At 69.5% G+C, this 54,631-nt stretch carries 62 protein-coding genes and 1 tRNA gene (2 of these 63 running past the window's edge); 31 read left to right on the top strand and 32 right to left on the bottom strand.

The genetic code is table 11. The features are described from left to right. Positions 1–40, bottom strand: partial view of a MarR family transcriptional regulator gene (locus tag E7742_RS21205; protein ID WP_137800743.1) — the 5' end (the start) only. The gene continues 401 nt to the left of window position 1, outside the view; the window shows 40 of its 441 coding nt (coding positions 1–40); it begins with the start codon at positions 38–40; the stop codon falls past the left edge of the window. Between the two features lie 158 nt (positions 41–198). Here E7742_RS21205 and E7742_RS21200 point away from each other — a divergent pair, with 158 nt between their 5' ends. From E7742_RS21200 to E7742_RS21175, 6 genes are all read left to right on the top strand, one after another. Then, complete coding sequence (locus E7742_RS21200; protein WP_175420649.1) at positions 199–1,224, top strand: substrate-binding domain-containing protein; 1,026 nt, start codon at positions 199–201, stop codon at positions 1,222–1,224. An 80-nt stretch (positions 1,225–1,304) separates the two neighbouring features. Beyond that, positions 1,305–1,940 (top strand): AmiS/UreI family transporter, encoded by a 636-nt coding sequence (locus E7742_RS21195; protein ID WP_137800741.1) that lies wholly within the window; start codon positions 1,305–1,307, stop codon positions 1,938–1,940. 40 nt (positions 1,941–1,980) lie between these two features. Then, the gene (locus E7742_RS21190; protein ID WP_137800740.1) at positions 1,981–3,018 is read left to right on the top strand and encodes an aliphatic amidase; all 1,038 of its coding nucleotides are present in this window, start codon (positions 1,981–1,983) and stop codon (positions 3,016–3,018) included. 13 nt (positions 3,019–3,031) lie between these two features. Next, positions 3,032–4,081 carry an AAA family ATPase gene (locus E7742_RS21185; RefSeq protein ID WP_137800739.1) on the top strand — a complete coding sequence of 350 codons (1,050 nt, stop codon included), beginning with the start codon at positions 3,032–3,034 and terminating at the stop codon, positions 4,079–4,081. Between the two features lie 93 nt (positions 4,082–4,174). Further along, positions 4,175–6,502, top strand: a complete 2,328-nt coding sequence (locus E7742_RS21180) for an ATP-binding protein (RefSeq protein WP_137800738.1) — start codon at positions 4,175–4,177, stop codon at positions 6,500–6,502. A 142-nt stretch (positions 6,503–6,644) separates the two neighbouring features. Then, a complete protein-coding gene (locus E7742_RS21175; RefSeq protein WP_137800737.1) occupies positions 6,645–7,031 on the top strand; it encodes a Zn-ribbon domain-containing OB-fold protein in 387 nt (128 codons plus the stop codon). Positions 7,032–7,050: 19 nt separating this feature from the next. Here E7742_RS21175 and E7742_RS21170 read toward each other — a convergent pair whose 3' ends face one another. Beyond that, the gene (locus E7742_RS21170; protein WP_254699100.1) at positions 7,051–7,833 is read right to left on the bottom strand and encodes a DUF11 domain-containing protein; all 783 of its coding nucleotides are present in this window, start codon (positions 7,831–7,833) and stop codon (positions 7,051–7,053) included. Between the two features lie 149 nt (positions 7,834–7,982). Next, positions 7,983–9,383: an MFS transporter gene (locus E7742_RS21165; protein WP_441346869.1), complete on the bottom strand. Its 1,401-nt coding sequence runs from the start codon at positions 9,381–9,383 to the stop codon at positions 7,983–7,985. Between the two features lie 229 nt (positions 9,384–9,612). Between E7742_RS21165 and nhaA the strand changes: the two genes are divergently transcribed. Genes nhaA through E7742_RS21150 form a run of 3 tightly spaced genes read left to right on the top strand, consistent with a single transcriptional unit; the run spans position 9,613 to position 12,357 of the window. Beyond that, entirely contained in the window at positions 9,613–10,821 is a 1,209-nt protein-coding gene (gene nhaA, locus E7742_RS21160) for a Na+/H+ antiporter NhaA (protein ID WP_137800736.1), read from the top strand. A 56-nt stretch (positions 10,822–10,877) separates the two neighbouring features. Further along, on the top strand, positions 10,878–11,402 hold the full coding sequence (locus E7742_RS21155) for a phage holin family protein (RefSeq protein WP_137800735.1): 525 nt from the start codon (positions 10,878–10,880) through the stop codon (positions 11,400–11,402). A 19-nt stretch (positions 11,403–11,421) separates the two neighbouring features. After that, on the top strand, positions 11,422–12,357 hold the full coding sequence (locus tag E7742_RS21150; RefSeq protein ID WP_137800734.1) for an alpha/beta fold hydrolase: 936 nt from the start codon (positions 11,422–11,424) through the stop codon (positions 12,355–12,357). Positions 12,358–12,365: 8 nt separating this feature from the next. Here the strand turns inward: E7742_RS21150 and marP are convergent, their stop codons facing one another. Genes marP through nth form a run of 4 tightly spaced genes read right to left on the bottom strand, consistent with a single transcriptional unit; the run spans position 12,366 to position 15,692 of the window. After that, the gene (gene marP, locus E7742_RS21145; protein WP_137800733.1) at positions 12,366–13,556 is read right to left on the bottom strand and encodes an acid resistance serine protease MarP; all 1,191 of its coding nucleotides are present in this window, start codon (positions 13,554–13,556) and stop codon (positions 12,366–12,368) included. Beyond that, a complete protein-coding gene (locus E7742_RS21140; protein ID WP_137800732.1) occupies positions 13,553–14,338 on the bottom strand; it encodes an NUDIX hydrolase in 786 nt (261 codons plus the stop codon). The genes marP and E7742_RS21140 overlap by 4 nt, the downstream gene beginning before the upstream one ends. Next, positions 14,335–15,006 carry a TlpA family protein disulfide reductase gene (locus E7742_RS21135; protein WP_137800731.1) on the bottom strand — a complete coding sequence of 224 codons (672 nt, stop codon included), beginning with the start codon at positions 15,004–15,006 and terminating at the stop codon, positions 14,335–14,337. The genes E7742_RS21140 and E7742_RS21135 overlap by 4 nt, the downstream gene beginning before the upstream one ends. Positions 15,007–15,011: 5 nt before the next feature. Continuing rightward, on the bottom strand, positions 15,012–15,692 hold the full coding sequence (gene nth, locus E7742_RS21130) for an endonuclease III (protein WP_137801338.1): 681 nt from the start codon (positions 15,690–15,692) through the stop codon (positions 15,012–15,014). 175 nt (positions 15,693–15,867) lie between these two features. Here nth and E7742_RS21125 point away from each other — a divergent pair, with 175 nt between their 5' ends. The 5 genes from E7742_RS21125 to E7742_RS21105 all read left to right on the top strand — a co-directional run bounded on the left by E7742_RS21125 (position 15,868) and on the right by E7742_RS21105 (position 20,242). Continuing rightward, positions 15,868–16,140, top strand: coding sequence for a hypothetical protein (locus tag E7742_RS21125; RefSeq protein WP_137800730.1), 273 nt, complete (start codon positions 15,868–15,870; stop codon positions 16,138–16,140). 45 nt (positions 16,141–16,185) lie between these two features. Beyond that, the gene (locus E7742_RS21120) at positions 16,186–17,262 is read left to right on the top strand and encodes a hypothetical protein (protein WP_137800729.1); all 1,077 of its coding nucleotides are present in this window, start codon (positions 16,186–16,188) and stop codon (positions 17,260–17,262) included. A gap of 209 nt (positions 17,263–17,471) precedes the next feature. Then, positions 17,472–18,146, top strand: coding sequence for a Crp/Fnr family transcriptional regulator (locus E7742_RS21115; RefSeq protein ID WP_005515884.1), 675 nt, complete (start codon positions 17,472–17,474; stop codon positions 18,144–18,146). 184 nt (positions 18,147–18,330) lie between these two features. Continuing rightward, positions 18,331–19,179 (top strand): alpha/beta hydrolase, encoded by an 849-nt coding sequence (locus E7742_RS21110; RefSeq protein WP_137800728.1) that lies wholly within the window; start codon positions 18,331–18,333, stop codon positions 19,177–19,179. A gap of 130 nt (positions 19,180–19,309) precedes the next feature. Further along, positions 19,310–20,242: a LysR substrate-binding domain-containing protein gene (locus E7742_RS21105; RefSeq protein WP_137800727.1), complete on the top strand. Its 933-nt coding sequence runs from the start codon at positions 19,310–19,312 to the stop codon at positions 20,240–20,242. A 77-nt stretch (positions 20,243–20,319) separates the two neighbouring features. On the opposite strand, the gene E7742_RS21100 is transcribed toward E7742_RS21105, so the two are convergent. From E7742_RS21100 to E7742_RS21075, 6 genes are all read right to left on the bottom strand, one after another. Further along, entirely contained in the window at positions 20,320–21,657 is a 1,338-nt protein-coding gene (locus E7742_RS21100) for an MFS transporter (protein ID WP_137800726.1), read from the bottom strand. Positions 21,658–21,825: 168 nt separating this feature from the next. Then, positions 21,826–22,824 carry an amidohydrolase family protein gene (locus E7742_RS21095; RefSeq protein ID WP_217497514.1) on the bottom strand — a complete coding sequence of 333 codons (999 nt, stop codon included), beginning with the start codon at positions 22,822–22,824 and terminating at the stop codon, positions 21,826–21,828. A 1-nt stretch (position 22,825) separates the two neighbouring features. After that, on the bottom strand, positions 22,826–23,347 hold the full coding sequence (locus E7742_RS21090) for a 3-hydroxyanthranilate 3,4-dioxygenase (RefSeq protein ID WP_137800725.1): 522 nt from the start codon (positions 23,345–23,347) through the stop codon (positions 22,826–22,828). Continuing rightward, positions 23,344–23,802, bottom strand: a complete 459-nt coding sequence (locus E7742_RS21085; RefSeq protein WP_137800724.1) for a RidA family protein — start codon at positions 23,800–23,802, stop codon at positions 23,344–23,346. Before E7742_RS21085 ends, E7742_RS21090 begins: the two co-directional genes overlap by 4 nt. Then, entirely contained in the window at positions 23,799–24,569 is a 771-nt protein-coding gene (locus E7742_RS21080) for a 2-keto-4-pentenoate hydratase (RefSeq protein WP_137800723.1), read from the bottom strand. The genes E7742_RS21085 and E7742_RS21080 overlap by 4 nt, the downstream gene beginning before the upstream one ends. 37 nt (positions 24,570–24,606) lie before the next feature. Then, entirely contained in the window at positions 24,607–26,082 is a 1,476-nt protein-coding gene (locus E7742_RS21075; protein WP_137800722.1) for a 2-hydroxymuconic semialdehyde dehydrogenase, read from the bottom strand. Positions 26,083–26,263: 181 nt separating this feature from the next. On the opposite strand from E7742_RS21075, the gene E7742_RS21070 reads away from it, so the two are divergent. Continuing rightward, complete coding sequence (locus E7742_RS21070) at positions 26,264–27,064, top strand: SDR family NAD(P)-dependent oxidoreductase (protein ID WP_175420546.1); 801 nt, start codon at positions 26,264–26,266, stop codon at positions 27,062–27,064. 7 nt (positions 27,065–27,071) lie between these two features. Here E7742_RS21070 and E7742_RS21065 read toward each other — a convergent pair whose 3' ends face one another. Together E7742_RS21065 and E7742_RS21060 are read right to left on the bottom strand one after the other, a co-directional pair. Beyond that, complete coding sequence (locus E7742_RS21065) at positions 27,072–27,857, bottom strand: MBL fold metallo-hydrolase (protein ID WP_137800720.1); 786 nt, start codon at positions 27,855–27,857, stop codon at positions 27,072–27,074. A gap of 126 nt (positions 27,858–27,983) precedes the next feature. Then, entirely contained in the window at positions 27,984–28,748 is a 765-nt protein-coding gene (locus E7742_RS21060; RefSeq protein ID WP_137800719.1) for an SDR family NAD(P)-dependent oxidoreductase, read from the bottom strand. Positions 28,749–28,882: 134 nt separating this feature from the next. Between E7742_RS21060 and E7742_RS21055 the strand changes: the two genes are divergently transcribed. Next, entirely contained in the window at positions 28,883–29,530 is a 648-nt protein-coding gene (locus tag E7742_RS21055) for a TetR family transcriptional regulator (RefSeq protein ID WP_137800718.1), read from the top strand. 59 nt (positions 29,531–29,589) lie between these two features. On the opposite strand, the gene E7742_RS21050 is transcribed toward E7742_RS21055, so the two are convergent. Next, positions 29,590–30,060: a RidA family protein gene (locus E7742_RS21050; RefSeq protein ID WP_137800717.1), complete on the bottom strand. Its 471-nt coding sequence runs from the start codon at positions 30,058–30,060 to the stop codon at positions 29,590–29,592. A gap of 4 nt (positions 30,061–30,064) precedes the next feature. Then, on the bottom strand, positions 30,065–30,229 hold the full coding sequence (locus E7742_RS21045; protein WP_127948305.1) for a DUF4177 domain-containing protein: 165 nt from the start codon (positions 30,227–30,229) through the stop codon (positions 30,065–30,067). A 55-nt stretch (positions 30,230–30,284) separates the two neighbouring features. Between E7742_RS21045 and E7742_RS21040 the strand changes: the two genes are divergently transcribed. Both E7742_RS21040 and E7742_RS21035 read left to right on the top strand, forming a co-directional pair. Further along, entirely contained in the window at positions 30,285–31,313 is a 1,029-nt protein-coding gene (locus E7742_RS21040; RefSeq protein WP_254699099.1) for an ArsA-related P-loop ATPase, read from the top strand. Next, positions 31,310–32,467, top strand: coding sequence for an ArsA family ATPase (locus tag E7742_RS21035; protein WP_137800716.1), 1,158 nt, complete (start codon positions 31,310–31,312; stop codon positions 32,465–32,467). Before E7742_RS21040 ends, E7742_RS21035 begins: the two co-directional genes overlap by 4 nt. 100 nt (positions 32,468–32,567) lie before the next feature. Here E7742_RS21035 and E7742_RS21030 read toward each other — a convergent pair whose 3' ends face one another. Continuing rightward, entirely contained in the window at positions 32,568–32,891 is a 324-nt protein-coding gene (locus E7742_RS21030; protein WP_137801335.1) for a WhiB family transcriptional regulator, read from the bottom strand. 313 nt (positions 32,892–33,204) lie between these two features. Here E7742_RS21030 and E7742_RS21025 point away from each other — a divergent pair, with 313 nt between their 5' ends. The 3 genes from E7742_RS21025 (at position 33,205) to E7742_RS21015 (ending at position 36,821) form a co-directional block, all read left to right on the top strand. Continuing rightward, a complete protein-coding gene (locus tag E7742_RS21025; protein ID WP_137801334.1) occupies positions 33,205–35,511 on the top strand; it encodes a penicillin-binding protein in 2,307 nt (768 codons plus the stop codon). A 126-nt stretch (positions 35,512–35,637) separates the two neighbouring features. After that, positions 35,638–36,267 carry a DUF2231 domain-containing protein gene (locus E7742_RS21020; protein ID WP_137800715.1) on the top strand — a complete coding sequence of 210 codons (630 nt, stop codon included), beginning with the start codon at positions 35,638–35,640 and terminating at the stop codon, positions 36,265–36,267. Continuing rightward, the gene (locus tag E7742_RS21015; RefSeq protein ID WP_137800714.1) at positions 36,264–36,821 is read left to right on the top strand and encodes a type 1 glutamine amidotransferase domain-containing protein; all 558 of its coding nucleotides are present in this window, start codon (positions 36,264–36,266) and stop codon (positions 36,819–36,821) included. Before E7742_RS21020 ends, E7742_RS21015 begins: the two co-directional genes overlap by 4 nt. A gap of 3 nt (positions 36,822–36,824) precedes the next feature. Here E7742_RS21015 and E7742_RS21010 read toward each other — a convergent pair whose 3' ends face one another. Next, positions 36,825–37,589 (bottom strand): hypothetical protein, encoded by a 765-nt coding sequence (locus E7742_RS21010; RefSeq protein WP_254699097.1) that lies wholly within the window; start codon positions 37,587–37,589, stop codon positions 36,825–36,827. A gap of 164 nt (positions 37,590–37,753) precedes the next feature. Continuing rightward, entirely contained in the window at positions 37,754–38,230 is a 477-nt protein-coding gene (locus E7742_RS21005; RefSeq protein WP_137800712.1) for a GatB/YqeY domain-containing protein, read from the bottom strand. A gap of 64 nt (positions 38,231–38,294) precedes the next feature. On the opposite strand from E7742_RS21005, the gene E7742_RS21000 reads away from it, so the two are divergent. The 4 genes from E7742_RS21000 to E7742_RS20985 all read left to right on the top strand — a co-directional run bounded on the left by E7742_RS21000 (position 38,295) and on the right by E7742_RS20985 (position 40,786). After that, entirely contained in the window at positions 38,295–39,275 is a 981-nt protein-coding gene (locus E7742_RS21000) for a metallophosphoesterase (RefSeq protein WP_137800711.1), read from the top strand. Between the two features lie 55 nt (positions 39,276–39,330). Continuing rightward, a tRNA-Pro gene (locus E7742_RS20995) sits at positions 39,331–39,407 on the top strand. Positions 39,408–39,566: 159 nt separating this feature from the next. Further along, complete coding sequence (locus tag E7742_RS20990) at positions 39,567–40,190, top strand: ClpP family protease (protein ID WP_137800710.1); 624 nt, start codon at positions 39,567–39,569, stop codon at positions 40,188–40,190. Next, positions 40,187–40,786, top strand: a complete 600-nt coding sequence (locus tag E7742_RS20985) for a ClpP family protease (RefSeq protein ID WP_137800709.1) — start codon at positions 40,187–40,189, stop codon at positions 40,784–40,786. Before E7742_RS20990 ends, E7742_RS20985 begins: the two co-directional genes overlap by 4 nt. Positions 40,787–40,811: 25 nt before the next feature. Here E7742_RS20985 and E7742_RS20980 read toward each other — a convergent pair whose 3' ends face one another. Beyond that, on the bottom strand, positions 40,812–41,123 hold the full coding sequence (locus tag E7742_RS20980; protein ID WP_137800708.1) for a helix-turn-helix domain-containing protein: 312 nt from the start codon (positions 41,121–41,123) through the stop codon (positions 40,812–40,814). A gap of 125 nt (positions 41,124–41,248) precedes the next feature. On the opposite strand from E7742_RS20980, the gene E7742_RS20975 reads away from it, so the two are divergent. Beyond that, on the top strand, positions 41,249–42,289 hold the full coding sequence (locus tag E7742_RS20975) for an ABC transporter substrate-binding protein (protein ID WP_137800707.1): 1,041 nt from the start codon (positions 41,249–41,251) through the stop codon (positions 42,287–42,289). A gap of 101 nt (positions 42,290–42,390) precedes the next feature. Here the strand turns inward: E7742_RS20975 and E7742_RS20970 are convergent, their stop codons facing one another. Genes E7742_RS20970 through E7742_RS20955 form a run of 4 tightly spaced genes read right to left on the bottom strand, consistent with a single transcriptional unit; the run spans position 42,391 to position 45,508 of the window. Continuing rightward, positions 42,391–42,675, bottom strand: coding sequence for a hypothetical protein (locus E7742_RS20970; protein WP_254699096.1), 285 nt, complete (start codon positions 42,673–42,675; stop codon positions 42,391–42,393). 39 nt (positions 42,676–42,714) lie between these two features. Beyond that, positions 42,715–43,548, bottom strand: coding sequence for an alpha/beta fold hydrolase (locus E7742_RS20965; RefSeq protein WP_137800706.1), 834 nt, complete (start codon positions 43,546–43,548; stop codon positions 42,715–42,717). Beyond that, positions 43,545–43,766, bottom strand: coding sequence for a hypothetical protein (locus E7742_RS20960; RefSeq protein ID WP_137800705.1), 222 nt, complete (start codon positions 43,764–43,766; stop codon positions 43,545–43,547). Before E7742_RS20960 ends, E7742_RS20965 begins: the two co-directional genes overlap by 4 nt. After that, on the bottom strand, positions 43,754–45,508 hold the full coding sequence (locus E7742_RS20955) for a cholesterol oxidase substrate-binding domain-containing protein (RefSeq protein ID WP_137801333.1): 1,755 nt from the start codon (positions 45,506–45,508) through the stop codon (positions 43,754–43,756). The genes E7742_RS20960 and E7742_RS20955 overlap by 13 nt, the downstream gene beginning before the upstream one ends. Before the next feature lie 241 nt (positions 45,509–45,749). Between E7742_RS20955 and E7742_RS20950 the strand changes: the two genes are divergently transcribed. The 3 genes from E7742_RS20950 to E7742_RS20940 all read left to right on the top strand — a co-directional run bounded on the left by E7742_RS20950 (position 45,750) and on the right by E7742_RS20940 (position 46,872). Further along, positions 45,750–45,947 carry a hypothetical protein gene (locus tag E7742_RS20950; RefSeq protein ID WP_137800704.1) on the top strand — a complete coding sequence of 66 codons (198 nt, stop codon included), beginning with the start codon at positions 45,750–45,752 and terminating at the stop codon, positions 45,945–45,947. Between the two features lie 85 nt (positions 45,948–46,032). Beyond that, complete coding sequence (locus E7742_RS20945; protein ID WP_137800703.1) at positions 46,033–46,365, top strand: MerR family transcriptional regulator; 333 nt, start codon at positions 46,033–46,035, stop codon at positions 46,363–46,365. 132 nt (positions 46,366–46,497) lie between these two features. Next, on the top strand, positions 46,498–46,872 hold the full coding sequence (locus E7742_RS20940) for a hypothetical protein (protein ID WP_137800702.1): 375 nt from the start codon (positions 46,498–46,500) through the stop codon (positions 46,870–46,872). Positions 46,873–47,053: 181 nt separating this feature from the next. On the opposite strand, the gene E7742_RS20935 is transcribed toward E7742_RS20940, so the two are convergent. After that, a complete protein-coding gene (locus E7742_RS20935) occupies positions 47,054–47,869 on the bottom strand; it encodes a metal-dependent hydrolase (RefSeq protein WP_137800701.1) in 816 nt (271 codons plus the stop codon). 246 nt (positions 47,870–48,115) lie between these two features. On the opposite strand from E7742_RS20935, the gene E7742_RS20930 reads away from it, so the two are divergent. Then, positions 48,116–48,760, top strand: coding sequence for a dihydrofolate reductase family protein (locus E7742_RS20930; protein ID WP_137800700.1), 645 nt, complete (start codon positions 48,116–48,118; stop codon positions 48,758–48,760). A 205-nt stretch (positions 48,761–48,965) separates the two neighbouring features. Here E7742_RS20930 and E7742_RS20925 read toward each other — a convergent pair whose 3' ends face one another. From E7742_RS20925 to E7742_RS20910, 4 genes are all read right to left on the bottom strand, one after another. Beyond that, positions 48,966–50,432: a catalase gene (locus E7742_RS20925; RefSeq protein ID WP_137800699.1), complete on the bottom strand. Its 1,467-nt coding sequence runs from the start codon at positions 50,430–50,432 to the stop codon at positions 48,966–48,968. Next, a complete protein-coding gene (locus tag E7742_RS20920) occupies positions 50,429–50,983 on the bottom strand; it encodes a Fur family transcriptional regulator (protein ID WP_137800698.1) in 555 nt (184 codons plus the stop codon). Before E7742_RS20920 ends, E7742_RS20925 begins: the two co-directional genes overlap by 4 nt. Positions 50,984–51,129: 146 nt before the next feature. Continuing rightward, entirely contained in the window at positions 51,130–51,561 is a 432-nt protein-coding gene (locus tag E7742_RS20915; protein ID WP_137800697.1) for an SRPBCC family protein, read from the bottom strand. 45 nt (positions 51,562–51,606) lie between these two features. Then, on the bottom strand, positions 51,607–52,263 hold the full coding sequence (locus E7742_RS20910; protein ID WP_137800696.1) for a TetR/AcrR family transcriptional regulator: 657 nt from the start codon (positions 52,261–52,263) through the stop codon (positions 51,607–51,609). Positions 52,264–52,355: 92 nt separating this feature from the next. Here E7742_RS20910 and E7742_RS20905 point away from each other — a divergent pair, with 92 nt between their 5' ends. Beyond that, positions 52,356–53,132 (top strand): SDR family oxidoreductase, encoded by a 777-nt coding sequence (locus E7742_RS20905; protein ID WP_137800695.1) that lies wholly within the window; start codon positions 52,356–52,358, stop codon positions 53,130–53,132. 9 nt (positions 53,133–53,141) lie between these two features. Here E7742_RS20905 and E7742_RS20900 read toward each other — a convergent pair whose 3' ends face one another. Both E7742_RS20900 and E7742_RS20895 read right to left on the bottom strand, forming a co-directional pair. Continuing rightward, the gene (locus E7742_RS20900) at positions 53,142–53,765 is read right to left on the bottom strand and encodes a class I SAM-dependent methyltransferase (protein ID WP_137800694.1); all 624 of its coding nucleotides are present in this window, start codon (positions 53,763–53,765) and stop codon (positions 53,142–53,144) included. A gap of 46 nt (positions 53,766–53,811) precedes the next feature. After that, positions 53,812–54,631, bottom strand: partial view of a M20 family metallopeptidase gene (locus E7742_RS20895; protein WP_137800693.1) — the 3' portion only. The gene runs 308 nt beyond the window's last position; only the last 820 of its 1,128 coding nucleotides appear in the window; the start codon falls outside the window, past its right edge — the gene reads right to left on this strand; it ends in the stop codon at positions 53,812–53,814.

Here is a 54,631-nt window from a genome sequence, read left to right as displayed (position 1 = left end):
CGGACACCTCGTCCGCCACGATGACACCCTTGTCCGACACGACCCACTCCCGAGCTGTTGCACGCTTCACACTCCACGGGCAATACTTTCAGATGAAATGATAGCCCACGCGCAGCCCACCACCTGCGACGCCGCCGCGGAGACGTCGACGTGAGCGTCGCACTGGGCCGCGCCCGCGCCGAGCAGTGGCGGGTTGCGATGGTGGTACCCCTCCAGGGTCCGGCGGGGCTCTTCGGACCGTCGTGCGAGGCGATCGGCGAGCTCGCCGCGCGCGACATCAACAGCGCGGGCGGAGTGCTCGGACGCGAGGCGTCCATTCACGTCGTGGACGGCGGCACCCGTCCCGAGGTGATCGCTGCCGAGGTGGACAGCCTGGTGTCGGCGGGGGCGATCGATGCGGTCAGCGGGTGGCACATCTCGTCGGTGCGCCACGCTCTCGCGCCCGTCGTGGCCGGCCGCGTCCCGTATTCCTACACCTCCCTCTACGAGGGCGGTGAGACGCGCGGCGGCATCTTCTGTTGCGGGGAGACACCGCGCCAACAGATTGCTCCCGCCCTGAAGTGGTTGCGGGACAATGTCGGTGCACGCCACTGGTTCGTCGTCGGCGACGACTACGTGTGGCCACACGGATCACTGGGCGCGGTGCGCGCCTACGCGCACGAACTCGACCTGCAGATCGTGGGCGAATCGTTCGTCGACCTCGGGCGCGGCAACATGAGCCGGGTGGTCGAATCGGTCGCGGCATCGCAGTGCGACGGAGTCCTGATGCTGTTGGTGGGGCAGGACGCCGTCGACTTCAACCGCGCCTTCGCGCGACGCGGGCTCGACGAGCACATCGTGCGCTTCAGTCCACTCATGGAGGAGAACATGCTCCTCGCGAGTGGGCCGCGGGCCACGCGGGACCTGTTCGTGGCGGCCGCCTACTTCCGCTCGCTCGTCGACGCCGACTCCATGGACCTCGTGGGACGGTACGTGGCGCTGCACGGTGCGGCCGCACCACCGCTCAACAACGCTGCAGAGTCGTGCTACGAGGGCATCCAGACCCTCGCCAGCCTCATCCACCGTGCGGGCGGACTGTCACCGGACGCACTCGACGTCGTGGTGGACGGGGCCGCCTACGACGGACCTCGGGGAACCGTGGAGTTCCGAAACCGGGTGGCGCGGCAGCGAATTCATCTTGCCGTGGCGAACGGGTTCGACTTCGACGTCGTCACCACTTTCTGACCGCCCCCTCTTGACACTGTGGCGTCCGCCACTTACTTTCATTTGAAATCATTCCATATGAAAGCGATTTGAGGTGTCCGATGGGCAGTGTCGGTCTGCTCTACGTGGGTGCGGTCCTGTTCCTGAACGGGCTGATGTTGCTCGGGGCGGTACCGCCCAGGTCGGCGGCGATCCTGAACCTCTTCGTCGGCGCGCTCCAGTGCGTGATCCCCACCGCGATGCTTCTCCAGGCCGGGACGGACACCGGCGTCGTCCTCGCGGCGTCCGGCCTGTACCTCTTCGGCTTCACGTACCTCTACGTCGGGATCGGGAACCTCGCGGACCTCGACCCGCGCGGCGTCGGCTGGTTCTCGGCGTTCGTCGCCGCCGCCGCGGTCGTCTACAGCCTCGTGTCGTTCACCGTGGTCCACGATCCCGTATTCGGCGTCATCTGGCTCGCCTGGGCGGGCCTGTGGACCCTGTTCTTCCTGGTCCTCGGCACCGGCCGTGACGACCTCGCCCGTTTCACCGGCTGGACGGCACTGCTGCTCAGCCAGCCCACCTGCACACTGCCGGCCTTCCTGGCCCTCACCGGCCATGCCCCGACCTCACCCGGGCTCGCCGCACTCTGGGCCGTAGGGCTGGCGCTACTGGTCGCGATCGCCGCCGTCCTGGGCCTGCCGGCAGCCGGACGTCGGTCGCCGTTCCATCGCGGACTCACCGCCACTACCCGTTGATTCCAGTCCCCCAACCGTATTCACGAGAGGAACGAACGACATGCGACACGGAGACATCTCCTCGAGCAAGGACACCGTCGGAGTCGCGGTGGTCAACTACAAGATGCCCCGACTGCACGACCGGGCCGGCGTCCTCGAGAACGCTCGCCGGATCGCCGACATGATGATCGGCATGAAGTCGGGTCTGCCCGGACTCGATCTGGTGGTGTTCCCCGAGTACTCCACGCAGGGAATCATGTACGACGAGCAGGAGATGTACGACACGGCCGCCACGATCCCCGGCGACGAGACCGCGATATTTTCGGCCGCGTGCCGCGAGGCCGACACGTGGGGCGTCTTCTCGATCACCGGTGAACAACACGAGGATCACCCGAACAAGCCGCCGTACAACACGTTGATCCTCGTCAACAACCGCGGTGAGATCGTCCAGAAGTACCGCAAGATCCTGCCGTGGTGCCCGATCGAGGGCTGGTACCCGGGCGACACGACGTACGTCACGGAGGGACCGAAGGGGCTGAAGATCTCGCTCATCGTGTGCGACGACGGCAACTACCCCGAGATCTGGCGGGACTGCGCAATGAAGGGCGCCGAACTGATCGTGCGCTGCCAGGGCTACATGTACCCGTCGAAGGACCAGCAGGTCCTCATGTCCAAGGCAATGGCATGGGCGAACAACTGCTACGTCGCCGTGGCGAACGCCGCCGGATTCGACGGCGTCTACTCGTATTTCGGCCACTCGGCGATCATCGGCTTCGACGGACGGACCCTGGGCGAGACCGGCGAGGAAGAGTACGGAATCCAGTACGCCCAGTTGTCGGTCTCCGCGATCCGTGACGCCCGCGAGAACGACCAGTCGCAGAACCACCTGTTCAAGCTCCTCCACCGCGGCTACTCGGGAGTCCACGCCGCCGGCGACGGCGACAAGGGCGTCGCCGACTGCCCGTTCGAGTTCTACAAGCTGTGGGTCACCGACGCCGAGAAGGCCCGGGAACGCGTCGAATCGATCACGAGAGACACTGTGGGCGTTGCCGATTGTCGGGTAGGGTCCCTGCCCGTCGAGCGGACCTCCGAGGCCTGACGGGAGGCCCACCGTGCCCTATCTCACGGACATGTTCCACGACCAGAACCGGGCGCAGCCGGTGCCGACTGCCGCGCCGGCCCCGCGGCCGGCGGGCGCGTTCGACCCGGACGTCCTCGCCGACCGGCTGAACACCCGGATCGTGGGGCAACGCAACGCCATCGACGCGGTCGTGCGCGCGGTGTCGTTGGCCTCGGTCGGCGCGAACGATCCGTCCCGTCCGCTTGCCAACGTCCTGCTGGCCGGGCCGACCGGAGTCGGCAAGACCGAGTTGGTGCGGCAGGTCGCCGCCGAACTGCGATCCGGCCCGGACGACATGTGCCGCATCGACATGAACGCGCTGGCGCAGGAGCACTACGCGGCGTCCTTCTCCGGCGCTCCCCCGGGCTACGCCGGCAGCAAGGAATCGTTCACCCTCTTCGACCGCGGTGCCGTCGAGGGTGATCCGTACACACCGGGCGTCGTCCTGTTCGACGAGGTGGAGAAGGCCGACACGACGGTCCTGCGGGCGCTGCTGCAGATCCTCGACCACGGGGAACTGCGACTGGCCAACGGTCAGCAGTCCATCTCGTTCCGCAATTGCTACGTGTTCATGACCTCGAACCTCGGATCGGCCGAACTGGCGGCGCGGCGCCGAACGCCGCGGGCGTGGGTGGCCCGCCGGCGCAACCGGACGGGCCCTCGGGCGGACGACGCGGTCGTGCGGCGCGCGATCGAACGATTCTTCGATCCCGAGTTCTTCAACCGGCTGGACGAAACGGTGGTGATGAACGGTTTCGACGACCGGACCGCCCACGAGGTGACGGGTCTCGAGATCGATGTCGTCACCCGCCGCCTGGCCCGCCGGTCGGTCACCGTCCACGTCGGCCCGGACGTCGTCGAGTTCCTCCGAAGGCGGGGCTTCGACCCCGTGTACGGAGCCCGCGGCCTGCGGCGCACAGTCCGTACGGCACTGGCCGATCCGCTCGCGGCGGCGGTGCTGCAGCACCGGCCCGTGGGAACCGAACCGCTCGCCCTGGCCGCGCGAGTGGTCGACGGGCGGATCCGAGTCAGCCGCGTCTGACCGCTCGCACGCCTGTGCGCGACGGCCCGAGTCCGGGACGCGCCGTCGCACACAGGCGTACCGTGACCGCAGGAGTCCGAAAGAAGGTCACGGATGGCACCCGGCGCGCGCGGCAGGGTCGGGAACCTGCCCCTCGACTTGACCAGTTTCGTCGGCCGGCGCCGCGAGGTGACCGAGACGAGGCGACTGCTCGGTACGTCGCGGCTGGTGACCCTGACGGGAATGGGCGGTGTCGGCAAGACCCGCCTCGCGCTCCGCGTCGCGGCGGACTCCCAACGTTCCTTCGACGACGGCGTCTGGCTGGTCGAGTTCGGGGAGCGTCGTGACCCGCAACTGGCGGCCGAGACGGTGGCCGCGACGCTGGGACTCCGGGAACAGGCCGCGGTGCCGACCACCCAGGTGCTCACCGACTTTCTCGCGTCCCGGAAGCTGCTGCTCGTTCTCGACAACTGCGAGCACCTGATCGACACCGTCGCCAAGCTCGCCGAGACCCTGCTGCGCGCCGCCCCGGAACTACGCATCCTGGCAACGAGCCGCGAACCCCTCGCGATCGGTGGCGAAACCGTGGTTCGGGTACCGCCGCTGACATTGCCCGCCCCCGACGAGTCCACGCCGCTGCGCGCGCTGGCGCAGTACGAGGCCGTGAACCTGTTCGTCGACCGGGCGGCCACCGCCGACCCCGGATTCGAACTGACCGAGGACAACAAGGAGGCGATCGTCGCGATCTGCGCCGCCCTCGACGGACTTCCGCTGCCCATCGAGTTGGCCGCGGCCCGTCTGCGCGCGATGTCGGTCGACCAGGTGCTGGCACGGCTGACCGACCGGTTCCGGCTCCTGACGGGCGGCAGCCGGTCGGCGCCCGATCGACAGCAGACCCTCCGCATGAGCATCGACTGGAGCCACGAGCTGTGCACGCCCACCGAGCAGCAGCTGTGGCGCCGGCTGTCGATCTTTCCCGGGGGATTCGAACTGGACGCCGCCGAGGCCATCGCCGCCGGTGACCTGTCCACCTACGAACTGCTCGACGTGGTGGCCGCTCTCGTCGACAAGTCGATTCTCGTCCGCGAGGAGCACGCCGGCGTCGGACGGTACCGGCTGCTCGAGACCCTGCGCGACTACGGACTCGAACGCCTCCAGGAGGCCGGCGAGTATTCGACACTGCGGCGGCAGCACCGCGACTGGTACCAGGCCCTGACGCGCCGGGCCGAGGAGGAGTGGATCAGTCCGAACCAGCCGGCGTGGATCGCGCGGCTCGAGCGCGAACGGGCGAACCTGCGTGACGCGCTCGAGTACTGCATGAGCGAGCCGGGCGAGGCCGAGAACGGGCTGCGGATCGCGAACGTCCTGTACATCTTCTGGGTGTCCCGGGGCCTGCTGACCGAGGGCCGTCTGTGGCTCGGGCGAGTCCTGGCCGCGCACGGCGGCGAACCGACCCGGCCGCGGGCGATGTCGCTCGCGTCGTCGGCGATCCTCGCCGCCAACCAGGGCGACATCCGGACCGGTGCCCGGCTGGTCGCCGCGGCGGGGGCGGTCGCCGCGGCGAACGACGACCCGGAGACCGACGTCGTGGTCACGCATGCGGCGGGCCACCTCGAGATCTACGCCGGCAACATGCCGCGAGCGAAGGAACTCCTCGGCGAGATCCTTCCCACCGTCCGCGGCGGGAACAACCGCCTCCGACAGATCTCGACGCTCCTCGGCCTCGCCATGGCCTCCGCGGTGCTGGGCGAACGCCGCGAGGCGACCGAGTACACCGACGAGGTCCTCACCATCACGGCGGCCCGCGGCGAGTCGATCTACCGCTCCTACGCGCTGTGCTCGCGCGGACTCTCCGAATGGCGGGACGATCCGGACACCGCGCAGCGCTTGTTCCGCGAAGCCCTGCAGCTCAGCGCCGGCGTCGACGACAACCTGGGTGCGGCGATCTGCGTCGAGGCACTCGCGTGGACGGCCGCGACCACCGGCCAGGCGTACCGATCCGCAGTGCTGCTGGGCGCCGTCGACTCCCTGTGGATGTCGGTCGGAAACCGGGGTGTGGTCATCCCCGCGCTGCGGCGGAACCACGAGCAGGCCCGGGAACGCGTCCGCACCGCGCTGGGAGACCGCGCGTTCGACGCCGCGGTCCGGCAGGGAGCCGGGCTGGCACTCGACGAGATCGCGATCTTCGCGGTCGAGGACCGACTCCCGCAGACGGCCCCACCCGAGCGCAGTGCCACCGACCTGACTCCGCGCGAGCAGCAAGTGGCACAACTGGTGGCCCAGGGGCTGACGAACAAGGCGATCGCCGACAAACTCGTGATTTCGCAACGCACCGCCCAGGGGCACGTCGAACACGTCCTCGCCAAGCTCGGGTTCAACTCGCGGACCCAGATCGCGGCGTGGATCGTCGAGCAGGGACGAGGCGACGACAACGACGGCTGACCTGGCACTTCACCGCCGCGGGTAGGTACCCGGTTCGGGAAACAGGTAGGTGCACCGGTAGTTCTACCGTCGTGGGGTGGCGTTCCGATTGGAACTGTGAGAGCAGGACACACCCACGCTCCACGAAGTCGAGGTCTCCCCGATGCACGACCAACTCCAGCGCATCACCACATCCACGGCCACGGCCACGGAACGCTTCACCATCGGCCGCTGCGACGTCTGCGGCACCCTGCTCGCCCCCGAGGCGTCGGCCTGTTCGGCGTGCCGCGGTACGGACATCACCCGGACACCGTCCCCCGGGACCGGATCGATCGTCTCGTGGACCGTCGTCGAAGTCTCGCCCAGCCGGACGTGCACCGACTTCACGCCGTACACGATCGCGATCGTCGCACTCGACGAAGGACCGTGGACCTACGCGTGGATCGAGGGCGCGCCCAGTGAGCGGGCGAGCGATTCGACGGGGCGCATCCAAGTCCGGTACGACCGGATGATCCCCGGCGAGCCGTATCCGCTGTTCGTACTGCAGTAGCACGACCGCGTCGTCCCGATCACGCCGGCGGCGGAGCCACCGATCCGGGTGGCAGCGGCAGGGGCGGCGGCGGAGGGGGTGCGCCCGGACCCGGCTGGTACGGGGTCCCGAGCGCCCAGGCGTAGAGCGCGCCCAGCGCGGCCAGCGTTCCGGCCCCCAGCGAGCCCGTGCCGAGGGCGCCGAGCACCAGTGAACCCAGGGCCGGCGAGCCCAGGGCCGAACCGTCCAGCGCCGCCGATCCCAACAACGGTGCCAGATCGGCCGATCCGAACTCCCCCGGTTCCCCCGGTTCCCCGGGCTCTCCCGGTTCCAGAGATCCCATTCCCGGCAGCTCCGCCGATCCCCCGCCGGCGCCGCAGTCGGTGACGACGCGAGCGGCCGCCGGAGGCGACGTCACGGACATGCTCTGCGGGTCCGTGCCCGTCGCGACGGCGGTGTTGTCGACGAGACACGCCTCCTGGTCCGCGTCGGTGATCTCGTACGTGGCACTGCAGGTCATCGACCCCCCGGGCTGGAGCGACTTCGACGGGCACGTGATCCCGGGTGCCCCGCCCGAACCCGAGAAAGCGGTCTCCGCCACCTCGATGTCGGAGACCGGCGTGGTACCGAGATTGGTCACCACGAACGTGTAGGAGACGGTGTCTCCCGACTGCAGGTCCACCAACGGCGAGGCCGACTTCGTGAGCCCCAGCGCGCCTCCCGCCGGCTGGGCGAAGGCAGCGGGGCCGACGGTCGTCAGGGCTACCAGACTCACCGGCACCGCGACGGCCAGCCTTCGAAAAGCTGTATCGAATCTTCGCACGCTGGAAACTCCTTTTCGTCACACACAGGACAAAACGGGTTCTAACTCAGGTGCCGCGCTTTACAACCGTTTCGGAAGATACTGGATATTTGCCGTCGAGAACGTGCGAATCGAACCGACAGGTGCGTTTGCGGATTTCGCCCGATACGTCACACGCCGTCGAGCGACTCGTCCTTGGTCTCGCGCATCGCCAGCAAGGCGACGAACGTCAACGCGGACGCGATCAGCAGGTAGATGCCGACCCAGCCCACTCCGTAGGTCTCGGCCAGCCACGTCGCGATGAACGGCGCGACCGCTGCCCCGAGGATGCTCGCGGTGTTGTAGGCGATTCCCGACCCGGTGTAGCGGACGTTGGTGGGGAACAGTTCCGGCAACACCGCACTCATCGGGCCGAAGGTGAGGCCCATCAGCACCATGCCGATGACCAGGAAGATCAGCATCCGGGCGTCGGTCATGCCCTCGGCCGCGAGCAGCAGCCCGAACGTCAGACCGAAGACCATCATCGTCGCGGTGATGACGAGCAGCGTGATGCGGCGGCCGAAGCGGTCCGCGAGCCAGCCGGCGACCGGAATGGTCGCGGCGAAGAACAGCACGGCGACCAACTGCAGTACCAGGAAGTCCCGGTACTGGAAGCCCGCACCGTAACCACCGTCGGCGGCGGTCTTCCCGGTGCCGTAGCTGAGCACCCAGGTCGTCATGATGTAGAAGAGCGTGTACGTCGCCAGCATGACGAACGTGCCGATGATCAACTGGCGCCAGCTGGTCTTGAACACCTGCTTGAGCGGGGTCTTGACCTTCTCACCGTTCGCGACGGCGCGCGCGAACACCGGGGTCTCCTCGAGCTTGAGGCGCACGTACAGGCCGATCATCACCATGAGGGCACTGAGCAGGAACGGGATCCGCCAGCCCCACGTGAGGAACGCGCTGTCGAGATCGGGGGACGAGCTGCTGGTGTAACCGAGTGCCAGCGTGATCAGCAGGAACAGGCCGTTCGCGAAGAAGAAGCCGATCGGGGCACCGAGCTGCGGCCACATCGCCGCCCAGGCCCGTTTGCCGCTCTTGGCGGTCTCGGTCGCGAGCAGCGCCGCACCCGACCATTCACCACCGAGACCCAAGCCCTGGCAGAAGCGCATCAGCGCCAGCAGCGCCGGCGCCCACAGCCCCACCGCGTGGTACGTGGGCAGCAGGCCGATGAGGAACGTCGCGATGCCCATCGTGAGCAGCGAGCCCACGAGCGTGGCCTTGCGGCCGATGCGGTCACCGAAGTGGCCGAAGAGGATCGAGCCCAGCGGGCGGGCGACGAAGGCCAGGCCGAACGTCGCGAACGACGCGAGCAGCGCCGTCGTGTCGTTGCCCTTGGGGAAGAACAGGTGCGGGAAGACCGAGACCGCGGCCGTCGCATAGATGTAGAAGTCGTAGAACTCGATCGACGTGCCGACCATGCTCGCGACGACGATCCGGCTGCGGGGCACCCCGGCCACGGTCCCGTCGTCGTTCGGCGCCGACGTCTCGTCGTGTCCGCGCTCAGCGGACTGCACACCCTTTGTCACGTGGCCATCTCCTGCACTGTCGTCGTCCGACATCCCGACGAGGCGATTCCACTAGGTGGAACTGCGTCCCGAACCGTAGGAATTGAACACTTCGCGCGTACGCGCCGCAAGCAGCCGGTACCCGACCGATTGGTCGCAAAGAACACGTTAAGATCGAGGCAGGTGTGCCGGGAAGTCTGGTCGGCGATGTTCTGCCGTACCCGAAGAAGATCCTGGTGAGAGGCTGTCCTTGATTTCCGCCGCACGCTCCGAGCTGGCCCGTTACCTGCGCATCGAGACGGTGGGCGGATCCATTCTGTTGATTGCCGCCGCACTGGCCGTTCTGTGGGCAAACTCTCCCCTGTCCGGCGCGTACGAATCGCTGCGCGACCGGCAGATCGGACCGAGCGCGATCCACCTGGATCTCACGCTCGGCACGTGGGCCCAGGACGGGCTGCTCGCGATCTTCTTCTTCGTCGCCGGCCTCGAACTCAAACGCGAACTCGTGGTCGGCGAACTGGCCGATCGGAAGAAGGCGCTGCTCCCGATCATCGCTGCGTGTGGCGGCGTGATCGTGCCCGCCGTCATCGCCTCCGTCGTGGGCGCCGGCGCCGCCGGCATGGACCGCGGCTGGGCCATCCCGGTCGCCACCGACATCGCGTTCGCGCTCGGCGTGCTCGCCCTCACCGGCTCCCGCATCCCGGCGAGCGCGCGCGTGTTCCTGCTGAGCCTCGCCGTCGTCGACGACCTGCTCGCGATCATTCTCATCGCGGTGTTGTTCACCGGGTCGATCGCGATGCTGTGGGTGTCGACCGCGGTCGCCTGCCTGGCCGGCTACTGGTACGCGCAGCGCCGACGGATCACCACACCGTTCCTGTACGTGCCGTTGGTGCTGCTCACCTGGTACAGCGTCCACGAGGCCGGGATCCACGCGACACTCGCGGGTGTCGCGCTGGGCCTGCTCACCCGGGTCCGCACCGATCCGGACGAGGAATACGCCCCCGCCGCCCGGCTCGAGCATCGCCTGCAACCGTGGTCGGCGGGCGTGTGTGTGCCGTTGTTCGCGCTGTTCGCGTCGGGCGTGCCCATCAACGGGGACGTCCTGGGATCGCTGCTGACCGACCGCATCGCCCTCGCCGTCATCCTCGGTCTGCTCATCGGCAAGACGGTGGGGATCTTCGGTGTCTCGTGGCTCGCGATCCGGTTCGGTATCGCCACCAAACCGCGGCTGCTCGGCTTCCGCGACATGTTCGCCCTGTCGGTTCTCGGCGCGATCGGGTTCACCGTTAGCCTTCTGGTGGCCGATCTTGCTCTCGCGGGTATCGGCGACGGCAGCGAAGCGGACATTGCGAAGGCCGCGGTGCTCGTAACGTCGTTGACTGCGTCACTGATCGGATCCGCGTTACTGTTGCGTCGCGGACGGGTTCATCAGGCCCGCGCCGCTGCCACCGATACGTGAGGACCCTCGCGCGTCGGATCTACCAGCGCGTGAGAAGAACCTGGAGGGGTCGAGAAGTGAGCTTCACCAACGGCAACGGAGTCAAGGCAGACGGCAGCCGGGTCACCGGTGACGGGGTTCCGACGACGGTTTCCTCGATTCCCCTCACGGACCTCCACGATCCGCAGACGGCATCGATCGGCACCCTGGTCCGCGATGCGACCGCACAGGTTTCGACGCTGTTCCGCGCGGAGGTGGAACTCGCGAAGTCCGAGATCACCAGCGAGGTGAAGAAGGGCCTGCAGGGCAGCATGTTCTTCCTGCTCGCGCTGTCCGTGCTGGTGTTCAGCGCGTTCTTCTTCTTCTTCTTCCTGGCCGAACTGCTGAGCGTGTGGCTCGACCGCTGGGCGTCGTTCCTGATCGTGTTCGCCATCATGCTCGTCGTCACGGGCGTACTGGCGCTGCTCGGCTACCTGCGCGTCCGCAAGTTGCGGGCGCCCAACAAGACGATCGACTCGCTCAAGCAGACCGCGACCGTGCTCCCGGGCCAGCACCCGGCCACCGTGTCGCCGCTGGGCTCGGGAACGGGCACCGCCGGCTGACGCAGGCGTGGCCTCCCCAGTGACCAGACCCGACCCGTCCACGGTCCGTTTCGACGGACCGTGGACGCATCGTGACATCCACGCGAACGGCATCCGGATCCATGTCGCGGAGACCGGACCGTCGCGGCCCGACGCCCCGCTCGTGGTGCTGCTGCATGGCTTCGCGGACTTCTGGTGGACGTGGCGCCACCAGCTGCCCGCGTTCGCGGACGCAGGCTTCCGCACCGTCGCCGTGGATCTGCGCGGGTACGGCGACACCGACACCCCGCCCCGCGGCTACGACGGCTGGACCCTCGCGGGCGACATCGCCGGCCTGATCCGGGCGATGGGACATTCGGACGCCACGCTGATCGGGCACGCCGACGGCGGGCTCGTCTGCTGGGCGACCGCGTTGCTGCACCCGCGGCTCGTGACGTCGATCGGCCTGATCAGCTCCCCGCACCCCATCACGCTCAAACGGGCGGTGCTGCGCGATCGCCGCCAGCGGCGGGCGCTGCTGCCGACGTTCCTCGATTACCAGGTGCCGTGGCGTCCCGAGCGCCGGCTGGTCCGCGACGGCGGTGCCGAGGTCGAGCGGCTGTTGCGTGCCCGGTCCGGGCCGGCCTGGCCGAAGTCCGCCGAGTTCGCCGAGGTCGTCGGGCGGCTCCGGTCGGCGATCCAGATTCCCGGCGTGGCGCACTCCGCGCTCGAGTACCAGCGGTGGGCGTTCCGCAGCCAGTTCCGGCCCGACGGGCGCCGCTTCATGACCGCGATGGACGCCCGGCTGCAGATCCCCGTGCTGCAGGTGCACGGCGATCTCGACCCCTACGTGCTCGCCGGCACCATCGAACGCTCGGCGGAGTACGCGCCGGGACGACAGCTGCACCGCGTCGCCGGGGCCGGACACTTCGCTCACCAGGAGGCGCCCGACGAGGTCACGGCCGAGCTCACCCGCTTCGCGCTCGCCTCCCGCTGACCCGCAGGTCAGACGATGCACACCCCGGTACCGACCGCGGCGGTCGATCCGTCGGCCTGCTGAAGCTGCTTGGACACCTCGTCGGCGGTGAGCACGAAGCCGGTGTCGCTGTCGTCCACGGCGGCGCCGAACACGACACCGAGCACGCGGCCCTGATCGTCCACCAGCGGGCCCCCGGAGTTGCCCTGCCGGATCGACCCCCGGACCGTGTACACCTCGCGCTCGACCGTCCCCGACCGGTAGATGTCCGGGCCGCGGAGGTCGAGGACCTCGCGGATGCGGGCGGCGCTGGCCGTGTACGGTCCGCCGCCCGGATATCCGAGGACGATCGCGTTGTCTCCGGTGCGGGCCTGTTCCGGCGCGAAGGCCAGCGTCCTGGCGGTGAGCCCGGGCACGTCCAGCACGGCGACGTCGACGGCGGGATCGAACACCACGACTCGGGCGTCGAGCGGCCCGTTGGCGGTGTCGACGGTGACCGAGGACGTACCGGCGACGACGTGCGCGTTCGTCATCACCCGCTCGGGCCCGACGACGAATCCGGACCCCTCGAGGGCTTTCTGGCAGCTCGGGGCGGCGCCCCGGATCCGCAGCACGCTCGACTGCACCTGCTGGGCGACCGGGCTGGCGAGGACGCTCGCATCCGGCGGATCCACGCTGGTGATGGGTGTGCGGCCGAACGGACCGATGACGTCCGGCAGCCCGGAGGTGTCGAGGAGTGCCGAGAATTCGCTCGGCACCTCCCGCAGCCAGTCGGGCGCCACGTCGTCGACGGTGCTGAGCACCTTGGACCCGCGGACCGCGGTCGCGACGTCGGCCTGCGTGGAGGTGGTCAGCGGGATGGCGAGCAGCCACGCGGCGACCAGCACCGCGACGAGTTGCAGGCCGGCGCCGACGAAACTGTCGACACCACGCGCCACCGGGCTGTGCATGCCGCTGCGCGCGGCCCGGCCCAGCACCATGCCGGCGACTTCACCGATCACCACCAGCACCACGATCAGCGCGATGCCGGCGAGTACCCGCGTGCGGCCCTCTTCGACGTGGACAAGCACGTGCGGGGCGATCAGGATGCCGGCGACCGCGCCGAGCACGACGCCCAGGAACGCCAGCGCGGACGCCACCGCCCCCTGCCGCCAGCCCGACGACGCGGCCAGCAACGCAACGAGGACGATCGCCAGGTCGATCCATCCGGATCCGCTCAACGCTCCCCCATCCTTCCGGTCGGGTGGTGGCCGAATTCTCCGGCGCCGTCCTTGTCGTCCACACCGGTCGCGACCCGCGTGAGTGTCACGTCGAGGTCGCGTACGTCGTGGTGGTCCCAGGGAAGTTCCCAGCCGGACACCGCGAGCAGCCCCGCGAGCACCCCGGCGGTGAACCCCCACACGAGCATCCCGTCCACCTCGAACGCCGGCCCCTGATATCCGGCACGGTGCCGCACCTGGAACCGGTTGTCGGGGTCGATCAGATCGTGCAGCGACACCCGCACGACCCGTTCGGCCTCCGCGACGTCGACGACCCGGACGGGGCTGGGGTCGCGCCAGTACGCCAGCACCGGAGTGACGTCGAACCCCGACGGCGGAATGAAGATCTCGGGCAGCGTCGCGAGCGGCTGGACGCCGGCCCGGACCAGCCCGGTCTCCTCCTCGGCCTCGCGGAGAGCGGTGTCGACCGGACCGTCGTCCTCGGGATCGGCGGCGCCACCGGGAAACGCGACCTGACCACTGTGCTGCCGCATCGTCGACGCCCGCTGCGTCAGCAGCACGTCGGCGTCCGCGGGCAGGCCGCCGATCGCCAACGGGTCGGGCCGCGCCGACCCGCCGAACAGCACCAGAACCGCGGCCGCGCGCACCTTCGCCCCCTTCGGGGACCGGCGCTCGAGCACTGGATTGACGCGATCGGGGTCGGCCGGCGGAACGGTCGTGACCGCCCGCAACCACTCGGGTGCGGCGTCGGGATTCAGCGCGCGCTGCTGGTGACGGCTCATGCGGCGACGCCGAGGTACTGCTGAACGGCGTCGGCGATCTCGTCGACGCTGCGGAACTGCTGCGGCAGGACCTTGGCGACCGTGCCGTCCGGGCGGATCAGCACCGACACCGGCAGCACGGCCGGGGAGCCGACCGCGGCCTGGACGCGCGCGGACCCGTCCTGCACGCCCGGCAGGTGGACGTCGTACTCCGCCAGGCGCGCGAGCCCGTTGGCCTCGTTGGAATCGGTGTGCACCGTCAGAACGGTAACCGCGTCACCCGCCTGAGCCGCGTACTGCTGCAGATACGGCAGTTCCTCGCGGCACGGCCCGCACCAATAGGCCCAGATGTTGAGCAGCACGGGCTTGCCCGCCAGCGCCGCGGCCAGGTCGACGCGGCTGCCGTCGCCGATGCACTCGAGCGTGATGCCCTTCAGGACCGCACCGTCCGGGACCGGCGCCGCAGGCGCGGGGCAGGCCGCGAGTGCGGCGTCGGTGCGCAGCGCCGCCAGCGCCTCGGGGGTGTCGTCGCCGCGCCGCTCCTGCTGCGACGTAGACCGCCCCGCGCCCGGGTAATCGGCCACCTCGGCGTCGTCGTCGCCCTTGTCCCGTGGCCAGATGGCCACGATCAGCGCCACCACCACGACGAACGCGACCAGGCTCCATCGCGCCGCACTCGAAACACGCATACCTCTCACATACCCGCCAACTCGAGAAGATGCTCGGTCTCCGGGCCCTTCACCAGCTTGGCCGCCGCCACCTTGTCGGTCGGGCCGGTGCCGTACGACGGGCAGTCCTTCGCGAGCACACAGACCCCGCACGCCGGCTTGCGCGCATGGCACACCCGGCGGCCGTGGAAGATCACGCGGTGGGACAGGTCGGTCCACTCCTTGCGCTCGATGAGCGCTCCGACCGCGTGCTCGACCTTGACCGGGTCCGTCTCCTCGGTCCACTGCCACCGCCGGACGAGGCGACCGAAGTGCGTGTCCACTGTGATTCCCGGCACGCCGAACGCGTTTCCGAGGACGACGTTCGCAGTCTTGCGACCGATACCGGGAAGTGTCACGAGGTCCTTCAGCTTGTCCGGAACTTCACCGTCGTAACGCTCGAGGAGCGCCTGGCCCAGACCGATGAGCGAGTTCGCCTTGTTGCGATAGAACCCGGTGGTGCGGATGTACTCCTCGAGCTCCGTCCGGTCCGCCTCGGCGTAGTCGCGGGCGTCGCGATAACGCGCGAACAGCGCGGGAGTCACCTGGTTGACGCGGACATCCGTGCACTGCGCCGACAGGATCGTCGCGACCGTCAGCTCGAGCGGCGTGGTGAAGTCGAGCTCGCAGTAGACGTGCGGAAACGCCTCCTTCAACCGGCGGTTCATCCGGCGCGCCCGCCGCACGAGCGCGAGCCGGGACTCGCCCGTGGCGGGGTTCGCCGCGCCCGGATTGCGGTCGTCTGCTGAGGTCGCCTGCACCCCGACAACTCTACGGACAGGCGTGCCGGTCGGATTCCGGGCCGTGTCGATTCTGAGACCTTCGCAGTGTTTACTTCGCTCTATGCAAGGTCTGGCTGTCGTGCTGTTTCCAGCGCTCCTCATGCTGTTCGCACTGGCCATGGAGCGCGTCGAGTTCCGGCTGCGCCGACTGACGGTCCGGGAGCAGGAGGTCGAGGAGTTCCTCGACCAGGCCAGCCAGGACGAGGTGGCGACGCTCGCGTCGGAGGGATTCCCGCACGCGCTCGCCCGGTTCCACCGTCGTCGCAAGCGTGGCGTCCGCGCCGACCCGGGCATCGTCGCCCCCGACACCGGGAGCGCGCGCCGCGCCAGCTGATATGCGTCACACCGATCACCCCCTCCCTGCGCCGGAGTCGCCGCGTTGATTGTCGGCGTCGCCACTGACTCGGGCTTTTCCTCACGACTCGCGGAAGCGGTCTCGCGCCGCATTCCGGCGTGGGTCGCCGACGTGGCGGGCTGCGATCCCGACGACGTCGCCGTCGAGGACATCGCGCTGCCGCTGCCGCCCGGACCGGACGGGTTGCCCGCGGTCGACGACTGGTACACCGCCGCGGCCGTCGACGGTCGCTTCGACATCGTGCTGGTGTTCTCGGAGATGCCCCGCTCGGAGAAGGGGCGGGTGCTGGTCGCCGAGATCGTCGGTTCCGACGTCGCCGTCTTCTACACCCCCGCCCTCGGTGTCCTCCGCGCCGGCCGCCGCGCGCAGGAGATCGTCGAGCACACCCTGGTCGAACTGCTCGGTGAGAGCGAGCACGGCCGGACCCCGCCGCAGCGCCGTCTGGTGTGGGCCGCCGACGACAGCGGTGCCCGGCGCCGCTTGCTCTACGTGGCCCCGTTCGCCCGTCCCCGGCTCCTCGCCGGCATGATCCGCGGGAACCGGCCGTGGCGGCTCGTGCCGACCCTCTCGGGGGCGTTCGGCGCCGCCAGCGCCGCGTCCGCGTTCGGCATCTTCTACGCCAGCATCTGGCAGATGGCCGTCGCGATGAGCGTCTTCCGGCTGGTGCTCGTCTCCCTCGCCGCCACGGTCGCGATGAGTCTGTGGCTCATCCTCCCCAACGGTCTCTGGGAGCGTCGGGTGTTCCGCAGCGCCCGCTCGGACCGGGTGCTCTACAACTCCGCGACGGTGGGGACCGTGGTCGCCGGCGTGTTGTGCATGTACGCGCTGCTCCTGGTCGCCGTGCTGGTGACCGCGTTCGTGGTGGTGCCCGAGAACTATCTGGCGGCGCAGCTCGAGAGCACGGTCTCCGCGGCCACGTACATCCGGCTGGCGTGGTTGGCCGCCTCCCTGGGCATCGTGGCGGGCGCCGTCGGATCGTCGGCCGCCGACAAGACCGAGATCCTGCGGGCCACCTACGGGCGCCGGGAGGTGGAACGGCGCGAGATGGTGGGACGCCAACTGCGGGACACCGCCACCACGTCGGATGCCCCGGAGGAATGACGCCGCCCCGGTCGTCCACGAAGCGGTGCGGGAGGCCGCGCCGGGCCGGCGGTCGGCACCCCCGATTTTCGAAGACGTGAAACTCTACGCGGTGTCCGTGACTCGTCACACAGCCGCGGCAAGTAGACTTTGTTCTCGTACTAGTTGCATGTGACCCGAGTCGCCGTGCAGCAACTTGCATCGATGAATCAGTTTTTAAAGGAGCGCACGTGGACGAGGTCCTGGCCAGAGCCGGCATCTTCCAAGGAGTCGAGCCCTCGGCGGTGGCTGCGCTGGTCAAGCAGCTTCAGCCCGTCGATTTCCCCCGCGGGCACGTCATCTTCAACGAGGGTGAGCCCGGCGACCGCCTGTACATCATCGTCTCCGGCAAGGTGAAGCTCGGCCGCCGCTCGCCCGACGGTCGCGAGAACCTGCTGACGATCATGGGCCCGTCGGACATGTTCGGCGAGCTCTCCATCTTCGATCCCGGCCCCCGCACGTCGACCGCCACCACGGTCACCGAGGTGCGCGCCGTGAGCATGGACCGCGACGCTCTCAAGTCGTGGATCGACCAGCGCCCGGAGATCGCGGAGCAGCTCCTGCGCGTCCTCGCGCGTCGCCTGCGCCGCACCAACAACAACCTGGCCGACCTGATCTTCACGGACGTCCCGGGTCGCGTCGCGAAGGCGCTGCTGCAGCTCGCGCAGCGTTTCGGCACCCAGGAGGCCGGCTCGCTGCGCGTGACGCACGACCTCACGCAGGAGGAGATCGCGCAGCTCGTCGGCGCGTCGCGTGAGACCGTCAACAAGGCCCTGGCCGACTTCGCGCACCGCGGCTGGCTGCGCCTCGAGGGCAAGAGCGTGCTGATCTCCGACTCGGAGCGGCTGGCGCGCCGCGCCCGCTGACCCCGGCCGGGTCGGCGACCCAGCAGACCGTCCGAAGCCGTCCATCCCACAGGGGTGGGCGGCTTCGCTGCGTCTCGTGCCCGGGCGCCGCGTGCTCGGCACCCGACAGGAATAGCAGAACCGGTATATCTCGGGCCGAATTTCGCATTCGACAGGCATTCGGTCCGCGCCAGAGGATGGGACCGTGACCGACCCGCAGATCGACGTGGACTACAACGTCCGCAACACCGTCTCGCCCGAACTGTTCGACGCCACCATCGACGAGTACCGGCGTCGCTCTCGGGAGGCGGTCGACGGCCTCGACGGATTCGCCGAGGTGCGGTTCGACCCCGACAGCGCCGAGCGCCTCGACGTCTGGGGCACGGGGCGGGCGTTGCGTCCGGCGTTCGTCGCGATCCACGGCGGGTACTGGCGCGCGCTCTCGCGACACCACACGGCCTTCATGGCCCGCATGCTCGACGACGCCGGTGTCGCCACGGTCGCGGTCGACTACGGCCTGGCACCCCACACCCCGCTCGAGGAGATCGTCCGCCAGGTCCGCGCGGCGGTCGCCTGGGTGTATCACCACGGCGCCGAGCACGGGCTGGACCGGAACCGGATCATCGTGGGCGGCAGTTCGGCCGGTGGGCACCTGACCGCCGCCACCATGACGTCCGGGTGGCAGGCCGGGTTCGGGCTGCCCGACGACGTCGTCCGCGCGGCCATGCCGATCAGCGGCCTGTTCGACATCCGCCCGCTCGTACGCTCGTTCGCCAACGAGTGGCTCCACCTCGACGACGCGCGCGCGAGCGCACTGAGCCCGCTGCTGTGCGTCGGCGACGGCGGACCGCGCGCCGTGGTGGCGGTGGCCGAGCACGACGGCGTCGGCTTCCTCGCCCAGAGCCGCAGATTCCACGACGCCTGGAGTCGTCGGGCGCCCAGCGAGTTGATCGTCGTGCCGGACCGCAATCACTACGACGTCTTCCTCGACCTGGCCGACCCGGATTCCGCGCTCGGCGCAGCCCTGCTCGGTCTCTTCGCCGATCTGACGTGAGCCGGTGGACGGGCGCCGTCCACCACTCGGCGGTCCAGCCGAAACCTGGTCGGCCGCAGCATGGTTGCGCCGTGCAACCACCAATTCGCTGACGGTATACGCGCATTCGGTACGTCGGTAGGATCCCCCCATGGACATGCCCAAACTGCTGGACGGGCGCCTCAAGCTCCGCCACCTGCTGCTCGTCGACGCTCTCACCAGCCAGGGCAGTGTGGTCGCCGCGGCCGCCGCGCTGCACGTGACGCAGCCGGTCGCCACCCGCAGTCTGCACGAGCTCGAATCCATTCTCGGGGTGTCGCTGTACGACCGGGGTCCGCGCGGGATCACGCCCACGGTCTTCGGTGACGCGTTCACCACCCACGCCCGGGCGGTCATCGCGCAGCTGACCCAGGCCGGCCGACACGTCGTGGAGCTGGCCGACGCCGACCGGGGAACCGTGGTCGTGGGCACCCATCTGGCGGGCTCCAACGTCCTGTTGCCGGGCGCGATCGCCCGATTGAAGAACGAACGGCCGCTGCTCACCGTCGTGGTACGCGAAGGTACGCCCGAGATGCTGATGACCGAACTGCAGTCCGGCCGAATCGATCTCGTCGTCGGCCGACTGACCTCCCCCACCGACGAGTCCGCGGTCCGCCGCACCCTCTACGCGGAGTCGGTCGAACTGGTGACCCGACGTGAACACCCGCTGGCGGACCGGGCCGAGATCCGTCTGGACGACCTCACGGACTTCCCGTGGATCCTGCCGGGAGTGGAGACCGCGCTGCGGCGCGAGCTCGAAGAGTTCTTCGCCCGGCACAGCCTCGCGCTGCCCGAGAACCGGGTGGAGGCGACGTCGTTCCTGACGGTGCGCCAACTCCTGCTCGAGACCGACATGGTCGCGGCCCTGCCGAGCCTCATCGCCCGGGACGACGCACGGCTGACGACGCTGCCGGTGCGGCTCGATCCGATCGGGCACAGCGTCGGCGTCACGCTCTCGGCCGGTCGTACACTGAGCCCGGCGGCGTCGGCGTTGGTCGACTTCCTGTCGGACTTCGCATCCGAGATCGCCACCTCCCGAACCTGATCGACACGAGGTCCGCACACGACTCGGAGCCGCCCCCCGCTGACGCGGACGACGGCTCCGAATTCCCCCGACGGGCTTCAGGCCCCGGTGGCGACGGGCGCCCTGTCGTGCATCTCGCCCCGCGACGAGTCCGGCACCACCCGGAACAGCGCGACGGCGCCGAACAGACTCAGTGCACACATGCCGACGAGATACCACGTGACGCCGGTCGACGAACCTGTCGCGTTGAGCAGCGCGGTCGCGATCATCGGGGCCAGACCGCCGCCGAGAATCGCTCCCGTCTGCAGGATCAGCGACGACCCCGAGTACCGGACCTCCACCGGGAACGTGTCGGCGATGATGCTGCCCTGCACGCAGTGCGTCACCGGCACGATGAGCCCCATCCCCAGGAACGCGACGACGGCCACCACGCCGTTGCCCGTGTTCAACAGCGGGAAGAAGACCACGCACCACACGAGGATCGCGGCCGACCCGGCGATGAACATCGTGCGGCGACCGTGCCTGTCGGCGACCCGGGTCCAGATCGGGATGGAGGCGAACCACAGGACCGCCGCGGCGGTCACACTGAGCACCAGGAACTGCTTCTCGAAGCCGAGGTGCTGGGTTCCGTACGAGAGCGAGAAGACCATGAACGCGTAGGCGACCGCCGAGTTGGCCAGAACCGCCAGCAGGGTGAGCGCCAGGCGAGGGAACCCCACCCGCAGCGCGTCCCGGAGCGGAAAACGCGAGACTCCGTTGTCGGCGACCACGCCGGCGAACGACGGCGACTCGGTCACCCGCAGCCGGATCACCAGGCCGATGGCGACGAGAACGATGCTGAGCAGGAACGGGATTCGCCAGCCCCACGACGTGAACGAGCTCTCCGACATGAGCGAGCCGGCCGTCAGGAAGATGCCGTTGGCGAGCACGAGACCGGCGGGAGTGCCCATCTGAGGGAAGCCGGCATAGAGGTTCTTCTTGCCGGCGGGCGCGTGTTCCATCGACATCAGCGTGGCTCCCGCGCCCTCGCCGCCGAGGCCGATTCCCTGCACGATGCGCATCGCCACCAGCAGAATGGGCGCCCACACACCGATGGCGTCGTAGTTGGGGATGAGGCCGATGAGGGTCGATCCCACGCCCATCATCACGAGCGAGACCACGAGCGTGGCCTTGCGGCCGATGCGGTCGCCGAAGTGCCCGAACACCAGCCCGCCGAGCGGCCGGGCGATGAACCCCACCGCGAAGGTACTGAAGGCCGCCAGGGTGCCCGCCGCCGGGCTCAGGCCCGGGAAGAACTGCTTGTTGAAGATGAGCGCGGCGGCGGTGCCGTAGAGGAAGAAGTCGTACCACTCGAGTGTGGTGCCGGCCAGGGTGGCCAGGGCGACGCGGCTACGTGCCGCGGGAGCGGCCTCGCCTCGTGTCGTGCTGTCGGTCATCACAGGTGCCTATCGGTGTCGGGACGGCGGACGAGAATCGGGGTGAGTTCTGTTCTTCGCCTTGATATTCCGGCGGCCTCTTCGGCCCCGTATCGAAAGATTGTGCACGCGTGAGATCTGGCTCACAAATGCCGAATCGGCCGCCGGCTATCTCATTTCGGGTATGGCTCAGGCGTCCGACAGCCCCAGGAACCGCATAGCGTTACCGCGCTGGATCAGGTCGCGGGTGCTCTCGTCGAGGAACTCGCTCTTGCGCACCACCTCCCCGACCGGGCGTTCGCCCAGCGGATACGGGTAGTCGCTGCCCACCATCACCCGCTCGGCGCCCACGGTGTCCACCAGCAGACGCAGCGCGCGATCGTCGAACACCACCGAATCCACGTAGAAGCGGCCCAGGTAGTGCGACGGCGGCATCTCGGACGTCCCGATGATGTCGTGGCGCCGGTGCCAGGCGTTCTCCATCCGCCCCAGCCAGAACGCGAAAGATCCACCGCCGTGCGCGAATCCGATCTTCAGACGTTCGTCGATCCGGTCGAACACGCCACCGAGGATCAGCGCCAGGATCGACAGGTGGGTCTCGGCCGGCATCGCCGTGAGCCACTGCGCCATCCAGCGGTTCAACCGTGGCGACGAGTCCATGTCCCAGGGATGGACGAACACCGGGATGTCCAGAGACGCGCAGTGCTGCAGGAAGGTGACGACCCCTTCGCTGTCGAGGTCGCGGTCGCCGACGTGGTTGCCGATCTCGACGCCGCGGTGCCCGTTGGCCACGCAGCGCTCCACCTCACGGCAGGCGGCGTCGGCGTCCTGCAACGGAACCTGGCAGAACGGGATCAGGCGGTCGGACGCCGGCGCGACGATGTCGAGTGCGAGATCGTTGAAGATGCGCGAGATGCGCTCGGCCTGCGCACCGGTGCGGCCGTAGTTGAAGAAGGCGGGCGTCGGGGACACCACCTGGGTCCGGACGCCGTCGGCGTCCATGTCCCGCAGTCGCGTCTCCGCGTCCCACGCGTCCGCCTGGATTCGACGGAATTCCTTGGAGCCCATCATGATGACGGCCTCCGCCTCGCTCTCCACCCGGAGCCACGGCGCGTCGGGCCCGGCGTCGGCGGTGAGGTCCGGCCAGCCCTTCGGGACGTAGTGGGTGTGGACGTCGATGATGCTCACGTCAGCCCTTCCCGGGGTGGAGGGCGCCGCACTCGCGGCACGTGCGCGCCTGCTCGTCCTCGTAGAACTGCACGAACACCGGCGGCAGATCCGCGACGATGTCACGCACCTGGAGCTCGATCTCGTGGATGAGGTGGTTGCATTCGAGGCAGTACCACTGGAACTTCTCGAGCGTCCCCTCGCGGCGCACCCGCTCGATGACCAAACCGATCGAGCCGGCGGTCGGGCGCTGCGGCGAGTGCGGCAGATTCCCGGGGAGCAGCCAGGTCTCGCCCTCGCGGATGTGCACGCGCTGCGGTCCGTCCTCGGTCATCACGTCGACGTGGATGTCGCCCTCGAGCTGGTAGAACCACTCCTCGTACGGGTCGAGGTGGTAGTCGGTCCGCTCGTTGGGGCCACCGACGACCTGGACGATGAAGTCGTCTCCGAGCGCCATCGTCTGGTTGTTCACCGGCGGGGCGAGCAGGTGCCGGTTCTCGGCGATCCACTTCTGGAAGTCGATGACGGGCGGGATGACGGTCATGAGCGGTCCTCCGGGTCGATGACGTCGGTGCGTCGGTGGGCGGGCAGGTAGGCCACGCCCTGGATCTCGATCAACAGGTGTGGGTGGGGAAGTTGGTGCACCGCAACAGTGGTGCGGGTCGGCCCGGTCTCGTCGAAGTACTCGGCGTACACCTCGTTGTATCCACCGAAGTCGTTCATCGAGACCAGGTACGACGTGACCTGCACGAGATCGTGCAGATCGGCGCCGACCTCGGCCAGGATCGACCGGATGTTCTCGATGACGGCGCGGGTCTGGGCCCTGATGTCGAGGTTGGTCGTACCCATCTCGTCCACCTCGACACCGACGAAGGTGTTGTCCGGGCGTCGGGAGCTGGTCCCGGAGACGTACACGAAGTCCCCGGCCACCTTCACGTGCGGGAAGCGCCCGCGGGGCGTGGCCAGACGGCCGATCACCTTGGCGGCGTTGTCGCTCATGCGATTCCCTTCACGGTCACGGCGCCCAGGCCGGCGATCTCGCAGCGGGCGGCGCCCGCGGTCAACGGTGCGGCGGCCGTGGCGGCTCCCGCGAGCACGACGTCCCCGGCCCCCAGCGGGATGCGGCGTCGACGGCACATGTCCAGCAGGGCGTGCAGCGCGTTGACTGGGTCGTCGAAAATGGCGGCGGTGGACCCGGTGACCGTGGTCTCGCCGACGGTCATCCGTACCTCGAGGTCGGCGACGTCCCGGAGCCCGGCCCACGGCCCGATCACGTACGCCGCGGCCGAGGTGTTGTCGGCGACCACGTCGGTGTACGTGAACCGGAAGTCCCGGTAGCGGGAGTCGATGATCTCCATGGCCGGGGCGACGGCGTCGACGCACGCGACGATGTCGGCGTCGGGGTCGTCCAGGTCGACGTCGCACGCGATCCGGTACGCCACCTCGGGTTCGATCTTGGGATGGATGAGGCGGTGCAGGTCCACGTCCGCGCCGTCCTCGACCTGCATCGCGTCGGTGAGCCGGCCCACGATGACGTCGGAGACGCCCATCTGCGCCATCTTGGCCTTGCTGGTGAATCCGAGTTTGACGCCCACGATCCGTTCCCCGCGGCCGAGGCGGCGCGCGACGAGCGCCTCCTGGATGCGGTACGCGTCGTCGATGTCGACGGCGTTGTCGTCGGCCAGGCTGAGGGTGTCGTGGACGCCGGTCTGCGCGTCGTCCAGCCGCGCGGCCAGCGCCGCGATCTCGTTGCTGTTCAGTGTCATCGGTCTTCGCTTTCCACGTGGTCGATCCTCGGTCCGGTCACAACGCCACGCACACGTTGGTGGGCTCGGTGTAGAAGTGCAGCGACGACTCGCCGCCCTCCCGCCCGATCCCGGAGAGCCCGACACCGCCGAACGGCGATCGCAGCTCGCGGGTGAACCACGTGTTGACCCAGGAGATTCCGACGTTCATCTTCTGGGCCACGCGGTGCCCGCGACGCAGGTCGTCGGTCCACACCGCGGCCGCGAGGCCGTACTTGGTGTCGTTCGCCAGCGCCACCGCCTCCTCCTCGGTGCCGAACGGCACCAGCGCGGCGACGGGGCCGAAGATCTCCTCGCGCAGGACCGGGTCCTGGTTGGTCAGGCCGGTCCACAGCGTCGGCTGGATCCACGACCCGAACGCGAACTTCTCGCCCACGTCCGGGATCCCGCCACCGGTGAGCACCTTCGCGCCCGACTGCTCGGCCATCCGGAAGAAACTCAGCACCTTGTCGCGGTGGCCCTGCGAGATCAGCGGGCCGGTGGTGGTCGCGTCGTCCGCGGGGTCGCCCAGCCGCAGCCGCTCGGCGCGTTCGGCCAGGCCGGTCGCGACGTCGTCGAAGATCGAGCGGTGCACGTACACCCGCTCGGTGCACAGGCACACCTGACCGGTGTTGGTGAACACCGACTTGGTGAGTCCGGTCAGCGCCTCGTCGAGGTCGACGTCGTCGAAGACGATCGCGGCGTTCTTGCCACCCAGCTCGAAGGAGACCGGACGCACCCGCGGCGCCACGGTCTTCATCACGTGCGAGCCGGTCGCGGACGAGCCCGTGAAGGTGACGCCGTCGATGCCGGGATGTGTCGTGAGGTACTCCCCGGCGGAGTTTCCGCCGAAGCCGTGCACCACGTTGTACACACCGGCGGGCAGCCCCACCTCGGCGAGCACCTCGGCGAGCAGGGTCGCGGTCGCCGGGGTCTCCTCGCTGGGCTTGACGACCACCGCGTTGCCGCACGCGAGTGCGGGCGCCACCTTCCACGTGAGCAGCAGCAGCGGCAGGTTCCACGGCACGATCACCGCGACGACGCCCAGCGGCTTGCGGACCGCGTAGTTGAGCGCCTGCCGACCGCCGGCCAGATCGGTCATGAACGATTCCTGGCCCGCCGCGGAGACGATGTCGGCGAAGGTGCGGAAGTTGGTGAGCGCGCGGGCGACGTCGAGTTCCCGCGCCTGCGTGATCGGCTTGCCGGTGTCGGCCATCTCGGCGGCGACGAACTCCTCGAACCGCTCCTCGATCCGGTCCGCGGCCCGCCGCAGCAGCGCGGCGCGCTCCCGGACGGGGGTGTCGGCCCAGCCGTCCGCGAGGGCGCGGCGGGCCGACGCGACGGCCCGGTCGACGAGCGCCTGGTCGGCCTCGTGCACCTGGGCGAGCACGCGCCCGGTCGCCGGATCGACCCGGTCGAAGCCGCGCCGAAGGTCGGGATCGACGAAGGTGCCGTCGACGAAGTTACGGATCCAGCCGTCGAGGGTTGCAGTCATGGATCAATGGTCGAGCCCCGATCCATACCGAACAAATACCGAAACTGCTTCTGCTCATACCCGAAACGGCATACCTGCCGCACAGCGGCCTTCTCCCTCTGAGCGGGAGACGATCACAACTTTCCCGGCTGCCTCCGCTTACCTGGGACCGGCCGCACGGACCACGGAGAGGACGGCACACATGAACACTCGCCTGGACGGCAAGCGACTGGTCGTGACCGGCGGCGCGAGCGGGATCGGACGCGCGTGCGCCGTCGAGGCCGCGCGTGCCGGGGCGGCCGTGCTGGTCGCCGACCGTCACCTGGACGCCGCACGAGACGTGGCAGAGTCGATCCGCGCCGACGGCGGGCGTGCCGAGGCGTTCGCGGTGGACGTCACGGACGCGGAGCGGTGCGAACAGATGGCCGATCGGGCCGCCGAGACACTCGGCGGTGTCGACGGACTGATCGCCGCGGCCGGGATCAGTGCGGCGGCCCTGCCCGGCGATCCCGCGGAGCACGACGGGTCGGCGGCCGGACTGGACTGGTCGACCGACGTCTGGCGCCGCGTCCTCGACGTCAACCTCGACGGCCTCATGTACTGCGATCGCGCGGTCGCCCGCCACCTGATCGCGGCCGGCGACGGCGGGTCCATCGTCAACATCGCCTCCATCTCGGCCGCGTGGACCAGTGGCAACGCATCGGCCTACTCGGTCTCGAAGGCGGGCGCCTGGATGCTGACCAAGGCACTGTCGATCGAGTTCGCGGCACACGGCATCCGCGTCAACGCGGTGGGGCCGGGCTTCACCGAGACCCCCATGACCGCCGCCACCCGCAGCGACGACACCGCCCGCAACGACATCGTCGCCCGAACCCCGTTGGGCCGCTTCGGCAGACCCGAGGAGATCGCGGCCGCCGCGCTGTTCCTGGCGAGCGACGCCGCGTCCTTCGTGACGGGGTCGATCCTCTACGTCGACGGCGGGTTCGACGCGTACTCCCGCTAGCCCTCGGTCAGGTGCGCAGGTACTCGAGCTGCACCCGCACCGACTGCTCGGCGGCCGGCCACAGCGTCTCGTCGACGTCGGTGTAGACGTGCTCCACCACCGCGCGCACGTCGGCGTCGGCGCCCAGCGCGTCGAGCGCGCCGCGCACCTGGTCGAGCCGCTCCTCGCGGTGCGCGAGATAGAACTTGGCGACCGCCTCGAGATCGGGCAGGTCCGGGCCGTGTCCGGGCAGGACCGTCCGGCCCGGACCGAGGTCGATGAGCAGCCGCATCGAATCGAGGTAGTCCCGCAGATTGCCGTCCGACGCGTCCAGCACGGTGGTGCCGCGGCCGAGGATGGTGTCGGCGGTGAGCACCGATCCCTCCTCCTCGATCACGAACGACACCGAGTCGGCGGTGTGACCGGGAGTCCGGAGCACCCGCAGGGTCAGCCCGGCCGCCTCGATCAGCTCGTCGTGCTCGAGTCCGCCGCCGCCCCCGCGCCGGAACTCCTCACGCACGGCACGCACCGGGGCGCCGGTCAGTGCGAAGAACCGGTCGATGCCGCCGGTGTGGTCGTGGTGCCGGTGCGAGACGAGCGTCAGCACCACGGTGCCGGCACCGGCGACGCGCGCGAGATGGTCGGGGTCGTCGTCACCGGGGTCGACGACGACGCACTCGTCACTGCCCGGCACCCGCAGGATCCAGGTGTTGGTGCCCTCGAGCGAGTACATGCTCGGGTTGTTCTCCAGGATCACCGCCGCGATCGGCGTGACCTGGCGCAACTGGGCGTACGCGGGGTGCTGAAGCGTCATCGACGCACCTTTCCTGACGGGTCGGCGGCCTGGCCGGTGGGATCCGGGACCGAATCCGGTCCTCACTGTACGACCCCACCGGCCCGACGCCCGAACGACCCGACACCTGGTGCGCCGCAACCGCACTCACATGTGGGTGCCGCCGTCGATCCGGATCTCGGTGCCGGTGACGAACGCGCCGTCGTCGGACGCCAGCATCGCCACCACGCCGGCGACGGTCTCGGGGCCGGCGAACCCCTCACCGATCCACGGGTAGAGCTTGCCGATGAGGCTGGCGTCGACACCCTCGGGGAAGCCGGGGTTGCTGGTCATGCCGGACGCGATGCTGCCGGGCGCGACCGCGACGGCGCGCAGCCCCTGCTTGGCGTACTCGAGCGCGACGGCGTGGGTGAACGCCTGGATGCCGCCCTTCGACGCCGCGTAGGCCGCCATGTAGGGGTGCGCGAACTGCGCCGAGGTGGAACTGAAGTTCACCACCACGCCCTTGCCCGTCTCGAGCAGCGCGGGCAGCGCCTGGCGGGTGACGAGGAACGTGCCGGTGAGGTTGGTGCCGACGACCTTGTTCCAGAACTCGAGCTCGGTCTCGTGGGTGTGCGACGCGCGCAGGATGCCGGCGGCGTTGACCAGTACGTCGAGCCCGCCGAGGTCGGCGATCGCGCCGCCGAGGTTCTCCCGGACGGAGTTCTCGTCGGAGATGTCGGCGACGACGGTCCGCAGCCGGTCGGCGACCCCGGCCTCCTCGGCGCGCTCACGCGTCACCGTCAGGCCGGCCTCGACGACGTCGGCGCCGGTGACGAGGCCGCCCTCCTCGAGGATGCGGGCCACGACGGCCTGGCCGATGCCGGATCCGGCGCCGGTGACGAGGACACGACGTCCTTCGAATCGCTTCATGATCTCTCCTGGGTCGTCTGCGGTCCGGTACCGGACCTTCCTGGCACACTAAGCCGAAGTGGCACGTCGTGTCACGCATTTCTTCGGAACCGGACCGGTAGTCTGCGGACCGACACCAGCGAGGAGCCCAGAACATGCCCGGCGCACAGCCCGTCACGTCACTGACCGAACGACGGAAGGCGGAGACGCAACTCGAGATCTCCCGGCGCGCGGCCGAGATGTTCTCCGCGCGTGGGGCGTCGGCGGTCACCGCCGAGGAGATCGCGTCGGCGGCCGGGATCGGGCTACGCACGTTCTACCGCTACTTCCGCACCAAGGAGGAGGCCGTCGCGCCCCTGCTCGCCGGTGGGGTGACCAGCTGGATCACCTACGTCACCGAGGAGACGCGGGACGGCGCGCGGGTCGAGGAGGTCCTGGAGCGGGCCACCCGGCGAGCACTGACACCGTCGGAGGACGTCACCGAGGAGATGCTCCAGTGGACGCGGGGGCTGCTGCGGACCGTGCGGGACGAGCCGGGGCTGCACGCGGTGTGGCTGCGCGTGCAGCACGACTCGGAGGACGGCCTGGTACAGGCCATCGCACCCCTGCTGGGCCCCGGCGTCGATCCGCTGACCGTCCGCCTGGTCGCGGCGTCCGCGAACGCGGCGATGCGCATCGCGGTCGAAACCTGGGCCGCCACCGACGCTCCCACCACCGGCCCCGACGGCCCGGCGGAACTGGCGGTGGACTGCATGCGCCGCCTGGTCGAGCACGCCGCTTCCCGGGACACCGAAAACAACTGAGCCGCATTCCCTTACGGGGATGCGGCTCAGCGTGGACGTAGTGGGGGCGCGTGTACTTCTCAGCGCACCTCGGCGACCAGTTCGACCTCGACGGGCGAGCCCAGCGGCAACTCGGCGACCCCCACTGCCGAACGGGCGTGGATGCCGGCGTCGCCGAACACCTCACCGAGGAACTCGGACGCGCCGTTGATCACGCCGGGCTGCCCGGTGAAACCCTCCGCCGAGGCCACGAAACCGACGACCTTGACGATGCGCACGATCGAATCCAGACCGACCAGCGCGTCCACCGCCGCGAGCGCGTTCAGCGCGCACTGGCGGGCGGCATCCTTGGCGTCGCCCTCGGAGACGGCCCCGCCGACCTTGCCCGTGAGCGGCAGCTCGCCGGCGACGAACGGCAACTGACCGGACGTGTGGACGAGGTTCCCGGTCCGCACGGCAGGCACGTACGCCGCGACCGGCGCGGCCACCGGCGGCAACTCCACACCGAGCTCGGCCAGCCGCGCGGTCCAGGACTGTGCGGTCTCTGCCACGGCCTCAGCCCTTCGGACGCTTGAGGTAGGCCACGTGCTGCTCGCCGGTCGGACCGGGGAGCACGGTGACGAGTTCCCATCCGTCGCCGCCCCACTGGTCCAGGATGGCCTTGGTCGCGTGCGTGAGCAGCGGCACGGTCGCGTACTCCCAGGTAGTCATTTCACTCATGCGGCTGAGCCTATCCCCCACACGTTCGGGCGCTTCGGCTTATAGGCTCGTGCCCGTGGCAGCTCCGAGAGATTCGCGGCCGGACCCCGCCCAGCCGGGCTGGCCCCCCATCGCCGATGCAGCGCGGCTGCACTTCGTCTCCGGGAAGGGCGGCACCGGCAAGTCCACCGTGGCCGCCGCGCTGGCGCTCGCGCTCGCGGCCGGCGGACGACGCGTACTGCTCGTGGAGGTCGAGGGACGCCAGGGCATAGCGCAACTGTTCGACGTGCCCCCGCTCCCACCCCAGGAGACCAAGGTCGCGGCCGCCGAGGGCGGGGGCGAGGTGTTCGCGCTCGCGGTCGACCTCGAGACCGCGTTCCTCGAATACCTCGACATGTTCTACAACCTCGGTTTCGCGGGTCGCGCGATGAAGAAGATCGGGGCCGTCGAGTTCGCGACCACGCTCGCGCCGGGCCTGCGGGACGTCCTGCTCACCGGCAAGATCAAGGAGTGCACGGTGCGCACCGACAAGGCCGGTCGTCGCGTGTACGACGCCGTCGTGGTGGACGCGCCGCCGACCGGACGGATCGGCAAGTTCCTCGACGTCACCCGGGCCATGTCGGACCTCGCCAAGGGCGGGCCGATCCACTCGCAGAGCCAGGGCGTGGTGCGGCTGCTGCATTCCGACGAGACCGTGGTGCACCTGGTGACGTTGCTCGAGGCGCTGCCGGTGCAGGAGACGGCGGACGCCGTCGCCGAGCTCGAGGCCGCCGACCTGCACCTGGGCACCGTGATCGTGAACCGGACCGACGCCGCCTACCTGCCCCACGACGCGCTCGCGGAAGCCGCGCAGGGACGCCTCGACGCCGACGCGATCCGGAAGGGGCTGGCGACCGCAGGCATCACGCTGGCGGACGACGACTTCGCCGGGCTGCTGACCGAGACGATCGAGCATGCGGCCACGTTGGCCGCGCAGGACGAGAGTGCAGCCCAACTGGACGAGGTGAAGGTGGCGCGGATGTACCTACCGGCGCTGGACGACGGGATGGATCTCGGCGGGCTCTACGAGCTGGCCGAGCGGCTGACCGAGCAGGGCGTCCGATGAGCGCGCCCGGCAGCACCGCCGCGCCGCGCACCGCCCCGGCCCTCGACCTGGGCGGCATCCTCGTCGACCCCGACACCCGGATCGTCGTGTGCTGCGGGGCCGGCGGCGTCGGCAAGACGACGACGGCCGCGGCGATGGCCCTGCGCGCGGCCGAGCAGGGCCGGCGCGTCGCGGTGCTGACGATCGATCCGGCGCGGCGCCTGGCGCAGGCGCTGGGTGTCCAAGACCTCGACAACGAGCCGCAGTTGGTGCAGTTGGCACCCGGTTCCTCCGGGGAACTGCACGCGATGATGCTCAACATGCGTCGCACGTTCGACCAGATGGTGCTCGAACACTCGACACCGGAGAAGGCCGAACAGATCCTCGCGAACCCCTTCTATCAAACGGTCGCCACGTCGTTCTCCGGCACGCAGGAGTACATGGCGATGGAGAAGCTGGGGCAGCTCGCGGCCGACGACCGGTGGGATCTCGTCGTCGTCGACACCCCGCCGTCGCGCAACGCGCTCGACTTCCTCGACGCCCCGCAGCGGCTCGGCGCCTTCCTCGACGGCCGGATGATCCGCCTGCTCACCGCCCCCGGACGCGGCATCGGCCGGCTGGTGACGGGTGCGATGGGCCTGGCCCTCAAGGGCGTCTCGACGGTCGTGGGCAGCCAGATGCTGTCCGACGCCTCCGCGTTCGTGCAGTCCCTGGATTCGATGTTCGGCGGATTCCGCGAGCGCGCGATGCGCACCTACGAACTGCTGCGCAAGGAGGGCACCCAGTTCGTGGTGATCGCGGCCGCCGAGCCCGACGCGCTGCGCGAGGCCGCGTTCTTCGTCGACCGGCTGTCGGGCGACCGCATGCCGTTGGCGGGTCTGGTCCTCAACCGCACCCATCCCACGCTGTGCTCGCTGTCCGCCGATCACGCCCGCACCGGCGCCGATCAACTGGACGAGGCGGAACCGGCCACGGCGGCGAACGAGCTGACGTCGGCGGTGCTGCGCGTGCACGCGCACCGCGCGGTCATGGCGAAGCGGGAGGTGCGCCTACTGAGCCGCTTCACCGCATCACATCCGCACGTGCCGATCGTGGGCGTCCCGTCCCTGCCGTTCGAGGTCTCGAATCTCGAGGCGCTGCGCGCGGTGGCCGACCAGCTGACCCACGAGGGCTGACCCGGGTGGTTGTCGCGGCGGCGTGAGCGCACGCCGCCGCGACGGAACTTCGCCCGTGGCTACGGTCGGACCTACTCCCCGACGAGGACCGACCCGGCGATCAGACTGCGGACTGGTGCTGGCGCTGTGCTTCGAAGAAATCGGCCCAGGACTCGACCTCCGGATGCTGCTTGAGCAGCGCTCGACGCTGCCGTTCCGTCATCCCACCCCAGACGCCGAACTCGACCCGGTTGTCGAGCGCGTCGGCACCGCACTGCATCAGCACCGGGCAGTGCCGGCAGATGGTCGCGGCCTTGCGCTGCGCGGCTCCCCGTACGAAGAGCTGGTCGGGATCCACTTCACGGCATCGTGCCTGCGCGACCCACTGGATGCGAGCTTCTGCCTGCTCGTGGTCGAGACGCGTGGCGGGGCTGGTCATGTGCATTCGGTTCCCCTTCGTCCGAACGCCGTTCCCCACGGCGCTCAGGATGCTCACGCAGTTCCCCGCTATCACGTGGGAACTGCAACACATTCCTAATCCAGTGTTAGCTGTATCACACCGGTGACAGCTAACTTAGGTAAAGAACGAGCGGCGCGCAAGATCAGGGGCGCAGATTCTGGTACGGCCGTCATACTTCGTCGCAAATGACCGGCTCGGAACGGCCGTTTCCTCGCCGAACGGACGTCCGGTCCGCGTCGCGCACCGGGCCGCCCGGTTCGTTCGACGTACTCTGTACTCCGTGTCGAGAGCCAAAACGATCGCCAAGCTCGCGGGCTGCAGCGCACTTGCCGGTGTTCTTTTCGCCGGAGTGATGTTTCCGCTGGCAGGCGGCTTCGGATTCGCCTCCAACCGCGCCACCGATGCCGTCGACAACGTCTCGGCCGAGCTGGTGGAGGGCACCGTCCCGGCGGTCACCACGATGACCGACGTGACCGGCAACCCCATCGCGTGGCTCTACGAGCAACGCCGGTTCGAGGTGCCGAGCGAGAAGATCTCCAACGAGATGAAGCTGGCGATCGTCTCGATCGAGGACAAGCGGTTCGCCGATCACCACGGCGTCGACTGGCAGGGCACCCTGCGCGCGTTCATGACCAACACCACGAGCGGCGAGGTACAGCAGGGCGCCTCCACGATCGACCAGCAGTACGTCAAGAATTACCAACTGCTCGTGGTCGCCAAGAACGACGCCGAACGCCGGGCCGCGATCGAGACGACACCCGCCCGCAAGATCCGGGAGATCCGGATGGCGCTCACGCTCGACAAGAAACTCACCAAGGACGAGATCCTCACCCGGTATCTCAACCTCGTGCCGTTCGGCAACGGCTCCTTCGGCGTCCAGGACGCCGCCCAGACGTACTTCGGCATCGATGCCAAGGACCTGAACGTGCCGCAGGCCGCGATGCTCGCCGGCATGGTGCAGTCCAGCTCCGCACTGAACCCGTACACCAACCCCGACGGCGTGCTCGAGCGTCGCAACACCGTGCTCGACACCATGATCACCAACATCCCGGATCGGGCTACCGAGATCCGGGCCGCGAAGACGGCGCCGCTGGGCGTGCTCCCCGAACCGAAGGCGCTGCCCCGGGGCTGCATCGCCGCCGGCGACCAGGGCTTCTTCTGCGACTACGCGCTGCAGTACCTGGCCGCGTCCGGCCTGAGCCGCGATCAGATCAACCGCGGCGGTTACACGATCAAGACCACGCTGGACCCGTCCGTGCAGAAGTCGGTGAAGGCGGCGCTGGTCGCCAACGCCGACCCCCAACTCGACGGCATCGCGAACGTGATGAACGTGGTCCAGCCCGGCCAGGACCAGCACCGGGTGCTGGCGATGGGTTCGAGTCGCGCGTACGGCCTCGACACCGACGCGGAACAGACCGTGCAACCGCAGCCCTACACCCTCGTCGGGCACGGCGCCGGGTCGATCTTCAAGATCTTCACCACGGCCGCCGCGATGGAGAAGGGTCTCGGCACCAGCGCGGTGCTCGACGTGCCGCGCCGCTTCGAGGCACGCGGCATGGGCAACGGCGGCGCGCGGGGCTGCCCGGCGGCCACGTACTGCGTCGAGAACGCCAGCCCCAACTACGCGGCGAAGCTGTCCGTGACGGACGCGCTGGCGCAGTCCCCGAACACCGCGTTCGTCAAGCTCATCGAATCCACCGGCGTCACCCCGACCGTCGACATGGCGGTGCGGCTGGGCCTGCGGTCGTACACCGCGACGGGGTCGTCCGGGTTCGGCGACCAGAGCATGGCCGACATGCAGAAGCAGCAGAACCTGGGTTCGTTCACGCTCGGCCCCACGTGGGTCAACCCGCTCGAGCTGTCCAACGTCGCGGCGACCCTCGCGTCCCACGGCAAGTGGTGCCCGCCCACCCCGATCGACTCGATCACCGACCGGGAGGGCAAGCCCGTCTCCATCACGCAGGAGGCCTGCGAACAGGTGGTCGACCCGGGCCTGGCGGACACGCTGTCGGTGGCCCTCAGCAAGGACGACCAGCCGGGCGGCACGTCCTTCGCGGCCGCCAACGCCGCCGGCTGGAAGCTGCCCATGTCCGGTAAGACCGGCACCACCGAGTCGCACATGTCGTCCGGGTTCCTCGGATTCACCAACAACCTCGCCGCCAGCGTGCTGGTCTACGGCGACTCGACCACCCCGGGCGAGATCTGTTCGGCGCCCCTGCGTCCGTGCTCGGACGGCAACCTCTACGGCGGCACCGAACCGGCCCGCACGTGGTTCCAGGCGATGACGCCGGTGGTCGGCAACTTCGGTCCCGTCGCACTGCCGGCGGTCAACGAGAAGTACGTCAAGGGCTCGCAGAACGCCCAGGTTCCCGACGTGGTGGGACTGACGCAGGGTGCCGCCACGGCCGCACTGCAGAACGCCGGTTTCACGGTGAACCCGGCGACCACCAAGTCGGACGCCCCCAAGGGTCAGGTCACCGGCACCGCGCCGTCGGGGCTGGCGGTTCCGGGTTCGCCGATCACGATCTACGTCAGTGACGGGTCCGTCAAACCCGCCCCGCCCGGCACCGCTTCCAACCGGCCGACGCCTTCGCCCGGCGGCTGAGCCGCCCGGTCCGGCAGCGGCTGAGCCGCCCGGTCCGGGGAGCGGCTGAGCCGCCCAGTCCGGGAGCGGCTGAGCCGCCCGGTTCGCGCTGGTTTCACGCGTGCCGGTCCCGGGTAGTCGTGGTGGATGAACCTCCGTCACCTCTACACCCGGGCCGAGTCCGCGTCGTTCCTCGACGGGGTCAGTGCGGCACTGCAGCACCGCCTCCAGTCGGGGCTGGGTCGCACCCCGATCGGTGACCGCCTCCGCGGCGACTGGCTCGGCCACCCCGTGCATCCGGTGCTGGTCACCATCCCCATCGGGGCGTGGACCAGTTCACTCGTCTTCGACCTCGTGTTGCGCGATTCGCGCAGCGCCCGGCGGCTGATCGGCCTGGGCCTGGCCACGGTGCCACCGGCCCTGGCCACGGGCTGGGCGGACTGGAGCGAACGCGACGTCCGGCAGCGCCGGGTGGGGTTGATCCATGCCGCGAGCAACGGCGCCGGCATCGCCTTCATGGTCGCGTCGTTCCGTCGGCACAAGCGCCGCCCCGGCCTCGGCGCGACGGCGCTCAACGTGCTCGGGATGGCCGCGGTCGGCGCGGGCGGCGCACTCGGCGGCCACCTCGTCTACGGGCAGGGTGCCGGGCTCGACATGGGCACGCCCAACGACGGCCCTGCCTTCGACCCGGTCCTCGCCGACGTCGAATCCGAACCGGAGGCCCATCCCGGCGACGGCCACCGGCACCACGCTCTCAGCCAGGAAGGACACTCATGACCGACGCACTCGCAGGCCGCACCATCGCCATTCTCGCCACCGACGGGGTCGAGGAGGTCGAACTCGTCGAACCGCGCAAGGCGGTCGAGGAGGCAGGCGCGACCACGAAACTGGTGTCGCTGTCGAGCGGGCAGATCCAGGCGATGAACGGCGACGTCAACGCCGCCGGCACGTACGACGTCGACGTCGTGGTCGGCGACGCCTCGATCGACGACTACGACGCACTTCTGCTCCCGGGCGGCACGACCAATCCCGACCATCTGCGGATGGACGCCGACGCCGTCGCCTTCGTCCGGGACTTCGTCGGTACCGGCAAGCCCGTCGGCGTGATCTGCCACGGCCCGTGGACGCTGGTGGAAGCCGACGTCGTGCGCGGGCGGACGCTGACGTCGTACCCGAGCGTGCGGACGGACATCCGCAACGCCGGCGGCACCGTCGTCGACAAGGAGGTCGTCATCGACGGTTCGTGGGTTTCCAGCCGCAATCCCGACGACCTGCCCGCGTTCTGCGACGCCATCGTCGACGTCTTCACGAAGGCGAAGTCCCAGGTCTGACCGCTACCGCCCCACCGTCACCCGGACCCCACCGTCGACCGGCACGACGTCGTTCGCGACCGCGCCGAGACACGTGAGGTTCGGGCGGCGGGGAGCGACGAGGACCGGTGTCCCCACGTAGTCGACCGGTGTCGCGTAGGCCCTCGGGGTCCCGAGGCGCACGCTGGCCCGGGCGACGTCCGAGCACGAGTCGGCGGGGGTGTAGTAGCCGACGGACTGATAGCCCAACGGCGTGAGCCGGCGCAGTTCGTTCCAGATCTGGACGCCGCTGAGCGCCCTCGGATAACGCATCGCGCCGTCGTCGACGGACGCCTGCCAGTAGTTGGACCCCATCTGCTCGACCTTCAACGAATAGGTCTTGCCCAACACGAAGTCGAAGAAGTCGCCGCGGCACGTCATCCCGCCCGGCCCGGGGACGAGGGGCCCGCACCCGGCCTGCTGGACGTCGGGTCCGAAGTAGCTGAAGACGGTGCGCGCGACGAGCGGCGCATCCGCTGCGGGACGCTCGATCTCGATGCCGACGTAGCCGCCCTGCCCGTTCTGGAAGCCGAAATGCTGCCCGACCGAGAAGGTCTGCCCCGGTCCGGTCACCCCGATCTCCTCGACGGTGACCGGAAACGCGAATTCCGAGATGCCTTTCGATCCGCCATTGGTGGCCAGCCAGTCGATCTGGACGAGTTCACCCGGGACCACCGCCGCCGTCGCTGTCGCCGGTGCGACCACTGCGACGGCCGCGGCCGCTCCGCACGCCGCGACGAACGAACGCACAGCTCTCGATCCGACCCACCCCATACCGATTTCCTCCCCTGAACGCCGGAACGCTGCTGCGCCTCGATCACTCGTGTGATCTTGTTCGGGGAGGCGGTCGTTACGGACCGAAAGGGCGGGACAGGCGGGGCGGGTGGATCGGATCCGCGGGAGCCGCTCGCACCCTAGAGGCGGTCCTTGACCGCCTTGGAGATGCGCGAACCGTCGGCCTTGCCCGCCGCGATCGCGGTGGCGGCCTTCATGACCTGCCCCATCTGGCGCATCCCGGGTCGTTCGCCGATCTCCTCGGCGACCTGCGCGATGGCCGTGTCGGCGACATCGGCCAGTTCGGCGTCGGTGAGCGGGGTGGGCAGGTACGAGTCGATCACCTGCGCCTCGGCGCGCTCGTTCGCGGCGAGTTCCCCGCGACCGGCCTCGGTGTAGACCTCCGCGGCCTCGCCACGCTTCTTCGACTCCTTCGCCAGGACCTTGAGCACCTCGTCGTCGGTCAGCTCGCGCGCCTCCTTGCCGGCGGTTTCCTCCTTCTGCACCGCGGCGAGGATCATGCGCAGCGTGGACAGCCGCAGTTGATCCTTGGCCTTCATCGCGGTCGTGAGGTCGGCACGGAGCTGGGACTTGAGCGTGGGAGCGGTATCGGCCATGCGCCGAACGGTACGCGCCCCGCGCCACGTCCTGCATCTTCATTGCCGACACCCGTATTCTGAAATGGTGTCTGATCTGTCGCACCGCATCCCCGGCCGTAGCGTCCTGAGCCGCACCGCGCTCGCCACCGCGGGCGCCGCCGCACTGGGCGTCGGTTACGCCTCGCTGATCGAGCGCAACGCGTTCGCGCTCCGGGAGGCGACGATGCCGGTCCTCGAGCCGGGTTCGGCGACCCTCCGGGTGCTGCACATCAGCGATCTGCACATGATGCCCAACCAGAAGCTCAAGCAGAACTGGCTGCGCGAGCTCGATCGGCTGGAACCCGATCTGGTGGTCAACACCGGTGACAACCTCTCGCACGCCAGGTCGGTGCCGGCCGTCGTGCAGGCCATGGGCGGGCTGTTGGCGCGCCCCGGCCTGTTCGTGTTCGGCAGCAACGACTACTTCGCGCCCAAGCCGAAGAACCCCCTCAACTACTTCAAGAAGGAGCACCGCCGGGTGCTCGGCGCGCCGCTGCCGTGGGCCGATCTGCGTGCCGCGTTCACCGAGCGGGGCTGGCTCGACGTCACCCACGTGCACCGCGAGCTCGAGGTCGCGGGCGTGCGCATCGCCGCGGCCGGTGTCGACGATCCGCACCTGAAGCGCGATCGCTACGACACCATCGCGGGCCCGCCCAACCCGCTCGCGCAGCTCAAGTTGGGGATCACCCACTCCCCCGAGCCCCGGGTCCTGGACCGCTTCGCCGGCGACGGCTACGACCTGGTGCTGGCCGGCCACACGCACGGCGGCCAGCTGTGCCTGCCGTTCTACGGTGCGCTCGTGACCAACTGCCAGCTGGATCGCTCCCGGGTGAAGGGCCCGTCCCGGTGGGGCGCGCACATGCGGCTGCACGTGTCGGCGGGCGTCGGCACGTCGCCGTACGCCCCGGCCCGGTTCTGCTGCCGCCCCGAGGCGACGCTGCTCACGCTGGTGCCGGCGCCCCGCGAGGACACCGCCGCCACCCGCGCCGCCGTCGCCGCGGAGGACGCGGTTTTGGGTCGCTGACCAGCCGATTTAACCCCGACGAGATCGGTAATGTAAGCTAACCGAGGTTCAACACCGGGGTGTGGCGCAGCTTGGTAGCGCGCTTCGTTCGGGACGAAGAGGTCGTGGGTTCGAATCCCGCCACCCCGACCAGTGAAGAACAGCAAGACCCCGTCCGACACGTTCGGACGGGGTCTTTCTCGTTCGGGGCCGGGTGCCGCCACGGCGGGCCGGGCGCCGTTCGCCGTGGGCGGATCCGCTCACAGCAGCGTGGCATTGTCCGCCGGATCCCCGCGCCGCAGAGTCGAGCGCATGTCGGAAAACACGATCGATCCCACCGCGGTACTCGACCGCGATCTCAATCAACGCCTGTTCGCGCAGCGGATGATCCTGCTCGGTGACGCGCTCGAGCAGGCCAACACCAACCGCATCTGCACCGCGCTGCTCGTCCTGGCCGCCGAGGACCCGGAGTCGGACATCGCGTTGCTGATCAATTCGCCCGGCGGATCGGTGCCCGGCATGCTCGCGATTCGCGACTGCATGCGCGCGGTGCCCAACGATGTCGCGACGGTGAATCTGGGGATGGCCTACAGCGCGGGCCAGTTCCTGCTGTCGGCCGGGACCCGAGGGAAGCGCCTGGCGCTGCCGCACTCGAAGGTGCTGCTGCACCAGGGCTCCGGCGGGGTGGGCGGTTCGGCGCCGGACGTCGCGATCCAGGCCGACGACATCCGTCACACCCGGGACACCGTCCTCGCCTGTATCGCCGAGGACACCGGAAGACCGGTCGACCAGATCACCGAGGACTCGGTGCGCGACCGCTGGTTCACCGCGGACGAGGCGCGCGAGTACGGCTTCGTCGACGGGATCGTCACGACGCTCGACGACGTGATTCCCCGCCGCCTCTCCCGCACGTTCGGACTGGGGGTGGCGCGGTGAGCACGTACACGATCCCCTACGTCACCCTGTCGACCTCCAGCGGCGAACGGACGGTCGACATCTACAGCCGATTGTTGGCCGAGCGCATCGTGTACCTCGGCACCGCAGTGGACCAGGGCGTCGCGAACGCCGTCATCGCCCAGTTGCTGCACCTCGAGAGCGAGGGGCCGGAGCGGCCCATCTCCCTGTACATCAACTCACCCGGCGGCGCCCTGGCGTCGGTGCTGGCGGTGTACGACGCGATGCAGTTCGTCCAGGCCCCCATCGAGACGACCTGCGTGGGCGAGGCGGTCGGCAGCGCGGCCCTGCTGCTGGCGGGGGGCACTCCCGGACGGCGGTCGATTCTGCGGCACGGACGCGTGGTGCTGCATCCACCGGTCACCGAGGGTGGGCGGGCCGCCATCCCGGATCTCGTGCTCGAGGCCGAGGAGATCGAGCGGGTCCGCCGGCTCCAGGAACAGATTCTGGCCGACCGCACCGGCCGCAGCGCCCACCAGGTCCGCACCGACATCGAGCGGCAGCTGGTCCTCGCGCCCGACGCGGCGATCGACTACGGAATCGTCGACACGGTGGTCGCGAACCGCGCCCACCCCTGACGTCCCGGCGTGCCCCGGTCGGCCGTCAGGCCGCCAGGCACACCGGGCCGGGCGGCACGCGTCGAACGCTCGGCGGGGCCGGGGCGGCGAGCCGCACCACGGGCGCGAGCGGGTACGCGCGCCGCACCAGGCCCTCGATGTTCGTTCCCAGCGCGCCGGCGACGGCGGCCAGCAACTCGGAGGACGGGTCCTTGAGTCCGCGTTCGATCTCCGACAGGTACTGCGGCGACACCCCGGACCGCTCCGCCACGTCCGTCAGCCGCTCGGCGCGATCGGTGCGGATGCGCCGAATCTGCTCACCGACGACCTCTCGCCACAGCCGGTCCGTTTCGCCCATGGCAGCAGGCTACCGGGACGGGCGGTGGCCGCGACGGTCATTGCGCCGGTCGTTGCGCCACGAAGCGGAACCGACACGCGGATCCCGCCGCGGGATCCGGTCCAGCCGCAGGCTAGCCTGACCTAATGTTCGCTCGAACCCCTCTTCGTCGGCGCACCTCGGTCCGCGTCGCGCTGGTCGCACTGGCGACCGTCTTCGCCGCCACCGCGTGCGGCTCGTCCGACAACGCCACCGACAACCCGGCCGGCAACGGCGACGTCGCGACCGGCGGTCGCCTGTTCGCGACGGCCGACACCGCCACCGCGGAACTGGGCAGCGACGCGCAGCCGGGCCAGTTCCCGCGCACCGTCAAGCACGCGCTCGGCGAGACCGTGCTGGAGAAGAAGCCCGAGCGCGTGGTCGTGCTCGACGGCGGCGAACTCGACGACGTGCTGTCGCTCGGCATCACGCCGGTCGGCATCGCGAGCCCGGAGGGCGCCGCGGGTCAGCCGTCGTACCTGGCCGACAAGCTCGCGGGTGTGCCCGACGTGGGCACCACCAACAACCTCAACCTCGAGGCCATCACCGCGCTGCAGCCGGATCTGATCCTGGGCAGCAAGCTGCGCGCAGACAAGACGTACCCGCGGCTGTCGGAGATCGCACCCACGGTCTTCAGCATCCGCCCCGGCTTCCCGTGGAAGGAGAACTTCCTGCTCGTCGCCGACACGCTCGGCGAGGAGAAGAAGGCCGAGACGGTGCTCAACGACTACCAGGCGCGCGCCGACGAGGTCCGTCAGGGCATCCAGGGCGATCCGTCGATCTCGCTGGTGCGCTTCATGTCCGGCAAGACCCGCCTGTACGGCAACCTGTCGTTCATCGGCGTGATCCTGCAGGACGTGGGCTTGCGCCGCCCCGACGTCCAGAACATCGAGGAGCTGGCCGTCGAGGTGAGCCCGGAGACCATCACGCAGGCCGACGGCGACTGGATCTTCTACTCCACCTACGGCAAGCCCGACACCACCGCCGAGGGCGAGGTGCTCGGCGGCCCGCTGTGGGCGAGCATGAACGCCGTCAAGAACGGCAAGGCGGTTCCGGTGTCCGACGAGACCTGGTTCCTGGCGCTGGGCCCCACGGGCGCGATGATCGTGCTCGACGACCTGCAGAACCTGTTGGGCGGCAAGCAGTAACCCGTGCGCCCGCGACGAGGCCCGGCACCGACTTCGGTGCCGGGCCTCGTCCTTTGTCGAGCGCCCGCAGGCACCGGGCCGACACGGCGGGGAGCCCGCGGTCAGGGCGCGACGAGACAGAGCGGACCGAGCGGCGTCGCCGCGTCGACCGTCACCGTTTCCTCGGGGCCGCCCGCCGACGTCTGGTACGCCATGATCGAGTGCTCACCGGGAGCCGTCGGCGTCCACAGCGTGACGGCGTGCCCGAACATCACCGGGGTTCTGGGCACCACCACATACGTGCACCCGGCGCCGTAGACACCGGCCGGACCGGTGCTCAGCCCCGGCAGCACCGACACGTCGACGACATGACGATCCGGGAAAGTTTCATACCTTCTGGTAGGCATCTTCTTTCGTGCTGTTACACCCGCAGCGGTCGTGGTCGCTCAGCACTGCTCCCCGAGAAAGGCCAGGAGCGTGGCCGTGAGTTCGGCAGGGGCGTCCTCCTGGACGAGGTGGCCCGCGCCCGGGATCACCTCGAATCGGGCACCGGGAATCCGTTCCGCGAGTTCTCGTCCCTTGGCCTCGGGAATCCAGCTGTCGTCCTCGCCCCAGCACACCAGCGTCGGGATTCCGATGTCGCCGTAGCGGTTCTGCACCTCGTCGGTGTAGGCCTGGTCCGCCTGGGCGATCTGCCGGTAGAAGGCCGCCTGGCCACAGTCGTCGAGCCACGGCTGCACCAGCCGGTCCAGGACCGCGGGGTGCAACCCTGGGCTGCTGGCCGAACTCACGTACTCGCGGACCAGGGCGCCGTGCAGTGCGGGCGGCAGGCGTTCGAAGACGTCGGAGTGCTCGCCGACGAGCCGGAAGAACGGACTTCCCCACGGCGCCAGCGCAACCACGTCGACCAGCGCGAGCGCACGATAACGGGCACCGTGCAGCAGGTGCGCCCGCAACGCGACGGCGCCGCCGAAGTCGTGGCTGATCACCAGCGGCTCCTCGAGGCCCCAGTGCGCGAGAAGCTCGGTGAAGACCCGGCCCTGTGCGGCCAGCGAGACGTCCTGGCCGACATGTTTCTCCGACTCGCCGTAACCCGGCATGTCCCAGACGAACACGTGGTGACGGCGCGCGAGCGAGCGAGCCACGGCGCGCCAGACGTACGACGAGAACGGTGTGCCGTGCAGCAGGACGACCGGCACCTCCCCCGGTTGCCCGAGGTTGCCCCAGCGGACGTCCCCGTGGGTACTGCGGAAGGTCTCGGTCAGCGGCCAGTCGCTCACGTGGTGGTCCTCTCGGTCGGTCGGTGCGAGCCGGCTGCTCCCGCCCCTCGCCATCCGTCGCCGTCGGCGGCGCTGCGCTCGGTGTCGAGGTGGACACCGTAACGGTCGAACGTCTCGTGCGCGGCGCCGACGCGGTCCGCGGCGTCGGCCAGCCGGTTCAGCACGACCGCCAGCTCCCGCAGGATTCTGCCGCCTACCGCGGCCGCTACGGCATCCACCGCTCGTGGAAGGAGTTGGCGAACACGCGGTGCGGGTCGTGGGCGTCGAAGGAGGCCCAGGCCGCGGACCAGTTCCCGTTCGCCGGGACGCCGGCCGTGTAGGCCGCCGGCAGCACCTCGTCCAGCCATTCGGTGTCGCGGTAGCCGCCCTGGTCGGTGAAGGCCCAGCCCTTGGCCCACTCGGACCGGAAGGTGGCGTATTCCCCCGAGAAGTTCCCGGCCATGAAGCGCTCCAACTCGCGCAGGTACTCGGTGGCTCCGGCGGTGCCCGGCAGTGTGGTGACGTTCATCCAGATGCAGGTGTCCCACTCCGGATGGTCCGGACGCGGCCGCACGGCCGAGAGGTTGGGCGGGCCGGCCGATTCCACCAGCACCTCGGCCTGGTCGTCGACCCCGCACATGCGGACTTCGAACGCACAGTTGATCGGGTACTCACCCCGCGCCGCGAGCTCGGTCATGCGGTTGTGGTGCCACGTGGTGACCTCGTTGACGGCACGCTGAATGTTGGCCCGCTTGGTGAGGACCACGCCGCCACCGGCGATCACCCGAAGCGTCGTGTGCCGCAGGTAGAACAGCACGTCCTTCGACCAACCCCACAAATCGCCGGTGTTCGTGAGCGTGATGCCGGCCTGGACGGCCGCCAGCTGCACGACACCGAACGCGGGCGTGGCGCCCTGGATTCCTGCCGCGACCTGGCCGAGCAGGTCGGTGACCGGCTCGGGGAGGTTGTCGGAGAAGAAATAGTTGTAGGGCCCGAACACTTCCCGTGATTCCCGCGGCTTGACCGGCGTCGGCGTCCAGATCTTGAGCCACGGCTTGTCGGTGAACGGGAACCAGATGGCCTCGACGCGCCCGGACCGGGCGACGTAGCTTTCGTAGGTGCGTCCCGGGGAGCCCGCAGGTGCGAACATCTCCTGCCACGGGATGTCGAGGAATGTCTGGCACCGGACGCGGGCGTTCGCGCCCGCCTGCAGCGTCACCGACGTCACGAAGGTGCGTCCCAGATGTGTCAGCAGCGCGGTGATCTCGGGCTCGGCCCGGGTGATCTCCCGCAGGACGTACCGCTCGGCGGCCGCATCCCATGTCACCACGGTCATGGCGAGGATGAGATTGGACAGCGACCCGAAGGACTGCCCGGGGGTCACCGTCTCTCCCGATGCCGGGTAGGTCGCGCCGTGGGCACCGATCGCGAGGGCACCGGCGATCGACAGCTCTCCGATCGCGGGCGCGTTGGCCCAGCCGAGGCCCTCGTGTTCGAGTGCGGTGAGCACCGCCTCGATCGAGGCGCCCGCACCGGCCGTCACACGGGCGGGGGCAGCGTTCGCGTCGACCGACACCGTGTTCAGGTGTGTCATCGTGTCGACCAGCAGCGTCCGCTCGACGTTCTCGCCGGGAACGACCGTGAACGGGCTCCACCCGTGCATCGTGCCCTTGGCGCGCACCCGGAACCCGTTGTCCTTGGCCCAGTTCGCGATCCGCACCACATCGTCGGGGGTGCGCGCGGTCGCGGTCCAGACGGCGTCGAAGCGGATGTCCTTGGCCCAGTTGACGTACCCCTGCTGCGCCAGCGGGATGTCCTGCGGGAAGTCAGGAGGTAGTGGGAGGTTCGAGACCGGTCCGCCGCCGGACCCTGTCGATCCCGGCGCCGGGAGCGCGAACGCCGGCGCCCATCCCATGCCGGTCAGCGCCGCGGCGCCCGCCGCAGCGGCCGCGGCCTTCCCGAGAAAGCCTCTGCGCGACACTCCGTTACGCGTCTCGCTGCCGGTGCGCTCGTCCGCATCCACCTGATCGACTCCGATCGCCTCGTCGGGAAGCGGCACGTGGAGCGCTGCCGCGCATGACTGTCGAGTCAAACTAGAACAAGTTCGCTTCCGATGCCAGTGGTTCCGTATTTCTGATTCGGCCGGGTCGAAACGACACCGGGCGCCGACGCGGTGACCGCAGTTCCCAGCCGTGGAGCCGTCCGCCTCCTAAGGTGGCGGTATGGGCATCGTGCGACTGAGTTTGGACCTCCCCTCGGACCTGTCCGACACGGCCGCGGTCGAAGCCGCTGCCGCCCACCTGGCCGAGCAGAGGGTCCGCGACTGGACGGACCTCAGCCTGCAGACGCGGCTGACGCACGACGACCCGCATGCGCGCACGTACACCTTCACGTACTGGCGCGAGTCGGACCCGTCGTAGCCGTGGGAGCGGGCGGCCGCAGCACCTGACGTGGATTCCGGGGTTCTGACCCGATCGTTCAAGTTTGTACTGGTATTTTCGCTTCATGGAGTCAGTCGTGCAGTGGCGAGCGCAGTCGTCGGATCGCTCGCGCGGCGTGTTCGGAATCTCGGTCACCTCGGAGTTGACCGGGCTCGGCCCGCAAACTCTGCGGCTGTACGAGCAGCGTGGGCTGATCACCCCGGCGCGGACCTCCGGCGGGACCCGCCGCTACAGCCACGCCGACCTCGAGGTCCTCGCTCGGATCACCGAACTGGTGGAGGCGGGCGTGAACCTCACCGGCATCAAACAGATCCTGTTCCTCGAGCACGCCAATCGCGAGCTGCGCGCGGAGAATGCCGCGCTCGCCGACCGTCTCCAGCTCGGCCGTACCGGGTGAGCGCGACAGACCCCTCGGGACCGATTCGAGTTGTGATATCGCCTGTGCGCTGTAGCGTGGGGGGACAGCCGAACACCGTGCTGCTGATACGGCGCGGCGTCGGGTCAGTGGCACATACTTGAGACGAGCGCCATGCCCCGCAAACGAGAGCACAGCGAGCGGTACGCGGATGCGTTGGCCACTCTGGCCGCCGCGACCCATCGCCCCACCAACGTTGTGAACTACGGCGACGACTACGCCATCCGCGTCGAGTTCGCCTTCGGCCGATACCTGCTGGCCACCAACACCGAGGCCGGTCTCAGCGACGACCCCGATGCCATTGCATGGTGGATGGTCCGCTTCTTCGACCTGCCCGACGAGATCACCCCCGTCCACGAATCCCGCGCCCAGTGGCTCGTGGACGCGTTCGACGACGCCGTCGACGCGCTCCGCAGTGCCGGGAACTGGTCCGAACCCGACAGCGCCCTGGGGTTGCGCACCGAGGGGAAGCTCGCCAGCCCGATCTAGGGCGATACCGGGAGCGGGAGCACGTCCGCACGCGGCGGCGGTTGCGCGCGGCGCCCGAGCCTGACCCCGACGAGGCCCGGGCACCGCTGCGACCGGTCTTCCCACCCCCGACGCGTGGGAACACCTCGCAGGGAGGTTCGCACGCGCACCGTTGCATGAGGGTTGCATCGCCGGTGCGGTTCTACCCGCCGCTGGTCGGCACCGAATTCCGCAGGGCGTCGGCGATCGCCTCGGGTGCTCCGTTCACCGTCCACAGGGCCAGTCCGACGGCGGCGAGCGTCAGCAGCGGGCCCAGGATGGCGCGTTCGAAGCCTCCGCCCGCACGGATCGCGAGGAAGGCCGGCAACCGCAGCTCCCACCAGCGTCGACCCCCGAACGGCACGAACGGCGCGAGGAAGGGAACGCCTTCCTTGGTGATCATGTCGCCCAGACAGTGCACCGCGCAGCCCAGGGCGACCGCGACCCCGAGCCCGGTGGACCCCACCTGGTCCGGGAACCACTGCCACGTGAGGATCGACAGGAACGCCGATGCGGCGGTGACGACCAGCCACCCCTTGTCCCGCGCCCAGTTCCCGAACAGCCCCCGCAACGCGAGGCCGAGGGTGAAGAAGAGCGTGACGATGATGGCCGGGCGCCCGAACTGCCCCACCAGCGCGGAGATCCCGGCGCCCAGTCCGACGGCGAACAGGGCGGTGTGCGTGAAGGTGCGGTGGCCGCCGCGCCGATTGGTGTCCTTGCGGCCCTTCGTCATCCGGTACACCGCGAGCGACAGCGTGTCGATCCCGGCTGCCAGGGTCTTCGAGATCGGCCCGAACGACCGCGCCACCGTGGACTGGGTGGTGTCCAGATCCGGTAACAGCGCGGCCCCGGCGCAGACCCCCGCGAACGCGAAGGTCTCGGCGGTGGAGGTGGGCCCACCCCAGTCGGTCGGGAGGAGGTCTGCGACGGCGAGGCCGACGACAGCACCGGACATTGCGTGGGTAGCACCCATCACCATGTGGGACAGCACCTTTCGAGCACCAACAACGGAACAGCGACAACGGAGGGGTCCGACGCTCCGGCCTCGGACCCCTCGGCACTGACGCTAGCAACGACCCCCGACACGCCGTTCGGACAGGCGGTTCGGCCGCGGCACCGACCTGGACAGCCGCCCGGCCGCCCGCGCACGATGTCGCGATGAATCTGCCGGCGCCGACGGGTCTGTCTCACCGACGGACACGATCACGATCGCCGGGAGGACGGGATGGGCCTCATCCACATCGAACTGTTCGCGACCCTCGACCTCGTCGGGCAGGCGCCCGGGGGTCCCGACGAGGACCCGGTCGGGTTCCCGTTCGGCGGCTGGCAGGCGCCGCTGCTCGACGACGTCACGGCGGCGCAGGTGGGCGCCGCGTACGACGGCACGGACGCGCTGCTGCTCGGACGACGGACCTACGACATCTTCGCCGCCTACTGGCCGCACCAGCAGGGCGGGGAGGACGATGGGATCGCGACGCTGTTCAACCGCGTCCCCAAGTACGTGGCATCGCGCGGCCGGCCCGACCTCGCGTGGTCCGGATCCACGCTGCTCGGTCCGGATCTCCCCGGTGCCGTCCGTGCGCTGCGGGAGCGCCACCGCAACGTCAAGGTCGTCGGAAGCCTGAACCTGGTACAGACCCTGCTCCGGGAGAAGCTCTTCGACCGCCTCGAGCTGTGGGTTCACCCGATCGTGCTCGGGGTGGGAAAGAAGGTGTTCGACGGCGGCGCCGTGCCCACCGACCTCGTCCTCCTGGAACCGCCGGTCGCCGGCCCGACGGGCGTCGTGCACCTGCAGTACGGGCGCGGCGACGGCACGCCCCGGACCGGGGACATGAGCGCCCCGGACCGCGGCGTCGGGCACGACGTGTGACCCACCCCGTGCATTGTCCGCACCCGACGCGCGGGAGCATGATGGAGGCAGCGCTCGAGTACTCGGGAGGCGGTTATGGACACTCTGCTTCTGTGGCTGGCGGCGACACTCATCTATTGGTGGGGTCTGCTCCCCTGACGGACGAGTGAACGAGGAAGGACCCGCCCCGGAACGCTCCGGCGGCGGGTCCTTCCTCGTCGATCGGTCACTTCAGACCGGCGCGCACACCTTCCTCGATCTTCTTGCCGAGTTCGGCGTCCACGCTCTTCCAGTAGTCGAAGACCCGGGAGAGCACGGGCTCCTTCACACCGCCGAGCACGTGTCCGACGACGTTGCCGACGAGCCGCTCGCGGGCGGCGTCGTCGAGCACCTCGCGGACCAGCGTCCCGGCCTGGGTGAAGTCGCCGTCCTCCGGGTGGTCGATGTACCCGGCGCGCACGGCCTCACCGTCGAATCCCCACATGCCCTCGTCGCCGGCCACCGTCGGATCGGCGTGCGGACCGCCGAACGAGTTGGGCGCGTACACCGGGGTGTTCGGCGCGTTGAACGAGTACCGCATGGAGCCGTCCTGCGAGTACGAGTTCACCTCGTTCTTGGGGCGGTTGACCGGCAGTTCGGCGTAGTTGGCGCCGATCCGGTAGCGGTGCGCGTCCGCGTACGAGAAGACGCGGCCCAGCAGCATCTTGTCGGGGCTGAACCCGATGCCGGGCACCACGTTCGACGGTTCGAACGAGGCCTGCTCGATCTGCGCGAAGAAGTTCTCCGGATTGCGGTTGAGCGTCCACTTGCCGACCTCGATGAGCGGGTAGTCCTTCTGGGACCACACCTTCGTCAGGTCGAACGGATTGAAGCGGTAGCCCTCGGCCTCCGCGACCGGCATGATCTGCACCTTCAGCGTCCAGCTCGGGAACTCGCCGCGCTCGATCGCGTCGTACAGGTCGGCGCGGTGGAAGTCCGGGTCCGAGCCGGCCAGCTGGTCGGCCTCGGCCTGGGTGAGGAACTCGATGCCCTGGTCGGTCTTGAAGTGGTACTTGACCCAGAAGCGCTCGCCGGCCTCGTTCACCCACTGGTAGGTGTGCGACCCGAACCCGTCCATGTGGCGCCACGTCTTCGGGATACCGCGATCGCCCATGAGCCAGGTCACCTGGTGCGCGGACTCCGGACGCAGCGTCCAGAAGTCCCACTGCATGTTGTGGTCGCGCAGCCCGGAACCGGGCAGCCGCTTCTGGGAGTGGATGAAGTCCGGGAACTTGATCGGGTCCTTGATGAAGAAGACCGGCGTGTTGTTGCCGACGAGGTCGTAGTTGCCGTCCTCGGTGTAGAACTTCATCGCGAAACCGCGCGGGTCGCGCCACGTGTCGGGGCTGCCCTGCTCACCGGCGACGGTGGAGAACCGCACCAGCGACTCGGTCTTCTTGCCCGGCTGCAGGAACTTCGCCTTGGTGTACTTGCTGACATCTCCGGTGATGACCAGCTCACCGAAGGCGCCGCCGCCCTTGGCGTGCACCACACGCTCGGGCACCCGCTCCCGGTTGAAGTGGGCGAGCTTCTCGATCAGGTAGTGGTCGTGCAGGAGGATGGGCCCCTGCGTACCGGCGGTGAGGGACTCGTTGTCGCTGTTGACCGGGATCCCGAAGTCGTTCGTCGTCGGACGTGGCTGAATGGACGTCATTGTGCGAAGCCTCCTTGGCGCTGATGGGCTGTGGCTGTCTTCGAGGTGATCGACCCACCCGATCCGGGCACATCGTCTTGATTCTGTGAGCTGCCGGCATGCTGCGCCTCGGTTTTCGCCGAATCCCTTCGGCAATCGGCGCACACGCCCCAGAACACCACCTCGGCCTCGTCGATCTCGAATCCGTGATGATCCGAGGGCTCCAGGCAGGGAGCGTGGCCGACGACGCAGTCGACGTCGACGACCGTGCCGCACGAGCGGCACACCAGGTGGTGATGGTTGTCCGCGGTACGGGCCTCGTACCGCGCCGGCGAGCCCGCGGGCTCGATGCGGCGCAGCAACCCCACCCGGACGCAAGCCCCGAGCACGTCGTAGACCGCCTGGGTCGAGACCGACCCGAGCTGGCGTCGCACCTCGGTGGCGATCTGCTCCGCATCCGAATGCGGATTGGCGGCAACGGTGTTCAGGACCGCAACGCGTGGAGCCGTGACCCGCAGACCCGCATCCCGCAGCCGGGTGCGGGGGTCGATGTCGTGCTCTCCTTGTTGCATGACACCAGTATGCCGCTTTTCTGGAATAAGTCAAGAGAACGAGTGAGTCCAGATAAACGCGCGTGCGGCTCCCCGGAAAAGCTGAAGGGTCCCTTCGTCCGCCGTCAGCGCACGAAAGGACCCTTCAGCTCTTTGTCGAAAACCGATCAGGCGTTCGCGAAGTGCTTCCGCACCGCCTCCAGGCCCGCGGCGTAGACGCCGTCACCGAAGACCTGCTCGACGGTGGCCACGGCGTCGTCCTCGGACTCGTACTCGGCACTCCACCGCAGTTCGGAGCCGTCGCCTTGCGGGATCACCGTGAGTGTGGCGACGTAATTCTCGATCGGCAGCATCGGGTCGAGCACCTGATAGCTGTAGGTGCGCGCGCCGGGATCGCGCGCGACCAACTCTTCGCGGGCGACGACGCGGCCGTCGACCGAGAACGTGCGGATCGCGCCGACCCGGTTCGGGTCGCCCTCGAGTTCGGCCGGCGGGACACCGGGATGCCACGAGCCGAGACCGGCGAAGTCGCCGACGTGGGACCAGACGCTGTCCGCATCGGCCGGGACGGCGATGCTGCGTACGAGTGAGCGAGCCATGCGTTTCTCCGTTTCTGTGGTGGGTCTTCTGCGAAGTGACGGGGGTCAGGCCTTCCCGGGGGATCGATCGAACTCGAGGCGCAGGACCGAGAGCGCCGACGCGGCGAGTTCACCGACGTCGGCCGGTGCTGCGGAGTCGGCCGGGTCGCACGTCACCCAGTACTCGAGCGCGACCGTCAGCGCCCCGATCACCATGTGCGACAACAGCATCGACTCGATGCCGGCCGGGTCGAGTCCGGCCCGTTCGGCGAGGTGGGGGCGCATGTCGTCGGCGAGGTCGTGGGCCGCGACCATCCACCGGGCACGGATCCCGCTCACGGACGCCAGTATGACGAAGAGTTCTCGGGTGGAGACCAGGTCGGAGTACCGGTCCTGACGCAGACATTCGACGAAGGCCTCGTGGACCGCGGTCGCCGCCGATTCCGCCGCGGGGCGGGCTGCGAGGTTCGCGGCGAAGTCGCGGATACCGGCGGTCAGGACCGGGGTGAGCGTGTCCTCCTTGGCCTCACAGTGCCGGTAGAAGGTGCGCACGGAGATGCCGGCGGCGGCCGCGATGTCCTCGACGGACGTCGCCTCGAAACCGGCGGCGGCGAACAACTTCGCCGCGGCCGCCGCGATCTCCATACGCGTCGCGTCACGTCGGCGCTCGGCCAATCCCCGCTGCTCGCCCTGCACGAACCACCTCCGAATGTGTCTTGACACACACTAACAGCGTGACACAAACTGGCAACATGGCACAGATTGGCACATCGGCCGATCATCCCGAGCCTCCTCTCGAGACGAAAGGGCAGGACATGCCCCGCACATTCCTCGTCACCGGCAGCGCCTCCGGAATCGGCGCCGCGACCGCCGCCTACCTGCGCGAGCGGGACGTCCGCGTGATCGGCGCGGATCTGCGCGACGCCGACATCACCGCGGACCTCGCCTCCGAGTCGGGGCGCTCCGCCCTGGTCGAGCAGGCCCGCGAGCTCACCGACGGCCGGCTCGACGGCGTCGTCGCGTGCGCCGGTGTCGCTCTGTTCGACCCACTGACGATCAAGGTCAACTACTTCGGCGCCGTCGCGACACTGGAAGGGCTGCGGCCGCTGCTGGCGGCGGGCACCGATCCCCGCGCCGTGGTGATCTCCTCGGTCGCCTCGCTGCACCCGTCCGACCCGGCGATCGTCGACGCCGCGCTGGCCGGTGACGAGCCGGCCGCCGTCGATGCCGCGGCCGCCGCCGTGGCCCAGGGTGACGGCGCCCAGGTCTACGCGTCGTCGAAGGCGGCGATCGCGCGCTGGGTCCGACGGACCGCGATCACCCCCGAGTGGGCCGGTGCCGGGATTCCGCTCAACGCCATCGCGCCGGGCACGATCGTGACGCCGATGATCCAGGCGATGCTCGATACCGACATGGGACGCAAGGCGATCGACGACAGCGTCCCGATGCCGCTGCACGGCCACGCCCGTCCGGAGCAGGTCGCTCCCCTGCTGGCCTTTCTCACCTCGCCCGAGAACACCCACGTCACCGGTCAGGTGGTCTTCGTCGACGGCGGCGCCGACGCCGTGCTGCGCGGCGACCGCAGCTGGTAGCCGGACGGTTCAGCGACCGGCGGGCTCGGCGACCCCGAGTGAGAGCGCGCCCATGATCTTCGGTGCGCCCTTCTCGTAGAAGGTGTCGAGCTCGCCGATCTCGAACCCGCCCGCCCGCACCAGGGCGGGGATGTCGCGGGTGAGATGACATCCGCCCGCGACCGCCTTCTGGATCGGCTCGAATCGTCGCTGCCAGCGACGGACGTTCGCGTGCGGCGCCAACCCGTGTTCGACGAAGTGCAGCGTTCCGTCGGGTGTGAGAACGCGCCGCAGCTCACGCAGCGCGGCCCCGGCATCGGGAATGGTGCACATCGTCCACGTGGACAGCGCGGTGTCGAACGTGTCGTCGGGAAAGGGCAGCGCCTGACCGTCCAAACCGGACCGCTCCACCGGAATATCGCTGTGCGCGACGCGTTTCTGCGCCAGCCTCCACGCCACGTCCGCCGGTTCCACCGCGCTGACGGACATGACCGCGTCCGGGTAGAACGGGACGTTGAGGCCCGAGCCGAAGCCGATCTCGACCACGCGGCCGTGCAGTCCCGCGCACACCCGTCGCCGTGACGCCTCGGTGAGCGACATCCCGCACGAGGCGTCCACCAGGTGCGGGACGATCCGATCGGTGTAGAACCCCATGCCGGCCTCCCAGTTCCTGTTCCACCCCCAGCATGGCACCGATGGCTCAGCCGTACGCCAGGGCGAGGAAAGTGCGCACGCCGTGCACGAGGGCACGCTCGTCCAGGTCGAAGGCGGGGGTGTGCAGATCGCGCCGCGGGCCGGTGCCGTCCCAGACCCCCAGCCGCGCCATGGCGCCCGGAACGTGCTCCAGGTACCACGCGAAATCCTCGCCGCCGCTGGACTGTCCGGCCTCGGCCAGGTTTTCGAGGCCCACCACGGACTCGATCGCCGACAGCATCTCACCGGTCGCCTCGGGATCGTTGACCACCGGCGGCACGCCCTGCACGTAGTCCAGCTGATGGTCGACGCCGTAGGGGGCGAGCAGCTCCGAGACGCTGCGGCGTACCAGCGGCTCCACCGTCGCCCACGTCCGGTGCGACGCGCTGCGCAGCGTGCCCACCAGCTCCCCCGACTCCGGGATCGCGTTCCCGACCCGGCCGGCCTGGATCCGGCCCCATGTCAACACGGTGGCGGTGCGCGCGTCGAGCCGACGATCGAGCACCGACGCCAGCCCCGTCACCAGCACCGACGCGGCGTGGATCAGATCCCCGGTCAGATGTGGGCGCGCCGAGTGGCCGCCCGGGGACGACAGCCGGACGGTGAGCATGGCGCCGGAGGAGGTGATCGGCCCGGCACGCGTGGCGAGTTTGCCGACCTCGAGCGCGGGCGCGCAGTGCAGCGCGAAGATGCGCGAGACACCCTCGAGCGCGCCGGCCGCGACGACCTCGAGTGAGCCGCCCGGGGTCGTCTCCTCACCGGGTTGGAAGATCAACCGGACGCGCTGCGGCGGTGGATCGGCCGCGAGCACCGTCGCGGCCCCGAGC

It is taken from the genome of Rhodococcus sp. SGAir0479, assembly GCF_005484805.1.
Classification (GTDB): Bacteria; Actinomycetota; Actinomycetes; order Mycobacteriales; family Mycobacteriaceae; genus Prescottella.
The sequence above is the reverse complement of the archived record's forward strand: the minus strand, read 5'-3'. Positions and strand labels throughout refer to the sequence as shown.

What these genes read in the sequence shown, in the direction of transcription:
- E7742_RS21015 (WP_137800714.1), top strand. Translation starts at nt 36,264, where the DNA reads ATGACCGACGCACTCGCAGGCCGCACCATCGCCATTCTCGCCACCGAC.
- E7742_RS21190 (WP_137800740.1), top strand. Translation starts at nt 1,981, where the DNA reads ATGCGACACGGAGACATCTCCTCGAGCAAGGACACCGTCGGAGTCGCG.
- E7742_RS21035 (WP_137800716.1), top strand. Translation starts at nt 31,310, where the DNA reads ATGAGCGCGCCCGGCAGCACCGCCGCGCCGCGCACCGCCCCGGCCCTC.
- E7742_RS21030 (WP_137801335.1), bottom strand. Translation starts at nt 32,891, where the DNA reads ATGCACATGACCAGCCCCGCCACGCGTCTCGACCACGAGCAGGCAGAA.
- E7742_RS20940 (WP_137800702.1), top strand. Translation starts at nt 46,498, where the DNA reads ATGCCCCGCAAACGAGAGCACAGCGAGCGGTACGCGGATGCGTTGGCC.
- E7742_RS21075 (WP_137800722.1), bottom strand. Translation starts at nt 26,082, where the DNA reads ATGACTGCAACCCTCGACGGCTGGATCCGTAACTTCGTCGACGGCACC.
- E7742_RS20900 (WP_137800694.1), bottom strand. Translation starts at nt 53,765, where the DNA reads ATGGGGTTCTACACCGATCGGATCGTCCCGCACCTGGTGGACGCCTCG.
- E7742_RS21200 (WP_175420649.1), top strand. Translation starts at nt 199, where the DNA reads ATGGTGGTACCCCTCCAGGGTCCGGCGGGGCTCTTCGGACCGTCGTGC.
- E7742_RS20935 (WP_137800701.1), bottom strand. Translation starts at nt 47,869, where the DNA reads ATGGTGATGGGTGCTACCCACGCAATGTCCGGTGCTGTCGTCGGCCTC.
- E7742_RS21055 (WP_137800718.1), top strand. Translation starts at nt 28,883, where the DNA reads ATGCCCGGCGCACAGCCCGTCACGTCACTGACCGAACGACGGAAGGCG.
- E7742_RS21125 (WP_137800730.1), top strand. Translation starts at nt 15,868, where the DNA reads ATGCAAGGTCTGGCTGTCGTGCTGTTTCCAGCGCTCCTCATGCTGTTC.
- E7742_RS20970 (WP_254699096.1), bottom strand. Translation starts at nt 42,675, where the DNA reads ATGCCTACCAGAAGGTATGAAACTTTCCCGGATCGTCATGTCGTCGAC.
- E7742_RS21100 (WP_137800726.1), bottom strand. Translation starts at nt 21,657, where the DNA reads ATGACCGACAGCACGACACGAGGCGAGGCCGCTCCCGCGGCACGTAGC.
- E7742_RS20980 (WP_137800708.1), bottom strand. Translation starts at nt 41,123, where the DNA reads ATGGGCGAAACGGACCGGCTGTGGCGAGAGGTCGTCGGTGAGCAGATT.
- E7742_RS20915 (WP_137800697.1), bottom strand. Translation starts at nt 51,561, where the DNA reads ATGGCTCGCTCACTCGTACGCAGCATCGCCGTCCCGGCCGATGCGGAC.
- nth (WP_137801338.1), bottom strand. Translation starts at nt 15,692, where the DNA reads ATGAACCGCCGGTTGAAGGAGGCGTTTCCGCACGTCTACTGCGAGCTC.
- E7742_RS21085 (WP_137800724.1), bottom strand. Translation starts at nt 23,802, where the DNA reads ATGAGCGACAACGCCGCCAAGGTGATCGGCCGTCTGGCCACGCCCCGC.
- E7742_RS21175 (WP_137800737.1), top strand. Translation starts at nt 6,645, where the DNA reads ATGCACGACCAACTCCAGCGCATCACCACATCCACGGCCACGGCCACG.
- E7742_RS20990 (WP_137800710.1), top strand. Translation starts at nt 39,567, where the DNA reads ATGTCGGAAAACACGATCGATCCCACCGCGGTACTCGACCGCGATCTC.
- E7742_RS21005 (WP_137800712.1), bottom strand. Translation starts at nt 38,230, where the DNA reads ATGGCCGATACCGCTCCCACGCTCAAGTCCCAGCTCCGTGCCGACCTC.
- E7742_RS20950 (WP_137800704.1), top strand. Translation starts at nt 45,750, where the DNA reads ATGGGCATCGTGCGACTGAGTTTGGACCTCCCCTCGGACCTGTCCGAC.
- E7742_RS21080 (WP_137800723.1), bottom strand. Translation starts at nt 24,569, where the DNA reads ATGACACTGAACAGCAACGAGATCGCGGCGCTGGCCGCGCGGCTGGAC.
- E7742_RS20945 (WP_137800703.1), top strand. Translation starts at nt 46,033, where the DNA reads ATGGAGTCAGTCGTGCAGTGGCGAGCGCAGTCGTCGGATCGCTCGCGC.
- E7742_RS21090 (WP_137800725.1), bottom strand. Translation starts at nt 23,347, where the DNA reads ATGACCGTCATCCCGCCCGTCATCGACTTCCAGAAGTGGATCGCCGAG.
- E7742_RS20920 (WP_137800698.1), bottom strand. Translation starts at nt 50,983, where the DNA reads ATGCAACAAGGAGAGCACGACATCGACCCCCGCACCCGGCTGCGGGAT.
- E7742_RS21045 (WP_127948305.1), bottom strand. Translation starts at nt 30,229, where the DNA reads ATGAGTGAAATGACTACCTGGGAGTACGCGACCGTGCCGCTGCTCACG.
- E7742_RS21060 (WP_137800719.1), bottom strand. Translation starts at nt 28,748, where the DNA reads ATGAAGCGATTCGAAGGACGTCGTGTCCTCGTCACCGGCGCCGGATCC.
- E7742_RS20975 (WP_137800707.1), top strand. Translation starts at nt 41,249, where the DNA reads ATGTTCGCTCGAACCCCTCTTCGTCGGCGCACCTCGGTCCGCGTCGCG.
- E7742_RS21070 (WP_175420546.1), top strand. Translation starts at nt 26,264, where the DNA reads ATGAACACTCGCCTGGACGGCAAGCGACTGGTCGTGACCGGCGGCGCG.
- E7742_RS20925 (WP_137800699.1), bottom strand. Translation starts at nt 50,432, where the DNA reads ATGACGTCCATTCAGCCACGTCCGACGACGAACGACTTCGGGATCCCG.
- E7742_RS20905 (WP_137800695.1), top strand. Translation starts at nt 52,356, where the DNA reads ATGCCCCGCACATTCCTCGTCACCGGCAGCGCCTCCGGAATCGGCGCC.
- E7742_RS21065 (WP_137800720.1), bottom strand. Translation starts at nt 27,857, where the DNA reads ATGACGCTTCAGCACCCCGCGTACGCCCAGTTGCGCCAGGTCACGCCG.
- E7742_RS21000 (WP_137800711.1), top strand. Translation starts at nt 38,295, where the DNA reads ATGGTGTCTGATCTGTCGCACCGCATCCCCGGCCGTAGCGTCCTGAGC.
- E7742_RS20930 (WP_137800700.1), top strand. Translation starts at nt 48,116, where the DNA reads ATGGGCCTCATCCACATCGAACTGTTCGCGACCCTCGACCTCGTCGGG.
- E7742_RS21105 (WP_137800727.1), top strand. Translation starts at nt 19,310, where the DNA reads ATGGACATGCCCAAACTGCTGGACGGGCGCCTCAAGCTCCGCCACCTG.
- E7742_RS21135 (WP_137800731.1), bottom strand. Translation starts at nt 15,006, where the DNA reads ATGCGTGTTTCGAGTGCGGCGCGATGGAGCCTGGTCGCGTTCGTCGTG.
- E7742_RS21195 (WP_137800741.1), top strand. Translation starts at nt 1,305, where the DNA reads ATGGGCAGTGTCGGTCTGCTCTACGTGGGTGCGGTCCTGTTCCTGAAC.
- E7742_RS21180 (WP_137800738.1), top strand. Translation starts at nt 4,175, where the DNA reads ATGGCACCCGGCGCGCGCGGCAGGGTCGGGAACCTGCCCCTCGACTTG.
- E7742_RS21020 (WP_137800715.1), top strand. Translation starts at nt 35,638, where the DNA reads ATGAACCTCCGTCACCTCTACACCCGGGCCGAGTCCGCGTCGTTCCTC.
- E7742_RS21140 (WP_137800732.1), bottom strand. Translation starts at nt 14,338, where the DNA reads ATGAGCCGTCACCAGCAGCGCGCGCTGAATCCCGACGCCGCACCCGAG.